The organism is Pigmentiphaga soli, assembly GCF_039541095.1.
GTDB classification, from domain to species: domain Bacteria; phylum Pseudomonadota; class Gammaproteobacteria; order Burkholderiales; family Burkholderiaceae_B; genus Pigmentiphaga; species Pigmentiphaga soli.
Map to the genome: position 1 here is coordinate 168,354 of NZ_BAABFO010000004.1, position 54,822 is coordinate 223,175.

Sequence of the window (54,822 nt, forward strand, 5' to 3'; positions counted from 1 at the left end):
GGCCTGCATGGCTTGCAACGCACCTTGAGCCGACTGGCTCTTGCCCACGAGATCGGCCAGCACGCTTTCGTCTTCGCCCAGGTTCTGCGACACCTGGGCCTGCATCTGCATCGTGGTCTGCAAGCCGTTGAGGGTGTTCTTCCAACGCTCCTGCGCGTCGCGGTACATCTGGTCGCCGCTCACCGTGGCGGCGTACTGCTCGGGATACAGGCGCGCGAACTCCCGATCCAGATTCGTCACGTCGTAGGCCAAGCCGCGAGCCTGGGCGATCAGCCGCTCGGTCGTCGCCAGATTGGCGCGCAACTGGCCGACCACGCTGGACGGCAGACTGGCGAGGTTGCGCGCCTGGTTCATCAGCATCTGCGCTTCGTTCTGAAGCTGCTGGATCTGGTTGTTGATCTGCTCCAGCGTGCGGATTGCAGTCAGCGTGTTCTGCACGAGGTTCGTGGGGTCGATCACCACCCATTGCGCATGGGCGGTGGCAGTGCAAAGCATGGCCGCGATGGCGGCGGCGATAAGGCGCTTTTTCATGACAGGTTCTCCAGGGGTTGGTCAGCGAGGGAGCCCGGCGCGAGGCCGGGGAACGAGGGCAGCAGGTCGACCGCCCAATCGAGGCCGCGATGGCGCAGCCAGGCGCCCGCGAAGCCGGGCACGCCGGCGTCCAGCAGCACGCGGTCTATGTCGCGCTGGTCTTGCGGCGTGGAAGCGCCCGCAAACGCCAGAGCCGCCGGCCCCAGGTCGAGGTCGAACAGGCGGTTGCCGAGGCGGGATTGGTAGTAGTAGTCGCGCTTGGGCTGCGCGGTGGCGACGATTTCGATCTGCCGCTTGTTGAGGCCGAAGCCCTCGTAGATCGTGCGAATCTGCGGTTCGGTCGCCTGCGGGTTGGGCAAGAAAATCCGACTCGCGCAGCTCTCGATGATCGCGGGCGCGATGCTCGAATCCTTGATGTCGGCGAGGCTCTGCGTGGCGAAGATGACGCTGACGTTCTTCTTGCGCAGCGTCTTGAGCCACTGGCGGATACGCGCGGCAAACGCCGGGTCATCGAGGAACAGCCAGGCTTCATCGAGGATCAGCAGCGTGGGCGCACCTGTATTGACCCAGTGAAAACCTGCTCACGTCATAATCGAGGAAATGACGATGAGCACGAAGATGGAAGAAGACATCAAACGCTGGACAGCCAAGCGCAAAAGCGCGCTGGTGCTGGACATCATCCAAGGCAAGACGACAGTGGCCGAGGCGAGCCGCCAATACGACCTGTCACCATCGGAAGTCGAGCAGTGGGTCGATGACGGCAAGCGGGGTATGGAGAACGCCCTGCGAGCCAACCCGCAGGATGTGCGTGAGCAGTACGAGCGCCAGCTTAAAGACCTGCAAGAGGCGTACGGCGAAGCGATGCTGGAGCTGCGCGCCAGAAAAAAATTGCAGTCCCTGCTGGGCGAGGACGAGAAGTGATCGAGACGATCCGCCAGGGACTGCAAGCCGACGGTATCACCGTCTCGATCGCCAAGCTGTGTCGCTGGTTCGGTGTGCCGCGCCGCACGGTGTACTACAAGCCGGTGAAGTCCGCGCCCAAGGTCGATCCCAAGTTCGCCGTGCCGATCAAGGCAATGATCGAGGAATCGCCGTCGTTTGGGTACCGGACGGTGGCGCATCTGCTGGGGTTCAACAAGAACACCGTGCAACGCGTGTTCCAGTTGATGGGCTGGCAGGTTCGTAAGCGGCCGATCGGGTTCAGGCCCCGGATCCAGGCCCTGCCATCGGTGGCAACGATGCCGAACGAGCGCTGGTCCACGGATATGTGCCGGGTGTGGGCTGGCCGGGACGGTTGGGCAACGCTGGCGCTGGTGATCGACTGCCATACGCGCGAACTCTTAGGCTGGCACCTATCTCGCAGCGGCAAGGCCTGCACCGCGGGCAGCGCCCTGGAACATGCCTTGATTGCCCGCTTCGGGACGTTGGGTCGCGTGCCGATGCCGTTCCTGTTGCGCTCGGATAATGGGCTGGTGTTCACGTCGCGCAGCTACACCGCACTGGTACGCGGCTATGGATTGCGCCAGGAGTTCATCACGCCGCATTGCCCTCAGCAAAACGGTATGGTCGAGCGCGTGATCCGCACGCTCAAAGAGCAGTGTGTACATCGGCATCGCTTCGAGACGATCCAGCATGCCAGCCGCGTGATCGGCGACTGGATACGCTTTTACAACGACCGACGACCGCACCAGGCGCTCGGCATGAAGACCCCGGCTGAGGCATTTGCATTAGCCGCTTAACCTGAGCAGGTTCTGCTGGGTCATTACATAGCTGCGGTGAGCAGCGTTTTAACCAAAACACGATGCATGAGATTACCTTACCAAGTGATTTAGGAAGGCGTCTGATTACTTTCAAACTCTTCTTGGTATGGTGAACCTCGATTATTAAATCTCAGTGAAAGATGAAGATTTAATTGCGAGCGGTATGTTAAATACTTGTGGCAAAGTTAATCCCTGAAGTCTAATTTCTTCCACGTTTTATGCAGGTGACGAAATACTTTCGGTCATCTCAACATCGGTCAATTTGACAGGGATGGTAGGGGTAGACGCAGGAAATGTAAAATATATAATTAGTACCTGATTGATATTTTTTTCATCCTAGGAGTCAGCCCTATGGAGTTGAGGCATCTCAGGTACTTCGTCGTCGTCGCGGAAGAAGAGCACATGACGCGGGCCGCCCATCGCTTGGGCATCCAGCAGCCGCCCTTGAGTCAGCAGATTCGGGATCTGGAGGCAGAGTTGGAGGTGCAGTTGTTCGACCGCGCTCCCCGGCGTATCCGGCTCAACGCCGCAGGCGAGGTGTTCCTCGTGGAAGCAAGACGGCTGTTGGCTCAAGCGGATGAAGCCGTGCTGCATGTTCGGAAAAGCGCCCGAGGCGAACTAGGGCGCATCGCCGTCGGCTACACCAGTTCCGCCGCAATGCATGAAGACGTGCCCGCACTGCTCAGGGCCTTCGGGACGCGCTATCCACTGATTGAGATGAGCGTGCAGGAAAACAACACGCGCACGCTGCTGGATGCGGTTCAGGCACAACAACTCGACGCCGCGTTCGTGCGTTCCAACGTCGAGCGCTATCCTTCGTTGCGCTCGATTTTGCTCAGCGAAGAGCCCATGGTTGCGGCTCTTCCAGTCGACCATCCGCTGGCTAAAACCACAGACCCGATTGGCCTGGATCAACTGCGCGACCAGCCCTTCGTTCTTTATCGCCAGGCGGATGGCCCCGGTGTGCAAGACCGGTTGCTTGCTGCGTGCCGATCCGCCGGATTTGCACCGCAAGTGGCGGAGGACGTTCCTCGTCTACTGTCCGCAGTCACCTTGGTTGCCGCCGGTAGAGGCATATCAGTGCTCCCGCAGACCTTGAGATGTGTTCTGACGCGGAATGTGGTCTATCGCCCTCTGACGGGTGACCATGCGTTCACGACACCGCTCACACTGGCCTACCGAGAGACACCAACGGACTCGCCGTTGGGGCGGTTCGCCAGTCTAGCCGATGAGCGAAGGCATCGCTGGGCCAGTTCATAGCTTGCTGCATTCCGGATACGACTTCAGGCCCGGATCATGGGTGAAGCCGAATTGAAACTTACAAAGTTTCAAATCGGTATTTTTAATATATTTTACATATCCAAAGTATCTTCGTAAGATGGCATGGTCAATTCATAGAAAGGGTTCTTTATCATGACCATCGACTTTCATTCTGAGAAAAACAGATATACGTACGCCAGCAGAGAGGCTCACGACGGTTGGGCGAAAGCCATCCTTGATGTTGTCGATCCGCGAGGTGCTCGTATTGCGGACGTGGGTTGCGGCGGAGGCATTTACTCGAATGCCTGGGCTGACTTAGGAGTAGCTGCCGTGGTCGGCGTCGATTTCTCGGAGCAAATGGTTATTGCCGCCAGGGAAAATGCGCAGGAGCGTCCCAATGTGTCATTTCAACAAGGATCGGCGGAAAACACGGGACTGTCTTCGGAGAATTTCGACGTCGTGTTCGAACGTGCATTGATTCATCATCTTCAGGATTTCGACGATTGCTTTGCCGAGGCTTACCGCCTGCTCGTCGCTGGCGGCAAGTTGATCATTCAGGATCGGACGCCTGAAGATGTGCAAATACCTGGCTCATCGGAGCACATTCGAGGGTATTTTTTTGAGCTTTTCCCCAGGCTCACCGAGTTTGAAACCAAGCGCAGACCGAAAGATGAGCGCGTGCATGACGCTTTGTTAAAAGCAGGATTCTCGAATATTGAGTCCAAGAATCTTTGGGAAACTCGTAAAGTTTATGATCGTTTTGATTTGCTCGCCCAAGATCTGCGCGGCCGGACGGGTCGTTCCATTCTTCATGAACTGGACGACGGCGAAATTGAGCAGCTTATTGAGCATATCGGCAATCAAATTGACAAGTCTCAGGCCATTTTTGAAAAAGATCGCTGGACTTTGTGGGTCGCGAAGAAAGTTTAGCAGGCAGCATTGCTTTTCGTTTGTGTGGTGCTGCCGAGACCTGATTGATATGCGGTAGCTGCGGGTTGAATGGTCAGCGCGAGGACGGGTTGCCATCCACACGCAAAGTGATACCTGGCTGACGCAACCCGGACTTGCCGTCGCTGATAGAGAAACGCAGCTTTACCTTGCCGGCACCTGGGAGTTCCTCTTCCTGCTCCGAGTAGCTACCGGATACATCATCGACGTCGAGCCGCTTGCCGTCGATCGTGATGGCAAAGTCATCCTGTCGCCCGTATTCCTGCAAAAGGATCTGGCGCAGCCGATTGGCATCCGGATAAGCCAGGCCCTGATGCAGATCGCTCAGCGTAATGGTCGTGCCATGCAGTTCCGGCCCACAAGGATCGCTCTGCAGGCCAATATTCAACTGTTCAATGTCTTCGACTTGGGATAGATCGTCCAGCCGCAAGGTGATACGGCACAACCGACCACGGGCCCGGGTTTCAAGCGTCATCACCGCTGCGGCCATGAGCCCGGCGAACTTGCCGATGCCCTTACGCCCCTTGACCAAACGATTCTTTCCGGCCGTACGCTCCCCGCGTCGCGAGCGCCGATCAGATGCGATCGACAGATAGTGGCGGCGCAGTTCTTCCTCGGTCATGCCAGTGCCGTCGTCCTGGATGACGAGAGGGTCTCCACTCAGAGGCTTCGGGAGGAGGATCGTTACCTGCTCCGCGTCGGCATCCCATGCGTTGTCCACGAGTTCCTTCAACGCTCGCTCGGACGAGGGATATTCCTGACTCAACAATGTGGCGAGGCGGGAATCTACCTGGAAGCGCAGATGAGCACGACTCATATCGGAATCTCCGTGGGTGAGCGACGGTAGCTGGACTACGTCTTGACCTCGTAGCGTAGGTAATCCGCGAGCCGTTTCGACTCGTTGATATCGTCGTGGGGCACCAGCAGGTACTTCCAGGGCTTGGTGCCTACGCTCGCCGCGTGATCGGACGCGTGCTTGCACCAACGCATGGCGGCAGCGGCTTTGGCCTGAACTTCATGCGTGTTGATGTCGGCGCGCGCCTTGGTCTCCACCATGAAGATGGTCGCGTCCGTCTCGGCCACAAAGTCGGGGATGTACTCCGGCTGCTCGGTGCCAAGCTTGTAGTAGATCTGGAACTGCCCCTTCGCAGGCTTGAACCACTTCGTCGCGTCGCGCTCCAGGATGATGGCGAAGCGCCGCTCGGTGTCCGAATCGAACTTCTGCAGCGGATACAAGCAGCGCGCGAATCCGCCGAACAGCATCTGCTTGATGCGGCTCGTCTCGGTCACGGTCTCCCGGAAGTGGTGGGCCGTCTGGCTTGCCGTGGCGGTGTAGTTGCAAGGCTTGAGTTCGGTGAAGCCGCGACTGACCTGCACCTCGTACTCCGTCGCCTCTTCCCAGAAGTGGGCCATCATCTGCGCGTGGATTTCGCGCGCGATCAGGCGGCGGTCACGATCGAGGACGCTGATGGCTTCGTCCTCGGACAGGTAGCCGCGCAGGTGTTGCACCATCTGGCCCGCGAGGTCGTAGAGCAGATCGGCGTGGGTGAAGTAGTCGATGTCGTCGAAGTCCACCAGCGCGTGAACGATGTAGTCCTCCGGGCGCAGCTCCTTGAGCCCAACTTCGGCGGCCAGGGTATCCTGCTCGTTGGTGCGCAGGTTATGGATGACGATCTCGCGCTCACCCGGCTGGAGATGGAGCTGGCTCACATCCAGCTTGAAGGCGTGGAAGCCGGTCGTGACCTCGCCAGTCGGCACCACTGCGATGCGCGGGATGTCGATGGTCTGCTGCACCACGATCTCGGTGGTCTTTGCCACCACGGCGGACAAGTCAAGTGCGGGGACTGATTCATCCACGCCCGCGAGCAATTCGCCTTGCAGCGGCTTCAACCGCTCCGCCACCTCCGCGAGGATTTCCTTCTGCACTTCTGGTTTCAGCAGCGCGCTGCTGGTGGGCACTAGATCGCGCTTGACCTCGTACTTGCCGATGACGTCCATGACCACGCGCGCGGCCTGCTTCTCCGCCTCCGTGGTGAACACCGGTTTGGGCACGGGGACTTCCGCTCCACTGTCAGTGGCTGAAGCCCCTGTGACCACGACCGGTGCTTCCGTCAAACCGAGACGCGCCGCTGCCCCGGACTCAACCTGCACGCTGACCTTCTTGTCGTCGGCGCTCGGCGCATCGAGGATGACCTGCTTCAGGCGAATCGGCGAGTCGCCGCGGTTGGCCTCGTCGATGATCTCCTGGAACTTGTCGTGCGCGACGATGTTCAAGCGATCCACCGACGCGACACCCGTGCGCTTGCCGTAGGGCAGTCGCAGGCCGCGCCCGATGGACTGCTCGATCAGCGTGCGGGCATTAGCCGCGCGCAGCGGAACGATCGTATAGAGATTGGTCACGTCCCAGCCTTCCTTGAGCATGTTGACGTGAATCACGATCTCGGTCGGCTCGTCCACGCTCTCCACGGCAAGCAGGCGCGTGATCATCTCTTCTTCTTCCGCGCCGGTGCGGCTGGAATCGACCTGGATCACCTTGCCCTGGTAGCGCCCCTCGTAGAAGGCTTCTGACTCCAGAAGCGCCAAGAGTTGCCCCGCGTGCGTGGTATCGCGCGCGATGACGAGCATGAAAGGCTTGACCGGCTTGACGCCGTTCTCGCGGGCGTAGGTGAGCAGCTCAACCTTGGTGGTCTCGTGCAGGCGCACGCCGTCTTCCAGCTTCGTCTTCTCGATCTCCTCGGGCGTGTGCGCCTTGGCGTCGAAGTTGCGCTGGGTGACCACGGCAGGCTCCTTGACGAAGCCATCCTCCATCGCCCGCGCCAGCGGGTAGTCCATCACCACGTTCTTGAACGGCACCGGCCCTTTGCTGGACTCCACGAATGGCGTCGCCGTCACCTCCAGGCCAAACAGCGGTTTCAGCTCATTGATGGCACGCACACCCGCGCTGGCGCGGTAACGATGCGATTCGTCCATCAGCAGCACAAGGTCTGGCAGATTTGCCAGATGGTTGAAGTAGCTGTCGCCCAGCACTTCCTTCATCCGCTTGATGCGCGGCTCCTTGCCGCCGCGCACCTCGGAGTTGATTTTGGAGATGTTGAAGATATTGATGCGCACGTCGTGGGCGAAGCCCTGTGGTTGATCATCCACCGCCGCGCCGGTCTTGTCGTAGTTGTCACCGGTGATGATCAGCGGCGGTTGCTGCGCGAACTCGGCAATCCCCTTGAACACGTACTTCGGCGTGTTGCGCGTAAAGTCCGTGATGAGTTTGTTGTAGATCGTCAGGTTCGGCGCGAGCACGAAGAAGTTGTTGATGCCGTGGGCCAGATGCAGGTAGGCGATGAAGGCTCCCATCAGGCGCGTCTTGCCCACGCCCGTAGCCAGCGCAAAGCACAGTGACGGAAATTCGCGCTCGAAATCTTCAAGCGTACTGAACTCGGCCTTCAGCGTGGAAAGAATCGCCGGGACATCTCGCTCGTGGCTCAAAAGTTCAGGCGCGGCATCGAGCGCGCGAACCAGTTTGATGAGCGAATCCGCCTGGGGCGGCCGAAGGGACAGACGACCGGTGACGGCGTGCAGGACGCGGTTGTTCATTATTCGTTCTCCCCAAACAGACCGCCCTGATTCAAATTCGCAGCAGCCACTTTTCTGTTCTTGGACTTCTTGTTGTCGGCCTCGGCGGCTGCCGCAGGTTCCTCCGGATCGGGTTTGGCCATCGGAAGATTTGCCACGTTGAAACTGTAGTCGTCATGGCCCCATTCGCAGCGGGCCAGCACCATCTTCGGAATCTTCTTCAGCGTCAGGTTCGGCCAACGTTCCGCCGCCTTCGCCGCCGTCACGCCCCGGAAAGCGGAGCAGCACACCAGCAGGCTCTGGTCGGAACCCACTTCGTCAGAAAGTGCCTGCAACTGCTCGGAGGACAGGTTCTGCGTGGTGACGTAGATGAAGTCCCGCTCGCTGGAGTGGCCGTGCTGCCACCAGTGCGTTTCCGAAGGCGCATAGGTAAAGCCCTCCAGCTTGGCCAGCGCCTCGGCCAGCATCGCCGCGTTGTATTCTGGATTGATGACCGGGTTGCCCCAGCGGTCATTGACGATCAGGCTGGGCGCGAGGCGGTAATAGCGGAAACCGCCGCCGCCTTTCCAGCCGACAGATTCCGTGATGCCGCCCTTGTCCTCGCCGTCGATGACTTTCTTCAGCCGCGGGATGATGTGGGTGTGGCAGTGCTCGCCCAGTTCCACCATGATCCAGCGGCGGCTCATTTTGTGAGCGACAGCGCCGGTAGTGCCAGAGCCGGCAAACGAATCCAGGACCAAATCACCTCGGTTTGTGGCTAGGTCAAGTACGCGCTTCAATAGAGCCTCAGGCTTCGGTGTGTCGAACTGGCTTAGCTGATCTATCAGTGCTTTAACTTCGGCCTTTGACGTCCTGTTGCTTCCAACCTCTTTGTGAGTCCAGATGGTCTCCGGAGGGCGCTGTTTCCCTTCCTCTGCATAAATCTTGTAATAAGGATTCCATCCATTCTTGGACTTAACCCATTCAAGCTTGTCGGCATCTCGCTGTACGCGCTCTTGGCTCCACCGCCACCGACCATCGACCCCATCTTGACGCTTCGGATACACGGCGGTTCCATCCGGCGCTGTAATAGAGAAATACAGCGTTGGGCGGGCCTCCCTAGTGTCATCGCCGCTGCCCATTGCGCGAAGTGGCTTGGTATAGTACCGGCGTCCATCGGGGTCAGTCTTGTTGTAGTGCTTTGTTGCATCATCGGTGTCATCCGGAAGTCGAGCTAATTTCAGCGCGTCAATGGATTTGGCATAAACCAAGACATAGTCGTGGCGAGAAGAGAAATGTCGCGAGTCCATCTTCGGACTATCTGATTTCTCCCAGATCACCGAGGCTACAAAGTTTGGTCGTCCGAATATCTCGTCGCAGAGCACCTTGAGGTAGTGAGCCTCGTTGTCGTCGATGGTGATCCATAGCGAACCGTCGTCCGCCAGCAAGCGCCGTATGATCTCCAACCGGTCGCGCATCAATCCCAGCCAAATGGAATGCTCCAGCCCGTCGTCATAATGGGTGAACGCGCTGCCCGTGTTGTAGGGCGGGTCGATGAACACGCACTTCACCTTTCCGGAAAACTCCTGCTCCAGCGCCTTCAGCGCCAGCAGGTTGTCACCAAAGATCAGCCGATTGTCGAAGATGTCGTTGTCCGTCACGCGATGCTTCGCGTGATATGACTTTTCCGGATCTTCCAGCAGGATGCGCGGCTCCAGCTTGGGCCGCTTCTCCTTGCCGATCCAAGTCAGTTCAAGTTTTTGCTTGCTCATTTCAATGATATTCCAGCCTATTTCACAGGTGCCTTGGCGGCCGCGTCGAAAATTTCGTTGTTGATCGGCGAGCGCAGGCGGTCGTTGTTGAGCAGCTTCAACAACACGTCGATCGTTTCCGCCTCGACCACGACTTGCCCATCCTCGACTTTCAGCTCCCAGCCTTCTTCCTTGCTGACTTCAATCATGCGCTGGATATAGTCGGGCTGTTGGTAGTAACCGGCCTTGAGGATCGATGCCATCTTGCGCAAGTGGTGCAGGTTGTCGCCCACGTGCTTCTGAATGAGGTCGACATTCTTGAAACGGCCACTCTCATTGAAGTTCTGGATGACCTCGGCAGCCTTGGCCTTCATGCCCTCGCGGAAGTTCATGGAAATTTCGAACTCCTTCTTGTTGGCAATGAAGATCATGCCGCCATGCACGAAGAAGTCGAAGCGCGGATCGATCAGAAAGACTTCCTTGTCTTCTACGTCCACCAATTTGTGTTCGACAAAGAACGTCGCCTGGCGCGATTGAACTTTCTTTGGCTGGGTGAGTGTGCTGATCTTGCGCCAGGCGTAGAGTCGATCATTGCCGTGTTCAAGCTGGACGACATACGCCCACGAATTGAGCAGGTCTTGGTATTCCTTGGCGATGGCATTGTCAAAGCCAGCGTTTATCGCCACTTCGACTTTGGGGAAATCGGTGGCGTCTGCCGTAATCGTGAACAGCGTGTCATCACCATCGGCATTATTGAAATCGTATTCGGCCAAGTGAAAGTCCTTGCCCTGCAACTGATTGACTACATAGCCCTTCAACCGCTTCTGGAGCTTGGCATCGGTGTTGACGCGCAGTACTGAGTAATGTGCCGCGTGATTTGCCATGTAGCGCTTGACAAGCCAGAAAGTGACCACCCATTTTTTTAGATCGATCGCTTTGATCGCCTTCAAGGTGGCCTTGTGCGCCTTGTTGCTCATTTTTCTGTGCCCTTTTTATCCATATTGGCGTTGTCTTTGACGGCCACATACAGATAGTGCGACATCCGCTCCATGCGGCAAGTGTCACCCACGGCCAGCGGTTGCCGTGTCACGACCATCGCCTGAATTTCCTTGTCACCGCGTTTGAAGGTGCAATCGATCAGCATGTAACCCGCAAGAGCGAGAATCGGGTTCACGAAAACCGTCTGGGTGCGGTAGGCCATGATGAAAAGAATGGCTAGAAAAAGGGCGAGGCTCACAATGACCTGCCAGTCTCCCAGGTCCACCTTCATGAACGAAAGCATGTAGGGGATGGTGTAGCCGAACATGTCGCCCGATTTGTTGGACGCCTTGGTGACCGTCACCGTCAGCCCGCCATCGATTTCTCTGACGGAACGAAGCACAGCCAAACTGCTGAACACTGCGATCAGCAACAGGATGCCGCTGAATACCGGATTCTGGGGAAGCAGACCGGGGCTGGTTGCATCGTAATCCTTGATGATCAGAATCAGCATAAGGGGCGAATAGGCGCTCAGAAAGAGCACCAGCGATGCCCATGGACGAAGCCGAAGTGACGGGTCGCGGGTGTTATCCATGATGACGCACCTGCTTCCCCGGATAGCCCAATGATTGGGATCTGAAATTTTGGTGCGAGCGCAAAGGCACAAATCGCTTGGCCTGCACCGTCTCCAGAATGGTCATGTACTGAGGTTCGAGCGCAGCCATCAGCCCCTCCCGCCAATCCGAGCACGCGCACGTGCCTGGGCACGGGCTTGCAGCGCCGCCCGCACTTGGGCATAGAGCTGAGCGTTGGCCTGCTCCCGATCCGCCAGTACCACGGCGACGGCATAGGGCTCGTCCCCATCGCGCCCATCGGACCAAGGACTATCTTGTCGGGTCACTACGACGAACACCTTGTGACCGTTGGCCAGCGCCTGTTTGAAGCGCCATCGAGAGACCTGCAACGTGCCGTTCTTGCGGGTGTCGTTGGGCAGCCAGCGGCCATTGCTGTGCTCCCCCATACCTTCTTCCCGGTTGCGCTGGAAGGCACGAGTCACGTCATCCAGGCTGTCGGCTACCACGAGGTTGAACCAGAGTTTCGTGCGGCGATAGTCCAGGCGGGTCGTGCGTACCTCGGGGCTGTAGGCCAACGCCACCGTAATTTCGCGCGTACGGCGCCCGTTGGCCCAGAAGCTGTCCGGCACAGGCAGTTCGAAGAAGTGGTGCTGGTCGTTTCCGACGCGCTCTTCGGCCAGCAGGGTGACGGTGTGATCAAGCGAGCGGAACAGCGCCGCATCGTCCACGCGCCCATACCCGACGAGGCGCAGGAGTTTGTCGCGGCCTTCAGCATTGTTGCCGGGGTTCAACAGCGCTTCGCAGGCTTGCGGCCAGCGGGCATGGGCGCCGATCAGTGCGCGCAGCAGGCTGGGCGAAGCGTCGGGCACTTCGGCCAGTAGCCGCGCGGCTTTGTGGGCCACCAGCGGCGCGGCATAGCTGGTGCCGATGTCCTCCTTGAACGCGAATCCGTGGGTGGCAAATCCGCCGTTGAGCGACACGACACCCAGCCCCGTATGGCGAGGGCGGCCGCCTGTAAGCATCAGGGCGATGTTCCCCGCATGTTCCACCACATCCGGCTTGATGGCGCCGTTGATGGATGGCCCGCGTCGCGTCAACGGGAAGGGCTGGTTCGCCCGCGCCAGGATGTGATCTTCAATGGTGTTGGGATGGTTTTGCGCGTCGCGCGTGGCCTCGAACAGGCTGATACCGCCGACCGTGAGGGCGTTGAGCGCCGTGGCCGGGTCCAGCAGCCGGGCGTGCTCCTCGAACAAATAGTGGGGGTATTGCCCACGGGCATCTTGGGGGAGCTGGTTGAGCTGCAAGTTGCCCGCCGGCACCACGAACAACACGCCCAGCTCGCGCGTAAGACGATCCAGGGTATAGGCCAACCCGCGGACATGCCGACCGTCGTACACCTTATTCAGGTCGCCATAGCTGAGATTGAACACCTTGCAACCGTACTGCCCGTGCAGGTCGCGCACGGCTTCCTCGACCGCCTTCTCGACAAACTCGGTCTGATCCTGTCCGTCGTGTTCGAATACTTTGCCGGAGAACAAGCGGAGCTGCGGGACGAATTGGCGCTGCTGGATGGCGTTATGGACATCGCCGTACAACGCAAGCCCACCGACGAAGGTGCCATGCCACGGCTCGGCATCATTGGCGCTGCGATGAGGCTTCAGATAACCTTGAGCATCGCCGGCCGCTGCGGCAAGCAGAGGGTGGCCCGAGGTCAAGCCGGAGTCGAGAACAGCAATCGCAGGCGCATCGGCAGGCGGTGGATCAACTACCGGAAACTGGTTGATGTCTGTCATCAACAGCTGAACGGAAACGCCCAGCCGAGGTGGAAGATCCACCGTGCGGACGTCCCGATGGCGCAAAAGCTGATCTGCTTGATTCTGATCGCAGCGCACGCGCAGCTTTACCAAGGATGGCAGCTTGAGCTCGTCCAACTTCTTGATGCCGAGTTCCTGCAACAGGTCTACGAAGGCACGGACCATGGCCTGGCGCTTGTCCTGTCGCTCCTGGGGCCATAGTTCGACATCGAGCGTGAATGGCGTTTCTTCGGGGAAGCCCTGTTCACGGAGAGCGTTGCCAGTGCGATCTTCCGGTGTCCAGTGATCGAAGTCCTCGATGGCATACAGCAGATCCTTACGTGTAACGTTACCGTCACGCGCCAACGTTGCCAAACGCCGTTCGAATTCGTCCAAACCTTCATCAGTGGCGAAGGCCAAAACAACAGTTTTTTCTTCCTGGCTGACGATTTCCACACCGGGAATAGCCTGGAAAGAGTCCGGAGGTAGGCTTTCTCCATGACGCAGCTGAATCTTTATCAGCTTGCGATCATCGTAGCCGCCAATGTCGGCCTGATCCGGGTCAGTGATACGCCCCCTTGCAGCCTGGAATTTTGTGCCAAGCGCCGCGCCGTAAGCACGTGGGTCTTGTGGTGTAAAACCGCCCCCGCCCCTCCGCGGGTGGCGAAGATTGATCGGTTCTTCACGATCTAGACGCAGGTGCTCATAGGCCATCTTCTCCCCTCCATGCCTTAACTCTTGTAGCGATACTCTCTGGCAAGTGCGTTATCGATATGACTCTTCTCCAAAAACTCCCGCCCAGACAGGATCATTTCCTTAACGGCCCGCCGCAGTACACGCTCGATATCGGCGTGCGACATCCCCTTGAACACGGATGCCACCTGGCCATCGTCGGGCTCGAAATTGCGGCGGACACCGGAGAGTTTCAGAGCTAACAAGCGTTTGATCTGCTCCAGATTCGGCATCTCGAAGCGCACAACCTCATCGAAGCGTCGCCAAACCGCCTTGTCCAATAGGGTTTCGTAGTTGGTGGTGGCGATCAGGATGCTCTCGCCTCGATAACCGTCCATCATCTGCAAGACGGCATTTACGGAGCGTTTGAGCTCACCATGATCGGCGCTGTCGCCACGATCCTTGGTCAGGGCGTCGAATTCATCGAACAATGCGACCACGGGATGCGTTGCGACGTAATCGAACACTTTTCGCAAATTGGCAGCCGTCTCCCCCAGAAACGACGATATGATCGAGTCCAGCCGAACGAGGACGAGTGGCATGGACAGGGAATGCGCGATGACTTCTGCGGCCAGCGTCTTGCCGCAGCCGGGAGGCCCGCAAAACAACAGCTTCTGCGCGGGTTGCAGGCCATAGGATCGGAGCACGTCCGCCCGGTTGTGCTCCATCAGGATTTCATCGAGTGCCGACTGCGAAGCATCCGAGAGAATGATGTCTTTCTCCTCTCGAATCACGGCACGCTCTTCTAGTAGCGCAAGCCCGTTGTCTTTATTTGTCGGCACGCTGGGCAAACTTTGCAGCTTCCGCGCATTCTTCCCGAAGTTTGCCTGATCGCCGTAAAGCAAGCGCTCAAGGTCATTTGCGAGCAGATGATGGTTCTTCTCGCGCTCCTCTTTGATCACTGCCTCGGACGCCGCGCGAAAGCCCGAAGCATCGCCTTGCGTTCCCGATTTGATGAGTTGCCGCAGTAATTTTCCGCTAGCCATATCTCGCTCTCCTCAATTCTTGGCACGTTTCAACCGCGGCCTGGTCATGCGCAGGTCTAAGGGTGCTACTTGATTAGTCATTACACCAGCTCCCACTCGACAGTGAACAGCGTGCGCTCCTCGACCTGCTGTTGGAGTTGCACTTCAAGCTGGCTGATCAAGTCATTGCGCTGCGCTTCGACTTCGTCCTGCCGGGCAAACAACTCGCGGCGCAGCTTGCTGCGCTTGGCTTCCAGTTCCCGCTGCTTCTTCTGCCATGACAGCTTTTCTTCCAGTGTCGGCGAGGTCGCGGCGGTTCGGCGCACCTCCTTGATCTCGCGGTCGATCTCCTTGATCTCCTGCTCCAGACCGAGCTTCAGGTCGTCCGCCCAGGCATCCAGCTTCTGGACTTCCTGCTCGAAGTAGCCGAGGTTGCGCTCGTTGACGTCGCGCAGGAGCGCGGTCTTGCGGGCTTCCACGTCGGCCAGCAGGGTGGCGTCAGGGGCGTTGAACAGACTCGCGGTCTGCGTGGTCGCGGGCAGGCGCAGCAGTTTTTCCGGGTCTTCTTCCGCGAGCACGACGCCGTCGGTCGTGCTCGCGGCAACCAGCAGATGTTGCTCCTGGTTGCCGAGTGTCTCGACCGTGACCAGCTTCACGGTGAGCCATCCGGCCTTGCCGCGATAGGCTTCTAGCGTGCTGATCTTTGAACCGTAGGCGTTGTAGTCGAAGACGAGACGAGCCCCGTCGAGTGCCCGAGCCTTGGCCTGCTCGATGCCCCATCGCGCCAGCGGATGATTGATGCGGTATAGATGCGCGTCGCCGGAGCGGCGGGGCAATTCGTAGCGCCCCAGCTCGATGCCCGCGAGGCCGCTGTGCTCGACTCCAGTCGGTATGTGGCGGAGATCGAAGCCATCGTCATCGAACGCGGCGCAATGGACCAATTCGGCGCGGGTCAAGTCCATCAGCATGCGCTCGAAGCAGTTGCGCGCGTTGCGGCTGTCGTCGGCGCGCATGCGCAGCTTCTCCTGCACCTCCTCATCAAAGTTCTCAAGCAATGCCTGTCGGGTCTTGACCATCGCCTCGTTGATCTCTCCTGAGAGATCGAGTCGGAGTTGCTCGAAACTGGACTTGATTTCTTCAGGCTCTCGGCAGTTCTGGTAGATCTCGGCGATGCGGCGCTCGAAATCGACACCGGAGCCGATGGCACCCAGCACTTCGTCGCTCGCTCCGAACACACCCTCGAAGAGCTGGAATTTCTGCGACAACAGTTCGTAGACGCGCTTGTCCGCCTCGTTGCTGAGATCGACGAAGTTCACAACTACCACGTCGTGCTTCTGACCGTAGCGGTGGCAGCGCCCGATGCGCTGCTCAATGCGCTGAGGGTTCCACGGCAGGTCGTAATTGATGACGAGCGAGCAGAACTGGAGGTTGATGCCTTCGGCGCCGGCTTCGGTGGCAATCATGACCTTGCCGCGCTCCTTGAAGTGCTCAACCAGTGCCGCACGAGTGTCGGCGGTCTTGGAGCCGGTGATGCGGTCAGTGCCTTCGTGGCGTTTGAGCCAGTCCTTGTAAATCGCCTGCGCACGCTGGTCGCTGTTCGTGCCGTTGAAGAGCACGATGCCGTCGCCGTAGGGCGTGTCCGCCAGCAAGCTGAGGAGGTACTCCTGTGTGCGCTTGGACTCTGTGAATATGATGGCCTTTCTGGCCGCGCCCAACCGGTCCAGCTCGGCGAAGGCGCGATCCAGCGCAGTGAGCAGCGCTTTGCCTTTGGCGTTGTCGCGGATGCTGGTTGCCAGCGCCTTGAAGTGGCGAAGTTCTTCGATTTCCTGCGCGATGGCATTCCGCTCTGAGCGGCTCGGCGTCGTAGAAGCGGCTTCCTGCTCGCTCCACTCATCAGCGGTTTCGTCCAGCGACTCGTAGTCCTCGTCGAGTTCTTCGGCCAGATCGGGAATCTCGGCAGTTTCGTCAAGCACTCCCTGAAGCCGTTTGGCCATCGTCTCCAGCGCGCCTGCGATGGCGTGCGAGCTGGACGCGAGCAACTTCCATAGCACCAGTGAAATCAGCTGGCGCTGTCCCTCGGGCATGGCCTTCAGGTTGGGGCGACGCAAGTAATCAGCGACGAGTCTGGACAGTTCCTGCTCTTCGTTTGACGGCGTGAATTCCTGGATGATGGCCTTGCGCGCCGTATACGACACATAGGGCTGAACCTGTTTGCGCAGAGTGCGCTTGCAGATGGGAGCCAGTCGGTCACGTAGGGCGTTGAAGGCCTGTTCCCGGCCAGTAAATTGCGAGCGAAAGCTGTCAAGGTCTCCGAACACGCGGTCATCGATGAAGCTGACCAGCCCATAGAGTTCGAGCAACGAGTTCTGCAACGGCGTTGCGGTCAGAAGCACCTTGGAGTGAACGTGCGACAACGCCTCCTTGAGTGTTTTGGCAATGACGTTGCTGGTTTTGTAGACGTTGCGCAGGCGATGCGCTTCGTCTAGGACGACCAAGTCCCAGTCAATGCTCTTGACATCGTCAGCCTTGGACTTGGCGAACTGGTAGGAGCAGATGACCGGGCCGGAGGCGAATAGGAAAGGGTTCTGTCGATCCTGCTTGCGGATTGCGTTGTAGCTTTTGGCTTCGAGAATCAATCCTTGCAGGCCGAACTTGTCCTGCAGCTCTTGGTGCCATTGCTTGCGCAGGTTCGCCGGAACGATGATGAGAATCTTGCGGCGTCGCTCGGCCCAACGCTGAGAGATGACCAACCCTGCTTCAATAGTCTTGCCGAGCCCCACTTCGTCAGCGAGGAGCACACCGCGCGAAAGGGGATTGCGGCAGGCGAAGAGGGCGGCATCCACCTGATGTGGATTGAGATCAACCTGCGAGTCGACCAGTGTTGAGGCCAGCGATTCCACGGAATCGCCCGCCGCACGGCGCGTGAGCAGCCACGCAACGTACTGACGTTGATGCGGTGTCAAGAGCTGTGCTGTCGTCAACTGCGGTCTCCCCCTTATGTCTCAGGCGTAGTCGGCTGCTAGCCTTTCCAGACTCAGTCCGTCTCCGGTTTCATCTTGCTAATGCTGCTAGCAATCCAGCGATCCAGCTCGGATCGCCGGAAACGCCACGTCCCTCCCAACTTGAACGCCGGGATCTCTCCACTTTGAGCCAGGCGATAGACCGTCCGCTTACCGGCTTTTAGGTATGCCGCGACTTCTTCAAGCGTCAGGATTTCGCTTTCGGCGTCAGTCATCTGAAAACCGTCTCGGTTGATCTTTCATAGCCTTCGCTTGCCAAGTTTGCTCAATTCTACCAACGAACCCCGGCCGATGACCAATCATCGGCGGCTGCATCCAGCCCCGAATGAGCAGCTATCGGATGGAATCCGGTCGAACCGCATTTCGCATTCACGGCGGCACCGAAGCCGGCGACGGAACAGCATCTGGCCATCCGCATTCACGGGAATGGCTCGATGGCGCAACCCAACCGTTACACGCTCGCATGGCCGCTGCTGGCCATGTTGCTTGCTGCCGGGCAACCCGCCACCGCGGCAGACGATGCCATCGAACGCGAGCAGCTTGCGGCCTTGGTTCGCCAGATCGACCTGATTGACCTCCAGGCCGAGCACGCCGCCCTTACCGCTCCGCAGGCGCGCGCCCGCTACCACTTCGACCATGCCCGCCTGCGCGAGGACCTCCAGCGCGTTCGGACGGGCATTCAGGACTACCTGACGCCGCCGCGCGCCCAGCCGCGCGATCCGGTCGATCTGTCCGGCGACTACCGCCAGTCCAGCCCGCCCTCTGACCAGGAGGCACTCCGATGAACGCCGCCCAGGTCAGCGCCTTCCAGGCCAATGGCGGCTTCGCCCCCGCCGCCGTGGCCACGGTGGTGCTCGGCCTGGTGTTCGCCGTCCTGCTCGTGTGGGGCGTGTGGGCGATGCGTACCGCCTACACCGGGTGGGCCGAGCAGCGCCTGTCCCAGCGCCAGTTCCTGGGTGTCGTCGTGCGATTCGTCGCGATGTATCTGGTGCTGACCTATTTCCTCCTGTCCTGACCACCACGAAAGGCCCTACCACCATGAAGATCCATCCGATTCCCCATCGCGCTGCCACCACCATCCTCGCGTCGTTGGCGCTGATGGGCTTGCCGCTGGCGGCCCGGGCGCAGGGCCTGCCGACCATCGAGGACCCGTCGCGCGGCCAGGGCAGCGGCATCATGCAGACGCTGCAGAACTACGGCTACGACATCGTGCTACTGGTCGCGCTGCTGGTGGTCGCCTCGATGTTCGTCGGTGTGTGCTACCACGCCTATACGCGCTACTCGGAAATCCATACCGGCCGCGCCACCTGGGGCCAGTTCGGCCTCACCGTGGCCGTGGGTGCGATCTTGCTGGTGGTCGGAATCTGGCTGCTGACCAAGGCCACCGGCGTGCTCTGAGCGTCGATGGCTGCCGTGAACGATATCGCGCGTGACGGGCTGGTCACCTTCCTGCCGCACAGGCTGAACCGCCAGCCCGTGGTGGTGGGGGGCCTGACCGCCGACGAGCTCTGGATCTGCGCCGGCCTGTCCGCGGTGGCGGGGTTCATCGCCGGCGTGCCGCTGGCCTGGGCCACGCACAGCGTCGCCATGGTGCCGACCCTGGTCGTGGCCGGCGTGGCGGCTGGCGTGTTCGGTGGTGGCGGCTTCCTGCGCCGGCAGAAGCGCGGCCGCCCGGACACCTGGCTGTACCGGCAACTGCAGTGGCGCCTGGCGCTGCGCCATCCGCTGGCAGCGTCCTGGCTCGGTGGGCACCTTCTCATCACGCGTTCGGGGTACTGGACCACCCGGCGCTCACGCGGAGCAGCCGCCTCATGAGCCGTTTCAGGAACGAAGTCCATCACCTGCAGGCCCATGTGCGCACGCTGCGCCTCGGCGCCGGTGCGTTGTTCGTGGTTGCGCTGCTGCTCGGTTTCGGCTGGTGGAGTGCGCCGAGGCAACTGACGATCCACGTGCCCCCCGATCTGCGCTCGGGCAGCACCCGCGCCTGGTGGGATGTGCCGCCCGAGAATGTCTATGCATTCGCTTTCTACGTCTGGCAGCAGGTCCAGCGCTGGCCGACGGATGGCGAACAGGACTACCCGCGCAACCTCCACGCGCTGTCGGCCTATTTCACACCGGCCTGCCAGGCCTTCCTGCGCCAGGACTACGAGCACCGGCGCAGCAGTGGCGAACTGCGCCAGCGGGTGCGCGGCATCTACGAGATTCCGGGGCGCGGCTTTGGCGACAACCCCACGATGCGGGTAAAGACGGTTTCCAGCCGCGACTGGATCGTCACGCTCGATGTCAGCGCGGACGAGTACTACGGCGCCGAGCAGGTCAAGCGGGCCCTGGTGCGCTATCCGCTGAAAGTGGTGCGGCTGGACGTCGATCCCCAGCACAACCCCTTCGGCCTTGCGCTGGACTGCTATGACGGCGCGCCGCAGCGCATCGAGGCACCGTCGCCGGCAGTGCCTCCGTCCGGCACGCCCGGCGGCGGCCTTTCGCAGGGAGGCAACCCATGAAACACCACGTCTTCACCATCGTGGCGAGCCTGGCCCTTGGCTTCGGCCTGGTGCCGGACAGCCGTGCCATCGAGATCCTGCGCTGGCAGCGGCTGCCGCTGGCCGTCCCGCTCGTCGTCGGCCAGGAGCGCGTGGTCTTCATCGACCGCAACGTGCGTGTCGGCCTGCCCCCGAGCCTGGGCGAGCGGCTGCGCGTGCAGAGCGCGGGCGGCGCCATCTACCTGCGCGCCAGCGAGGCCATCGCGCCGACGCGGCTGCAGCTGCAGGACGTGGAATCCGGCGCCATCGTGCTGGTCGACATCGCAGCCACGGACGCCCGGGAAGGCGAGCCGCCGCTGGAGCCTGTACGCATCGTCCTGCAGGACGCCGCCGAGGATGCCAGCGGTGACACTGCCGCCGGCCCAGCCCAGGCAGCGCAACCCGCCACGCGTCGGCAGACGCCGGTAGCCGTTGTCCTGACGCGCTACGCGGCGCAGAACCTTTACGCACCGCTGCGCACCGTCGAGCCCGTGGCCGGCATCGGGCGCGTGCCGCTGCGGCGCCCGCTCGCGCTGGACACACTGCTGCCAACGCTGCCGCTCAAGGCGCGGGCGCTGGCGGCCTGGCGACTCGAAGACCAGTGGGTCACCGCGGTGCGCCTGACCAACACCTCGCCTCACCGTATCGATCTCGATCCAAGGGTGCTGCAAGGCGACTTCGTGGCCGCGACCTTCCAGCATCCCGACCTTGGGCCGGCGGGCGCTTCGACCGACACCACGGTGGTCTATCTGGTCACGCGCGGCCGTGGCCTGGCCGAGTCCCTGATGCCGGTGCTCAGTCCCATCGATGCCGGCACGAACCTGCCGCCGGCCGCCGCTGCGGGGAGGACGTCCGATGAGGAGTAATCCCCTGTTGAAGTGGCTGCTGATTCCGATGGCATTGTTGCTGGTGTTCGTCGGTGCCAGGTTGTTCTCAGGCAGTGACGCTGCACCTGGCAAGCAGGATGTCTCGGGGCAGCTCACTCCCGAAGAAATGAAGGCGCTCGGCATCGCGGGCGACACCCCGCGCGATACCATCGCCACCCTGGTGGCGCAGGTCAAGCAGCTCCGCACCGAGCTGCAGACCGCGCTGAGCGACAACCGCCAGCACAAGGCGGAGAACGAGCGCCTGCGTACCCGCGAGGGTGCGATCGACCAGCGCATCCAGAACGCCCTCGACAGCGAACGCCGCCGCCTGGAACAGGAGCGAACCCAGGCCGCCAGCGACCGGCAGCAGACGCAAGGGCTGATGCAGGAATTACAGCGCCGCCTGGACGGGCTGTCCGGCAAGGGCGATGCCGCCGACCTGCCGATCGGCCTTGGACTGGACGGGCATGACGGCTTGCCGCTCAAGGATGGCGGCATGCGCTGGATCGAACCGGATGACGCCCGGCCCGATCCCAAGGGCGGTTCGAGCAGCCTGCGCTTGCCCGCCTTTCCCTCCAGCTTCGGCCCGGCCTCGCCGGAGCTTTCGGCCGCGGCGGAGGCCGTCAGCGACAGGACGGCGCAGGCCGTTGGCGGCACCACCCAGGCGGTCTATACGTTGCCCACCAACGCCACGCTGATGGGCTCGGTCGCCATGACCGCGCTGATCGGCCGCATCCCCATCGACGGCACCGTCAACGACCCGTTTCCCTTCAAGGTGCTGATCGGGGCCGACAACCTGGCGGCCAACGGCATCGAGATTCCCGACGTGGCCGGTGCGGTGGTCAGCGGCACGGCCTCGGGCGACTGGGCGCTCTCGTGCGTGCGTGGGCAGGTCCGTTCCATCACCTTCGTGTTCAGCGACGGCACCATCCGCACGGTGCCGGAGGACGACGGCAAGCGCAGTCGAAGCCAGAACAGCACCAGTCTGCTGGATGGCCTGGGCTGGATCAGCGATCCCTACGGCATCCCGTGCGTCTCGGGCGAGCGCCGCAGCAATGCCCAGCAGTACCTGGGATCGCAGGCGTTGATCACCGCGGCCGGCGCAGGCGCCGCCTCGCTCATCAAGTCCGACAACGGCAGCGTGGCCGTGGTCGCCAACAACAACGGTTCGCTGGGCACGGTCGGCATTTCGGGCAACGAGGCCATGGGCCGCATCCTGGCCGGTGGCGTGCGCGACATGGCCGACTGGGTCAACAAGCTCTACGGTCAGGCCTTCGCTGCGGTCTACGTGCAGCCCGGCGCCAGGGTGGCCGTGCACCTGGAGCAGCCGATCGCCATCGACCACGACGCCGAGGGGCGCCGGGTGAATCACCTCATGGGAGAAGCGCATGCGTCGGACCTGGATTGACCGCCCCCTTGTCCTGCTCGCCGCCGCGGTTCTCGCGGGTTGTGCCACCAGCTCGGAAAAGCTGCTGCACCGGGGCGAGCACACCATGCTGGACATCTGGCAGCACGAGACTGGCGGCTACAGCGGCGGCCAGGCCGGCCGCCTGCTGCTCGACGCACGCCAGGGCCTGCGCCGCCCGCTGGCCGACGCTGACACCCTCGCGGCGCCCGCCCGGAACGCGGCCTACACCCGCACCGCAGCGAACGAGATCCAGCGACAGTTCCATCGACTGCCAAACCCCGATCTGGTGATGTATGTCTTTCCGCACCTGGCCGGCACCGACCCGGTACCGGTGCCCGGCTACAGCACCGTCTTCCCGCTCTACCAGCGCGTGCAGTACGCGATGCCGGGCGAACGGCTGGAGGACTACTGATGGGCTGGCGACTGCCGTGGCCGCGTCGTCCGGCCCCCAGGCCAGTCCAGGCCGACATCGAGCTGGACGCCTGGACGCAGCATGTCGCCCGCCTTGCCGCGCACGGCATCGCGGCACCTGGCGCCGCCCCTGGGCGGCACCATCGGCGACCCGCGACGCGGGCCGATCACGCGGCGCTCTACGACGTGGCGCCGTCTTTCGCCGACCTGCTGCCCTGGGTCGAGTACCTGCCGGCCACGAAGAGCATGCTGCTCGAAGATGGCCAATCGGTGGCGGCGTTCTTCGAGTTACAGCCGATCGGTACCGAAGGCCGCGAGACCGCCTGGCTGTGGCAGGCCCGCGATGCCTTGGAGAATGCGCTGCAGGACTCCTTCGACGAACTGGACGAGAACCCGTGGGTGGTGCAACTCTACGCGCAGGACGAAGCCGATTGGGACCACTACCTGCGCACGCTGGGGGCGTACCTGCATCCACGCGCGCAGGGCAGCGCGTTCAGCGAGTTCTATCTGCGCTTCTTCGGGCACCACCTGCGCGCGATCGCGAAGCCGGGCGGCCTGTTCGAGGACACCACGGTCACACGCCTGCCGTGGCGCGGCCAGACCCGGCGCGTGCGCATGGTGGTTTATCGGCGCACCCCGGACGCCGCATTGGCCCGGCGGGGGCAATCGCCCGAGCAGGCCCTGGCGACGATTTGCGACCGCCTGGTCGGCGGCCTGGGGAATGCCGGCGTCAAGGCCCGGCGCCTTGGCGCGGCGGACATCCACGACTGGCTGCTGCGCTGGTTCAACCCGAATCCCGGCGCGCTGGGCAGCACGGCCGAGGACCGGGAACGGTTCTACGCGCTCGCCCGCTACCCGGAGGAACAGGAAGAGGGCGAGATCGAACTGGCCAGCGGCGACTTCGCGCAACGCCTGTTCTTCGGCCAGCCGCGCTCGGATGTCGCCCGCGGCCTGTGGTTCTTCGACGGCATGCCGCACCGGGCCATCGTCATGGATCGTCTGCGCTCGCCGCCCGCGACCGGACACGTGACCGGCGAGACGCGCAAGGGCGGCGATGCGATGAACGCGCTGTTCGACCAGATGCCCGAGGACACGGTGATGTGCCTGACCCTGGTCGCCACGCCGCAGGATGTGCTGGAGGCGCACCTCAACCACCTGGCCCGCAAGGCGGTTGGCGAGACGCTCGCCAGCGAACAGGCGCGCCAGGACGTGCAGCAGGCCCGCGGCCTCATCGGCAGTGCGCACAAGCTGTACCGGGGCACGCTGGCGTTCTACCTGCGCGGCCGCGACATGGCGCAGCTCGACGCCCGCGGCCTGCAACTGGTCAATGTCATGCTCAATGCGGGCTTGCAGCCGGTGCGCGAAGAGGACGAGGTGGCCCCGCTCAACACCTACCTGCGCTGGCTGCCCTGTCTGTTCGACCCGGCGGCGGACAAGCGGCAGTGGTACACGCAACTGATGTTCGCGCAGCACGCGGCCAATCTGGCGCCGGTGTGGGGGCGCAGCCAGGGCACCGGCCATCCGGGCATCACCTTCTTCAACCGGGGCGGCGGCACGATCACCTTCGATCCACTGAACCGGCTCGACCGGCAGATGAACGCCCACCTGTTCCTCTTCGGCCCCACCGGCTCCGGCAAGAGCGCCACGCTGAACAACATCCTCAACCAGGTCACGGCGATCTACCGGCCCAGGTTGTTCATCGTCGAGGCCGGCAACAGCTTTGGCCTGTTCGGTGACTTCGCCGCTCGGCTGGGCCTGAGCGTGCATCGCGTGAAGCTGGCACCCGGCGCGGGCGTGAGCCTGGCGCCATTCGCCGATGCCTGGCGCCTCGTCGATACACCGGGCCAGGTGCAGACGCTGGATGCCGACGCCCTGGACGAGGACGGCGACACCCATCCGGCCGACGACGGGGATGACCAGCGGGACGTACTCGGCGAACTCGAAATCACCGCCCGGCTGATGATCACCGGCGGCGAGGACAAGGAGGAAGCGCGTATGACGCGCGCCGACCGCAGCCTGATTCGCCAGTGCATCCTGGACGCCGCCCAGCGCTGCGTGGCACAGGCGCGCACGGTGCTGACCCGCGACGTGCGCGACGCGCTGCGCGAACGCGCCCGCGACGCCAACCTGCCGGATGCCCGGCGTGCGCGGCTGCTGGAGATGGCCGACGCGATGGACATGCTCTGCCAGGGCGCGGACGGCGAGATGTTCGACCGTCCGGGCACGCCCTGGCCCGAGGCGGACATCACCATCGTGGATCTGGCCACCTTCGCGCGCGAGGGCTACAACGCGCAGCTCTCCATTGCCTACATCTCGCTGATCAACACGGTGAACAACATCGCCGAGCGCGACCAGTTCCTGGGCCGGCCGATCATCAACGTCACCGACGAAGGCCACATCATCACCAAGAACCCGCTGCTCGCGCCCTACGTGGTCAAGATCACCAAGATGTGGCGCAAGCTCGGTGCGTGGTACTGGCTGGCGACGCAGAACATCGACGACCTGCCCAAGGCCGCCGAGCCCATGCTCAACATGATCGAGTGGTGGATCTGCCTGTCGATGCCGCCCGACGAGGTGGAGAAGATCGCCCGGTTCCGCGAACTTTCACCCGCGCAGAAGGCGCTGATGCTGTCCGCGCGCAAGGAGGCGGGCAAGTTCAGCGAGGGCGTCATCCTGTCCAAGTCGATGGAAGTGCTGTTCCGCGCCGTGCCGCCCAGCCTCTATCTGGCCCTTGCGCAGACCGAACCGGAAGAGAAGGCCGAGCGCTACCAGCTCATGCGCCAGTACGGCATCGGCGAACTGGATGCCGCCTTCAAGGTGGCCGAAAAGATCGACCAGGCGCGTGGTATCGCATCGCCGCCGCTGTTCCTGCCGAAATGACCGGAGCGCGTCATGTCCTCGAAGCAAAGATCCCAGGCCATTCGCAAGCGCGCCGGGCGCCTGCCACGGCTGCCCTGGGTGGTCGCCAGCATCCTTGTAGTCGGCCTGCTGGGCTGGCTCCTGTACCGCACGCCCGGTGCGCCGGCACCACGCACGGGGCCTGAGGCCGCGCAGGCGCATCCGGCCGGCCCACCCTGGCGCCGCGGCCCAGCCGATGCGCGCTTCACGCTGACGCTGTACGCCGACCTGGAGTGTCCGTTCTGCAAGGCCTACTACCCGACCCTGATGGCCTGGATCGATGCCCATCCCGAGACCAGCCTGCGGTGGCATCACCTGCCGCTGGCGATGCACGATCCCGAGGCGAGTCGGCTGGCCCGCATGGCCGAGTGCGCAGGTGAGGCGCAAGGCCACGAGGCGTTCTTCGGTGCCATCGCATGGCTCTACCAAAACACCCGGGGCGATGGCCAGGGGCTGCCGGCAGACCTGACCTGGCCAGGCATAACCACCGCCATCCAGGCATGCCTGGACAGCGATCGCCCCGCAGCCATCGTTCGCGCACAGGCCGACGAGGCCCTGCGCAGCGGCATCAACGCCACGCCCACCGTGCGGCTGGAAGACAGCCTCACGGGAAGATCACTGCTGCTGCATGGGTTGGTCGAGGGCGATGCGCTGCTGTCTGCACTTGATCTGGTTGCCAGCGATGCGTCGCGCGCTCCAGGGCCCACCCATGCCGCCGACGCGGCACTCAGCGAAGACACCCGCACTCCGCAATGACGACCATCCGGTGATGTCGTCACCCGCACCCGAGCTCGCGGCCTGTCCGGTCCTTGCCATTGGTCCACGCGAGGAGGTCACTTGGCGAGGCGAGGGTGTGGCCGATCGCCAACAGCCGATTCGCGTCGCTGACACCTCACTTGACCTCAAGTTAATCTGAGGTTTAACCCTGACGCTGGTAGATCGAGACCTCACAACCGTTGCGGGAGACGGCCGCCCCCAGATCGGCCACCCGGCTTCTGGAAGGCTGCCGCCTTCCAGTGAGGCAATCCCAAGACGTGCCATCATGGCCATCGGGGCCATCGCCACCTACGCACCCGCCGACGGCGGCACGCTGGCGGTGATCGCCAGCGGTCCTCTACGCCGTTGTCAATGCTCCCAGCGTCGCCGTCTGGGCCGCCTTCGGCACGACGCCGCGCCGCTGGCTCACGGACCGACGCCACCTGCGCATCTTCAACATCGCAATGGCCGTGCTGCTGGTGATGTCCCTGTATCCGCTGCGGGCGGTACATTCACAGGCTTGGTCAGCGCACCCATCATGGCCTCTATCCATGCTCCGCATTGGGGTTGCCACAACATGAAGACAAACGAACAAGCTTGCCGTCTTGTCCGGGCCCTCGTCCTACTCCCTCGCACCTACCTACGCCTTTTCGGAATCAGGCATCGTGGTTTCTCGCAATCGTTCGACGAAGCTCCGCAACTGCACCGAGTCTTCGGCATCCCGGCGCAACAGGTAGGTCGTCAACGGGGGGACTTCACCGGCCAACGGACGCGAGACGACATCCGGGTGCCGCCACAGGGACAGATGCGTGCGGGTGGTGATCCCGAGGCCGTAGCCCGCCGCCACCAGCGCCATCAGCAGGTCATGGGACGCCACCCTTTCGGCAATCCTGACCTCGCATTCCGCGGCACGCAACAGCCTGTCGAGTTGCCGGCTGCATCCTGCGCACGCGTTCGGGTCACACAGCACCAGTGGATGGGAAAGCAGCTCCATCAGGGAAAGCTCGGGATGGATCAAGGCGGGATGCCGCGCCGGCACCGCGACGACCAGAGGCTCGCTCCACGCCGGCGTGGCCTGCAATCCTTCCCCCGGATGCTCCGCCTTCGCGAACCCCGCGTCGTAGTCGCCCTCTCTCAGGCCTTTCAACTGCTGTGCGAGTGTCACTTCGAAGAGGCTAATCTCGACCTCGGGCGACTCTTCGCGGCAGCGAGCCAGCAGGTTGCTCAAGTGCGATGGCGAGATGCCGTCGGACAGCGCGATTCTCAGGAGCCCGCGGTATCCGGTCGCGGCGGCCCTTGCGCCGGCACGGGCCTGCTCGACCGCTGCCAGCACGCGCCGTGCCTCCTCAAGGAAGACTTGTCCAGCCCAGGTGAGCCGGGTACCATGGCTGTTACGCTCGAAGAGCCGGACGCCAAGATCATCCTCCAATTGGCGGATGGATCGCGACAGAGGCGACTGTTCGATGTGAAGTCGCTCCGCAGCACGGGTAAAGCTGAGTTCCTCCGCCACGGCGATGAAATACCGGATATGGCGCATCAGCATCGTTACGCTCCGGAAACTCGCCCCGCGTCCTGCTGGCCCATGCCGGCAGACAGGTTCGCCACGTCCGGGGACATGAAGGACTCTCCGCTATCGTGCTAGACCGGCTTCACAAATGCCAACACAGCTATGGTTAGCATCGCAATCACGATGCCTAGATCAGCACCGGGAATTCTTCTTATAGCTGCTCCAGTTCGAATGCAATGACGTATTCGCCCGGAACGGAATCCATGCAAGGCGGAGAGCGCGACGACGAAAACCAGCTTGACCAGCAACCATCGTGATGACAGCCATCCTGCGCTGAGCGCCAGTGATAACCCGAAGATCCAGGTCAACAACAATGCAGGCGTGGTGACAAGGAGATCAAAGCGCTGCAATGCAGCCAGCATCCCAGCTTGTTCTTCCGGTGGGGACTGCGAAATGGCATTTACTATCCTTTCTTGCGCAAGCAAGCCGCCTACCAGAAACACCACCGCCGTCACGTGCGTCGCCACCAAATAGGGATAGAGCGCCGCAATCATCATCAGGCCTGTCCGATATCGTTGAATATTCTCGCCCGTTCACGTAGCCACCGGATATTGAGATAGCCGCCGAATGGCAGGAACGCAACTGCGAACAATCGAAGCATTTCACGTTTATGCCAGCCGCCGCCGGCTACAGTTTGTAAGGCAGTCCATAGGTACGCTAAGAATGCGATCCCATGTATTGGTCCAAGTAGCTTCGAGCCATACGGCCAATCCCCGAAATGCCGGAGAGGTGCCGCAACGAACACTAGCAGGATCAGAGTTGTCGCCTCGACGATCGACGCCTTCTCCAGGCGCCTCAGTTGTTTGGATTCAATACTTCTGATTTGATCGAGTGAGTTCTTTTCTGCCTGTGCGCTTGTGGTCATGACTCATCCGCTGGGTGGCTCAATATGTCAGGGCAATCCAGGCGCCTGATGGATGCAGGCATGCCTCGACCTTGCTCAATGGTTATGTCTTCAGCGACTTTCCTCTCGCCGGAAGCACAAGTATGTCGACATGTCGGAAGTTCGCCAATTGGCTAGAATGCCATCTATCGAAGGATTCTTGCCAATCAAGGGAGCGAGTTCTGTGAAGCAAAGTACAGCACACAGGGTAGCCATCCTGGCGTTTGATGGCGTTGTGCCGTTTGACCTGACGATGGCCTGCGAGATGTTCGGGCGCGTGCCCCTCGCGCCGGGGAAGATCCCATACGAGGTTCTCGTATGCGCCCAGTCGAATCGTATTCGAACAAAGTTGTTCGACATGCGTATCCGCTGGGGCTTGAGCCATGCCGTGAATGCCCAGACTGTCATCATTCCGGGGCTCGACGATGTCCTTTCCCCTATCCCCAACACCCTGCTGGAAGCCATCCGAGCAGCGGAAAAGAATGGTGCGAGGATCGCATCGTTGTGCAGTGGCGCCTTCATCCTGGCACGCACGAGGCTGCTAGATGGCTTGCGTGCCACCACCCACTGGCGTGGTGTACAACTTCTGGCAGATCTCTTCCCACAGGTCACAGTCGACCCCAATGTTCTTTTCGTGGACAACGGTCGGATACTCACCTCGGCAGGCGCGTGCGCCGGAATGGATCTGTGCCTACACATGATTCGACAAGACTGCGGCAATGCCGTTGCAGCAGACACAGCTCGATGTGCCGTCATGCCTCTTGCACGAGATGGCGGGCAGGCGCAGTTCATCGCCTACGATCCCCCTGGCGCACCTTCCAATCTCAGCCCATTGCTGCAATGGATCGAAGAACGGCTAGATCAAGATTTGACCCTGAAGGACATGGCTGGGCAGGCTGCGATGAGCAGCCGCACCTTGAGTCGACGATTTCAGGAACAACTGAACACTAGCCCTCTCCAGTGGCTTCTAAGAGCGCGTGTCAGGCGTGCGCAGACTTTGCTAGAAACGACAAACCTACCCATTGAGCACATCGCTAGTGCAGTGGGCTTTGGAAGCCCCACCTCCCTGCGGGAACATTTCGGCCGGATCGTGGGAGTCAGCCCAACGGCCTATCGAAGATCCTTTAATCCTGTGCGCTGAACTGCCTGGACGAGTTCTCGACTGAACTCCTCGTTATGACTGCTCCGCTAGGGTCTATCAACAGTCGCAGCAACGGACTTCCACCACGATTTCTTAACCGGAAACGCCCAGACATCAGATGAGCAGCTTGCTGCAGCGTGCTCTTGCTCATGCCAAGCAGATCTGACATACCAACTAGATGCGCCTCCCGTCCACGATGGCGATGGATAATAGATAGGACAGCGGTCAATCAGTTGAGAACGCGATACTGACGGGACCCACCAACCACTCGCCATGATCCAGTGTGACGATGGCTGCCACATCGGTGCCTAGGTCCGTTATCAATTGCCCAGATAGGCGATGCTAGACGCCCCCCTTCATTTGCCCGCGCAGCCATGGCATTCCGTTACGCCCTACGAGACGATCAATGGGATCGCATCCACGGCCTGCTTCCCAGTCGAGCCGGTCATGTCGGGGTGACCGCCAAGGACAATCGACGGTTTGTCGGAACCGCCCTCTACCGCTACCAGGCGAGCATTCCAGGATGGGGCTGCCTGAACGGTTCGGAGATTTCCAAGTGATCAATGAACAATTGCTCCACGAAGATGACTGTTCCGCACACTCGAGATTCCTGCCACTGATGTCGGTCGACGATCGAGGATGGGGGTACTTCAGCAGCCTGCTAGGCCTTTTCTACCAGCATCTGGCGCAGCCGTGCGCGTCGCTGTTCAAGGTCCGCGATCTGCCGCTCTATGGAAGCGAGCCGTCGGCGTTGCACTTCACTCGTTTCAGGACACGCTGCAGCGCCTTCGATCATGCGCATGCAATCGGGAAATCCGCGGATTTCCGCCAAGCTGAAGCCTGTGGCGATCAACCTCTGGATCTGACGGACCTGAGTGACGGCGACGGGGAGAAACATCCGATAGCCGTTTTCCGCGCGTACGGAAGCTAGCAGTCCGTTGTCGTCGTAATGCCGGATCGAGCGCCGGCTTGCTCCTGTCTTGTGGGCGAGATCGCCAATGGTCATGGGGCTTTGAGGCTTGGACATGGGCCCACTGTACCATTTCCCCGCTTGACACTCACATCAATGTGAGGCTTGAGACTAGGCGTGTTCTAGGAACCTAGGAGTACGTGTCTATGTCTTTGTCGAAACTTCGTGGTGCACTCGGCGCACTGATAGCGACATTTGCGCTACTGGCCGCCGCGCCGGCTACGTTCGCCGCAACCCGGAATTACACCGTCACTGCCCCCGATGGAGTGGTGCTGGCCGTCCAGGAAGCTGGTGATCCCGAGGGTTCTCCCATCATTTTCATTCATGGCCTGCTGGGCAGCCGGCTGAACTGGAGTAAGCAATTACAGGACCCTCGACTCCAGCATTACCGATTGATCACTTACGACCTGCGTGGGCACGGCATGTCAGGAAAACCGGCCGAGGCCAGTTCCTACACCGACGGGCGCCGCTGGGCCAATGACCTAGCCGCGATCATCGAATCGACACACGCGCGTAAACCGGTGCTCGTGGGATGGTCGCTGGGCGGTGCCGTGATATCGAACTACCTGGCAGCCTATGGCGACAAAGCCATCGCCGGTGCCGTCTATGTCGGCGGAGTGATCGAGCTGAAGCCCGACCAGATCGTGGCGCACCCTGAAGTCTATCGCGACATGATCGCTTCGGACTTGCAAACCCATCTGGACGGCGAGCGCGCTTTCCTGCGGCTGTGCTTCCACCGCCAGCCCGACGCGGCCACGTTCTCCTTGCTGCTGGCCAACGCAGCGCTGGCATCGTGGGACATGCAACGTGCCGTGCAGTCGATGACGGTCGAGGCAGGCAAAGGATTGAGCAAGGCCGAGGTTCCGCTCCTGCTGATCTACGGCGCTCAGGATGCGCTCGTGAAGGCCAAGCCCAGCATCGCCAGGGCTACGAGCCTCAACCCACAGATCCGCAGCGAGCTGTATGCCGATTCAGGGCACGCGCCGTTCCTCGAAGAACCGGAGCGCTTCAACCGGGACCTGTCGGATTTCGTTCGTATGGCTCTTTCACGCTAGCGATCCATACCGTACGGAGTTGATGATGTCGGGTATCGACGGCATTGCATCGTGGAACTCAGTTGCTGGATTCTCAGAGTTGCACATCGAGGCGGGCGGCGTGGCGTTTTGCGGCGTCACTGGCGGCTCCGGAGGACCGCCCGTGCTGCTGCTAAACGGCTACCCACAAACCCATCTTGCATGGCGACATGTCGCGCCACGGCTGGCACAGTCGTTTACGGTCGTGGCGCCGGACCTGCCCGGCTACGGTAGCAGTCGGCCCGACTCGGATCGGCCTCGCTGGACCAAGCGTCGCGTGGCCAGCGCCTTGATTGCCTTGATGGCCAAACTTGGACACCGCCGGTTTGCCGTTGTGGGACACGACCGGGGGGCACGCGCCGGATACCGCCTCGCGCTCGATTACCCGGGGCAGGTGACGCACTTCGCCTCGCTGGCCGTGATTCCGACCCTGGATGCATGGGATCTGGTGGACGAACGATTTAGACGCGCCAATTTCCATTGGTTCTTCCTGGCCCAGCCATTCGGGCTCCCGGAAAAGCTACTGTCCGCCGACCCGCAGGCATTCATCGATGCTGCGCTGGCCCGTATGGCGGGCGGGCTGACAGACAACGAGATTTTTCTCTTCCGGGAAGAGAGTTATCCTGTCTGTAGCCCGATCTTGCTGAAGCAGCCTAGGGAAAACAAGCAGTTTGATCTGACTCGTTATACGCTCATCGAGGAGGACCCTGCGCCTGACCGAGCGTTGGCGTGGTCGTATTGGCTGGAGCGGCTGAAAGTGAGCGCCGATAACACACAGCCACGGCTCCGCTTCAGCCACTATGGCGTTGCGCTTTCCGCGGCTATCGATGGGTTGGGCGTTGCTCTAGGTCGTTCACCGATGATCAACGCGGAACTGGAGGCCGGTCGTCTGGTTCGGCCATATGGTGACAATGTCAAGGCGCTCGCGCCCCACGTATATGCGCTCACATGGCCGGAGGGATTGGCTACAGACCAACGGCTGATGGCGTTCCGTGATTTTGCGCTGGATGAAGCATGCGGATGCGAACTTGCGGCCGGTCCGTGCGGGGCTCCGCCATCTGCTGAAGGAGCCCCGGCAGTAAATTGGTCCGGCGATCGAGCAGCTCGCCGGCGTGCTGCACTCTCGGGCATTTAAGCTGAAGCGGCATAGGTGCTAGCGCTCTTGAAGCGCTAGTCGAACCCCTAGAGCACAGTACACGCAGCCGACCACTTTCCCCTGCCATTTCATCACCGACGGGTTCCGGCGCAGGAAATTGCCCAGCCCGCTCGCGCCCACTGCGAATAGGATTGTGCTGACGAGGCCTAGGCCAACAAAGATGATCCCTAGAATGATGAGTTGAAGCGTTATCGACCCGTTCTCTGGCCGAACGAATTGCGGGAGGAATGCAAGAAAGAACAACGCTGTCTTGGGATTAAGGACTTCCGCCAAAATTGCCTGACTGAAAGCCTGACCAGCGGAAATCCGCACTGCGCCGGCCGACGGATTGACTGAGGTTTTTTCCAGAAGCGCGCGTATACCGAGATAAATGAGATAGGCAGCGCCGATATATTTGACGATACTGAACAGCATGGCAGAGGCGGCTATGACTGCCGAGATACCGACCACGGCCATGAGCGTGTGTACCAGGTCGCCAGCGGCAATCCCGGCTCCGGTGGCGATCCCGACCTTCGTTCCAGAAGTTGTAGCCCGCGCCACGGTGAGCAGCGTGGCTGGCCCCGGAATAAAGACAAAGCCTAGAACAACTGCGCAGTACGTAACCATTGTCGTCATGTCGATCATGCTATTTTTCTCCGGGAGAACGATATCAAAGAGGTCAGGCATGCAGCTATTGGCTAATCAGCAGGGCAGTGACTGCGCCACACAACGCTAGCAGTGTCGCAAAGTCTAGAGGTACGCGCCAAATGCTCAGCCGCACCCATCTCCTTGCTTTCTCCTGCATAGCCGGCGTCATTTGGTTCGCTCGTTCGAACTCGAGTGCGCGGGGGATGAAATAGATACCTGACCAGGCACGCATAACGAGATGGCTTGCCGCCGCAATGAAAAGGCACAGGCGTGCAGATGGATGTGCCCAGACCAGCCACAAGGCGGCGATGAGGGTGAACTCAAAGACAAAGTGCACAGGCATCCCGAAGAGCTTCCGGTTGAGCCCACCCTGTTCCGGCTGGATCAAGTGAATATTCGCAGGCCATATCCGATCCACCAACAGGCACTCGTACAACGCGCCGCCTAGGCTCATGGCGGCAAGAGCAAGCGCGGTAAAGGCTGCGAAGGGAGCGAGCACGCCATGCATTGCGGGTGCCTCCAACTGTGATATCTTGACGATCGATTATCTTGATTGCTAAGGGAATCTGATGGTAAAGTCAAATCAGCGGCGGACAGACCAGATGACGAGGCTTGGCGTAGCGCTTCGGATAGCTAGCGCCCAGAGTATCTTAATTAGCCAGGCAGTCGCCGACGCAGTCGGGCTCACTCCTACAGCCCTTGAGTGCCTCGATCTGATTCAATTACGCGGCTGTGCCACCGCAGGTGACTTGGCGCGGCATACTGGCTTGACGACCGGAGCCGTCACGAGCCTGATCGATCGGTTGGAGCAGGGCGGTTACGTCACTCGTGAGCGTGATCCGCAAGATCGTCGACGTGTCTACGTCCGGCTGCGTCCCGAGAACATAGGCGCACTCGCAGCGATCTATCATCCTCTCCAGGCGGCGACGGAACGGCTGTTTAACCGCTACTCGGCGGCAGAATTGAACCTGCTCATAGATTTTACAGAACGCAGCGCAGAGATCGCGAGCGATTTCGTTAGAAGCCTTAGAAACCTGGAAACTCAAAATGACAGCGCTGATAAGCGGTAAAAGGGGTTGTATAGATGTCGAAAACTGATGGGTTATCAGAATTACTCATTCATCAAGCGAAGTTGCAGGCCGAAGCCGACGCGCTAATAGATGCGCTCGGCTTGGACAACTTGCTGTCAGAGATCGGAAGTCCGACGCGCGTGGGAAGTTCCGCACTGGGTCTGATGGTCCGCCGGGATATCGACATCACCGTTACGTGCAAGAAGCTGGATGAGGAGACGCACCGCGCGGTGGCTGAACTTGGCGGGAAGCTGGCTATGCATGCTTCTATAGGCTCTGTTCAATTCCGCAATGATACGGGTATCTGGAACAGTGATGTCGAAAAATATCCCGATGGCCTGTATCTGGGGGTAACCTGTCGCGACGAGACCGGCCGAGACTGGACCTTTGACATCTGGTTTGTCGACGAGCCGGAGAGGCAGCCTGATCTCAAACATCTTCGCACAATTCCGTCAAAGCTGACCACTTCCGCTCGCCAGTCGATTTTGGCGATCAAAACCGCGCTGGCGAACGGTTCCTGTTCAGGTAGACGCCCATCCAGCTTTCAAGTTTATGAAGCTGTACTCGAATACGGCGTAACCAGCCTGTCTGAGTTTGAAGACTGGCTGAAAGGGCCTCGTCAACCAGAGTTCTAGGTCGTCGCGACCAAGAACTCTTCCGCGCTCGATAATTGCAAGCCATCCTTCCGGTTCGTGAAGTAGCGTTGTGCAAGTGCGCTCGGGGGGACATGCCGAACATCCTGAAAGCCGGCACTCCGAGCCATGGCCATTATCTCTTCAGGCGCGAATAAGCTAATGAATGGTGTTCCGCTTGCGCGTGCACCCTCGAGCGCCTGCCCAAGCTGTAGCCGAACATCAGGCGGCATGAGATAGAGCGGCAACATGAACGTCATGGCGAGTGTCGATCCTGGCGCAAGCGCCGCGACCTGACGGAAAGTTGCCAGAGTTGCTTCTTTCGTCAGGTACATGCTGACGCCGGTGGAAGCTATGATGGCCGACTGCTTCGCATCGAAGCCCGCCTCCGCAAGTGCCTGCCAGACAGAGCCTCCTGCTTCGAAATCAACCGGGACAAAGCGCAACCATTCAGGAATGCCATAGCCAAGCGCGGTCAGCCGTTGGCGTTTCCATTCCTGGGGCGCCGGCTGATCGACTTCAAAGATGCGCATCCGACACGCAACGTCTGTCCTGCGTTGGGCGAAGGTGTCGATGCCGGCGCCTAAAATGACATACTGCGCAACGCCGCGATCAGCTTGTTCAATGACCAGATCTTCGACAAACCTCGCTCTGGCAACCATCGACGCACGAAAGGTCTTTGTAAAATCGGGATCCATGTCGGGACGACGCCGCCACTCCGCGCCGGGCGCCAGAAGGCGAAGCCCAACCCTGTCCTCAAAGACGTGAGGCGCTGCATCGATCTCGACGTGCAGGGCACGCCACAGCGCGGTACGTTCTGCCGTGCTCTCCGGCGCCAAGTTCGCCTTGCCTTGCATCATGTTGATGCGCCGGCTTTTGTCTGTGCTGGGGCTTCCAGGCTCCAGGTCCGCCCATCCGGATCGCGGACAGTCATTTCCCGCGTACCCCAATGGGTGTCTGCGAACGGCGAAACGACTTCAAACGGGGGGGCAAGGTCAAGGGTTTCGCCATCGCGAATCTTTAGCACCATTTGGATGGCAGGCTGCTCGTTCTCTGGCACTTCGGCGATGAAAAGATACGGGCCCGCCTCGTTGCGCAGTTGTCCAGAATTATGATCGGTTTCAAAGTCAAGCTCGTATCCCAAGGACTGAAAGAACTTTGCGGACTTTCCCCAATTATGGGTCGTCAGGAAGATTGCTTTCACACCTTCGGTCTTCATTGTTCATCTCCTTTTCTACGTCTGTTTTGGCTGCGCGGAAGATCTCCTCTCTTGTTGATTTTCTCGTTCAGATACGCGCGTAGCGCGTCGGCAACGAGCGCCGAGAGCGACATTTCGGCTTCAATCGCATGATGTTTGACCTCTCGGATCAGGCTGACCGGGAGGTAAACGTTGAACTGCTTGACATCTTCACTAGCCATAGGAGCTAGTATGCTAGCAAACTAGAATCAAATCAACCCTGCTGGTGAGTGCGTGCCCATGTCCGATGTTGAACAGCCCGAATTAGCTTATCGCCGGGTTCTGGCCCTCACAGCGGCATTGTTTCTCTCGTATCTTACTGTTGCAATGTCGTTGCCGGCGGTGCCGGTCCACGTCGTGCATGGCCTGGGGCTGGATAACGCCTACGGGGGGCTAGCTGTCGGGATTACCTTTGTATCGACGATCCTCACGCGTGGCTGGGCTGGAGCCCATGTTGATCGACTCGGAGGCAAACATTGTATGCAGCGGGGCCTGCTCCTCTATGCTGCGGCCGGGCTGATCTGCTTCACCGCGAGTTGGCCTCAACTTCCCATGGGCGGCAGCTACGCGGTGCTGATCGTCGGGCGCCTTCTGCTTGGTCTCGGCGAGAGCGTTGCTAATGTGGGCATGATAAGCTGGGCCATTGGGCTGATGGGGCAGGCGAGAACTGGCCGGGTCATGTCGCTCGTTGGCGTCGGTATGTACGGTGCCTACGCAGCGGGTGGTCCATTGGGACTTGCGCTCCTGAATAGGCTCGGCTTCGCTTGGCTGATGGTTGCCTGCACGGTGCTGCCACTCGTCGGGTTAGCTGCCATCTATCGGCTGCCAGCGGTGGCACCGCATGCGGGTCAACGGGAGTCCTTCTGGCGGATAATCGGTCGCATTTGGCGTCCGGGCACGGCTCTAGGTCTTCAAGGTGTTGGTTTGCACGCGGAACTGAGCCAGTTTTTCCACCGAGAAGTGAGCCACCTCTAAGTATGGTTTTCTGATCAGGGTTTAGTCAAGGGATTGGCGTTTTGTCCTCTCTTCTGTGCTGCGGCTGCCGAGCTGGCCTTGAAGCGGAAGCTGTCGTTCCCTGTTTCCAGGATATGGCAGCGGTGGGTCAGGCGATCGAGCAATGCGGTTGTCATCTTGGCGTCGCCGAAGACGGTTGCCCATTCGCTGAAGCTGAGGTTGGTGGTAATCACAACGCTCGTCCGTTCATAGAGCTTGCTCAGAAGGTGGAAGAGCAGTGCTCCCCCTGAGGCGCTGAACGGCAGGTATCCCAACTCGTCGAGGATGAGCAGATCAAGGCGGACCAAGGTCTCTGCGATCTGCCCCGCCTTGCCTTTAGCCTTCTCCTGCTCAAGCGCGTTGACCAATTCGATGGTCGAGAAGAATCGGACCTTTCGACGGTGATGCTCGATCGCCTGGATGCCGAGGGCGGTGGCGACATGTGTTTTTCCTGTGCCCGGTCCGCCGACAAGCACGATATTCTGCGCGCCGTCGATGAACTCGCATCTATGCAATTGGCGCACCGTCGCTTCGTTGATTTCGCTGGCGGCGAAGTCGTATCCGGAGAGGTCCTTGTAGGCTGGGAAGCGGGCAGCCTTCATGTGATAGGCGATGGACCGGACCTCGCGCTCGGCCATCTCGGCTTTCAGCAACTGGGACAGGATCGGCACGGCTGCATCAAAGGCTGGAGCACCTTGCTCGATCAGGTCACTGACGGCTTGGGACATGCCATACATCTTCAGGCTTCGCAGCATGATGACGACGGCGGCACTGGCTGGATCATGACGCATGGCGACCTCCAACGATCCGGACACGCAGGCCATCATTGCGTTCGACATTGCCCTTGGGTTCGCGCAGCAAAGTCAGTGCCTGTGGCGTATCGACGTCGGGACCGTCAGCCGTCTTATCGTCGATCAGCATATGCAGCAGGTTTAGCACATGCATTTTGGTTGCCACGCCTTGATCCAAAGCCAATTCCACAGCACTGATGACGGCCTGTTCGTTGTGATGAAGGACGAGGGCAAGGATATCGGCCATCTCACGATCACCACCAGGGCGGCGCAGCATCTGCTCCTGCAGCTGTCGAAAGGCCAGCGGCAATTCCAGGAAGGGTGCGCCATTGCGCAGTGCTCCAGGCTTGCGCTGGATGACCGCAAGGTAATGGCGCCAGTCGTAAATCGTCCTCGGCGGTTTGTCGTGGCTGCGTTCTATGATCCGCGGATGTTCGCAAAGGATATTGCCCTCGGCCGCAACGACCAGTCGCTCGGGATAAATCCTCAGGCTGACGGGCCGGTTCGCAAAAGACGCAGGCACGCTGTAACGATTGCGCTCGAAGGTGATCAGGCATGTCGGCGAGACGCGCTTGCTCTGCTCGACGAAGCCGTCAAACATGGCGGGGAGCGCCATCAATACTGCCCGCTCATCAGCCCAAACATCCGCGATCGAGCCGGACAAGGTGCCATGCGCTGTCTCCCGCCACAGGTCCTGGCAATGCTGTTCCAGCCAGATATTCAATGCCCCCAAATCTGGAAAGTCGGGCATCTGTTGCCACAGCCGCGGTCGGGCATCCTGGACGTTCTTCTCGACCTGCCCCTTCTCCCAGCCCGCGGCGGGATTGCAGAACTCTGGCGCAAAGACGTAATGGTTCGTCATCGCAAGGAAACGGATGTTGACCTGTCGCTCCTTGCCGCGGCCCACACGATCGACCGCTGTCTTCATGTTATCGTAGATGCCACGACCAGGCACGCCGCCAAACACGCGGAAGCCGTGCCAATGGGCGTCAAACAGCATCTCATGCGTCTGCAACAGGTAGGCCCTGACAAAAAACGCGCGACTGTGCGATAGCTTGATATGCGCGACCTGAAGCTTCGTGCGCTCGCCGCCTATCACGGCATAGTCCTCACTCCAATCGAACTGGAATGCTTCGCCTGGTCGGAAAGACAGCGGAACGAATATGCCGCGGCCCGTCGTCTGCTGCTCACGTTGCCGATCAGCCCGCCAATCACGAGCGAATGCGGCGACCCGACCATAGGAGCCGGTAAAGCCGAGAACCACCAGATCGGAATGAAGCTGCTTCAGTGTTCGGCGCTGCTTGCGCGACTTTCCGGTCTCGGTCTTCAGCCAGGCCGCGAGTTTGTCGGCAAAAGGATCAAGCTTGCTCGGTCGTTCCGGTACCGTGAACGTCGGCTCTATCGTACCCGCGCTCAAATACTTCGCGATCGTGTTGCGCGACAGACCGGTGCGCCGGCTGATCTCGCGGATCGACTGCTTCTCTCGCAGCGCCATGCGCCGGATGATGTTTAAAAGTCCCATGTGGATCACTCCGCTGCCCCCGTCGCTCACCGCGTTGGGGGGAAGGTTCACATGGCTCAGTTCTCAATGGAAATTATCTGCCTAACTGGCTCAGTTCTGCGTGGAAACCAACAGCCTCACCGCAATCAGCTGTTCACGCAGCCACTGATGTCCTAAATCTTCGTCAAAGCGCGGATGCCAACCGACCTGCAGCTGGAACGGATCGAATGCGAATGGGAGGTCGAAGCGGTCGATCATGTGATCAAAGCGGTGTAGGAAGCGCTCAGGCAACGTCGCCAGGCAGTTCGTGCGCTCAAGTATCGGTGGCACCGCTGTGTAGTACTGCACGGATACCGTGGTGTGTCGATAATGCCCCAGCTCTGCAAGAAAATCATCGATCCCACTGTGATAACTGCCATTGGTAGACACCAGCACATGCTCATAAGCGCAGTATTGCTCCAGCGTCATTGCAGCCGTGCCGCGAGGATGCCCTTTGCGTTGGGCCACCTGAAACCTGTCGTCGACCAGATCATGGGTGCGCAAACCAGGGGGCATGAAGGCTCGGGTGCCGATCACCAGGTCGATGCGGCCGCGAGCTGCAAGATCCAGGACCTCATCCCGGGGTATCTGGAGCATGGCCAATCTAATGCCTGCATACGACTGCTTCCGAATGCACTCGATGAGATCCAGTCCAATCGTCATCGCGGCATTGTCATTGAGGGCGATCGTGAAATCGCGCTTGGCCGTGCTGGGATCGAAAGCGTAGGGCGCCTCGACAAGATCCTCAAGCCGTGTCAGCAACTCATGCAGGGGTGATTTCAGCTGCGCTGCACGTGGCGTCAACCGCATACCTCGGCCGCGCTCGGCCGGCACCAGCAAAGGATCATCAAGCACCTGCCGCAAGCGGGCCAATTGGGCTGAGAGTGCAGGCTGGCTGATGGCTAAGCGTCGTGCTGCACGAGTGACGTTGGCCTCTTCAAGCAGAACATCCAACGACACCAGTAGACCCATGTCGTGCTTCTTCATAACTTTAATCTATTGCTAGCTACTATCAAATATCAATTTTACAGATCCATTCCTGGCGCTGTCTAATCTCGCTGTACACCCTGCTACAGGAGAATAGTCATGCATACCTACGAAACAAAGCTTGCTTTGGCCAAGCAGTTTCATGCCGCACTGACCCGCCGCGACTGGCAGGCGATCCGTAAGCTTCTTACCGACGATGCCACCTGGGTTCTGCCCGGAGACAATCAGATCTCTGGTCCAGCGGTCGGTGCGGAAGCAGTCGTTGCCAGAGCTGAGCTAATTGCCAGCTTCGGCCTGAATTTCGAGCTCAAGCACATTCTGGTAAGCCGGGATAATGTCGCGCTCTCGCTGCATAACACTGCACGCCGGAATGACCTCGTACTGGACGAGCATCTGGCTACGGTCTGCACCTTGCGCGATGGCAAGATCGCTGCTATCGAGACCTACCTGTCCGACCTGCCGGGCATGAATGCCTTTTTTGCCAGGGACTGAAGGTTCGAGGTCAAGGCGACGCCCTCGGTCGAGAGTGGAGCTTGGCCGAGCTTGCCGATGCCCATGCCGTCATAGCCCGATCGGCGAACTCGGCCCGCCATTGCTATCGCGCCGAGTCAGGCCTGCGCTACCGGCTCCTAGGAAACCATCATGGCGTCGACTTGGTCACGTCAGCGCAGTTCACTTGCGCTACGGCCAAGACGCCTATATGATTCGTATACGTTTCATATGCAACTAGACACATGGGTATCGTGAACATCGACGACGATCTGCATGACCAACTGCGCAAGGCCAGCGCAGTATCGTGCCGGTCGATCAACGCACAGGCAGCCTTCTGGATCAGGATCGGCATGCTGTGCGAAATGAATCCAACGCAAAGCTTCAACGATATCGTTGCTCGTGAACTGCGGGCCGCGGGCGTTGTGGCGCAACCCATCAAGATGGGGGCGTCATGACCAAACGGCCAGAAGAAATTGCGCTGATGGCAGAGTCAGGCCAGCTTTTGGCGCAGGTGTTCAGCCATCTTGATCGGCTGAACCTGATCGGCATGTCCACGATGCAGGTCAACGATCTGGTCGATGACCTCATCGTCCATGAACTCAACGCACGTCCGGCCAGCAAAGGGCAATACGGTTACGCCTACGCGCTAAACGCCTCCCGCAACCATGTGGTCTGCCACGGCGTTCCTTCCGCCGAGGACATCCTGCAGGACGGGGACATCGTCAATTTCGACATCACGCTGGAGAAGAACGGCTACATCGCCGATTCCAGCAAGACCTATCTGGTGGGCCAGGTGTCGCAGCCGGCACGGCGGCTCGTGCAAGTGGCTTATGAAGCGATGTGGAAAGGCATCCAGGCTGTCCGCCCAGGTGCCACGCTCGGTGACGTGGGCCACGCCATCGAGCGGCATGCCCGCAGGAATGGTTATTCGATCGTCCGGGAATACTGTGGGCACGGTATCGGTCGTGAAATGCACGAGGACCCCCAGGTTTTGCACTGGGGCAAGCCGCGAACGGGGCTAGTACTGCGCGAAGGCATGGTTTTCACCATAGAGCCGATGGTGAACCAAGGACGACGTGCCATTCGAACTGAGGACGACGGCTGGACGGTGGTTACGCGCGATGGGCAATTGTCGGCTCAGTTCGAGCATACCGTTGCTGTCACCGGGAACGGTGTGCGTGTCTTGACGCTGCGCCCGGGCGAAAAGGCGTTGCACTGATCCAGTGTGGTAGCGATACGGACTTTCGCTCAGGACCTGACTTTGCCTTCGGGTAAGAACACGCCGTTGCCGGCGTGCTCTCGGTGCGTGTCAAGGTAGTTGTCGCCTGATCTCATGCAGCTAATCGGTTACTTGTCATGCTGTCGGCTTTGCCTCGGCGCGCCCGCATCGCGGTCGGGATTGAGGGTGACGGCGCCAACGCGGCTCCAGTTGCGGGTCGGTCCGGTCCTGCGCTGCGGATGACGCTGGCGGGCAAGCTCGTATACCCATCTGCGTGCCTGCAACTGGACCTCATCCTGACCGGCATGGCGAACGGCCGGGGCCACGAAGCGCAGCCCGCTGTGCAGGTGCTCGTGGTTGTACCAGTGCACGAACTGCGCCGCCCACGTCCGTGCAACGCCCTTCGGGGGGCGAGCTTTTCGCCGCGTATTAGCTGCGAGGCGCTTCGATTGCGCACCGCCGCGATGTCCGCTTCACCCCTTCCCTGGCAGTGAACGGCAGAAATTCTCAATCAATGGAGTCAATGCATCCGGTGTTTCTAACATAGGCAAATGCCCTGCATCTGGTACTACGGTCATGACGGCTTGCGATACGCGGGGAAGTAATTCTTTCCTCAGTACCTCGGGCGAATCCACGCGATCCCGCTCGCCTGCAATAACAAGCGTAGGTACGTCGATGGCACCTACCTGTCCAGTGATGTCTTCCAAGCTGGTCGCTCTGGGCCAAGCTAGCTTGGCCGCTGGCGCGCCACGCAAGCTGTCCGCGATCACTTGTTCGCGATCCTCCGCTGACAGTGGGAGGGCCGTCAGCACGTTGTCGATAGTCGCCTCCACTGTTTCGCGATTTGCGTAGGCTCCTGCCATCATTTCGCGTGCCTCTTTCGGCAAGATCATTGGCGATGGCGGTGAAGGAGCGATGAGAACCAGCCCGACCAGTCCGACAGGCCGCCGCGACGCCATAAGCTGAGCAACCTTGCCTCCCATAGAGTGACCGATCAGAACGTAGCGCTTCGGGTGCAGCGCTGCGATCACGCCCTCCGCATCGGCTGCAAGGTCTGCCAGCCCGTAGCCCATCGAAGGCGCGTCGGATTGACCCCAGCCGCGATGATCGAGAGCAAGCGTATGGAAGTTCGGCGCCAGCCTGGAGCAGACATGCTTCCAAGTGCGAGACGAGCCGCCCCAGTAATGCAGAAAAACGAGTGACGGATCGCCTTGCCCTTGTTCCTCGACATGGATCTCTATGCCGTTCGATTCGACCTTCATCGGAACATCCTTTTGCTAAAGCCCACCGGGGATCGGCTGGCTACAGTGCTAGGCTAGACCCATTCCGTTCGGCCGATAATTGGCCTAGATTTATTACCACCTGATAATCAGGATATCGAATGAGGTGGTATGGATAGATTGCTCAGCATGGCGGTGTTCGTCTCCGCAGTCGAAGAAGGCAGCTTGGTAAGCGCCGCTCGGCGGTTTGGCCTGTCACCCTCGATGGCGGGCAAGCACGTTTCCGCGATCGAGGGACAGTTGAAAGTTCGGTTGCTTCAACGCAGTACGCGCAAGTTGACGCTAACGGATGTAGGAAGGTCCTACTACACGCGATGCAAGCGCTTACTGGAAGAGTACGAGGACGCGAATCGCGAAGCCCAGGACGCGCAACAGAGTGTGCGTGGAATGTTGCGCGTGGCTGCGCCGACAACCTTTGGGGCACTGCATCTTGGTCGCGTTGTATCGAATTATCTGGCTGAATACCCCGATGTCTCGATCGAGACCACGCTGAGCGATCGCTATGTCGATCTACTGGCAGATGGCATCGACATTGCTATCCGCATCGGCCGTCTGCAAGACTCCGATCTCGTTGCTCGGCGGCTCACCTCGTGTCGCATGATGTTCTGCGCAGCGCCATCCTTTTTGGCACGACATGGCGAGCCGAAAACCATCGAACAGCTCCGCCAGGCACCTCGGCTTGCTTTCTCCCAGGCGGTTTCAGCCGGAGACTGGAGCGTTACGGATGCTAACGGCCAGACATATCACATTGATGGTGAGATCCGGCTCGCTGCAAACAACATGCAGATGCTGCTAGCGGCAGCGCTGACAGGGGCGGGGGTGGTCTACGGCCCCAGCTTCGTGTTCGAGCAGTCCATCGCCAGCGGTGCGCTTCGTGTCCTGCTGGCCGACCACAAAACAACTGATTTGGCGATTCATGCCATCTATCCGAGCAAGCGGCATGTGTCGTTGAAAGTTCGCCGCTTCATCGAGCATCTGAGCATGAGCTTCGGCGACACGCAGCCATGGGATCTCATGCATAGGAGCACTACGGCTTGAGGTTGCCCCTGAGCCCTGGAATGCATAGCCCCAGCCCTGAGAATGCCGGGCGTTGGACGCGCCCCAAACGTAGCGTGGCGGTTGCCTTGCTCAAACAGCAGTCGAGCGCTTGTCTTCGTGGTGCGTCCGCTGGCCTCGCCTCTAGGCCGGCAGAAGCCCGGTTGCCCTGTAGCTCGTGATCAACGTATCGAAAAGACTTAAGTCGGAACGCCCACGTGCCATCAGCTGCGCTCCTGTGATTGCAGCATAGATGGCCTGCGCGCGTTCTTTCGCGATGTTCGGATTGACAATCCCGGCGCTCGCCAAAACCTTAGCCAGCCATGTGATATGCACATCAGAGAATGTTCGAACTTCTTGCCTCACATTCTCGGGAAGGTCATCGTATTCAGCCGTCATGAAACTGCACAGGCAGATGCGGTTGTCGTTCTCCAGCGCCTTCCTGAACATATTGGGATATCTGCGCAAGCAATCTGTGGGGTCCGGAAGCCGATTCAACAGTTCTTCCAATTGCGTCGACGAATTTTCCCAGTATCGCCTGGCAACTGCAGCAGCGAGAGCCGCCTTGCTCGGGAAATGATGGTAAAGACTTGCAGGTTTGACACCGACTTCTTCGGCCAAGCGGCGAACGCTCAAGCCACCGTAACCGTGCGCCTGGGCGATTCGTGTTGCAATGGACAAGATCTTGTCACTGGAGTTCGTGTTTCTCTGACTCTCCACGGCTGTCGCCCTCGACTTGTGTAATGACGCTCCACTGCGGTATCTTGTCTTGCGACCGTCTGGTTACGAGTACGTCGAACGGCCTACCTGCGAGCAAATGCGGGTTGGCTCTTTACGCTGGGGCGCATTTTCATCCTTTCGTACCATGCCAAGAGCGCCGTGCATTCGGCGGGTACCGCCAAGTCGACGATATCAGCGAATATCAGTCCGGCGATGACCGTAATGTCGGCCATGGAGAACGCGTCGCCGGCAACATAAGCTCGCTTGCGAAGCACATCGTCGAAATAATGCATGCCTCGCAAGGCCTTGTCGCGCTGCCTGAGTCCCCATTCCCTGTTCTGGTATTGCTCCACCAGTGGCCCCAAACCCGGCGTTCCATGGTGGAAGTAAACACTGATGGCGTCAAGCAGCTCCAGTTCGGCGCGCTTGCTCATCATGTGAATCATTCCCCTCTCGAACGCTGTGGAGCCCGTCAAAACCGGACCGCCGACAAGCGCATCGAGATACTCCGTGATGGCGGTGCACTCGGCAATGCACGTTCCATCCGCAAGCTCAAGTACCGGAACCGTGCCAGAGTAGTTTTTCCCCGCAATGAATTCGGGATCCTTGTGTTCCCCTTTACGCAGATCGACCATCACGAATTCCACGCGCGACTGGAGGTTCTTTTCCGCCAGAGCGATCCGGACACGGGTCGGATAGGGGCCTATGGGGAAGTCATAGATCTTCATTGCTGGCTCACCATCGACCGCCATTGCAACAGTATTCATTTAAGGGCTCTCCACGCGACGATTTCGTATCAGTGAACAACTAGTATCAGTTTCATGCTACCTAACGATCGTTAGGTTGAATGCTATTGGGTAGCAATGCCAATGTCAACTGTGCCTTGCCGCCGCAACTGCCGCTCAAGCCATGCAATCGTCTGCGCTCCCCAGCGATACCTCGTTCACCTCCGACCGCTGGGTTGCATGCTTGCGTGACCACGCGTACCAGGATGGGGGGAGCGTCGACGGATTGTGCGCATCACAAACGAAGCATTGAGGTCCGTTGCCTCGGCTGTTGCTGGACTCTGGCGGCACAACCTTGGCGAGAAGGGCTCAAGCGCGATCTCATCCAGCGCAGTCTGCTGCCGGAGATGGTGGAGTCGGCGTTAGCGATGGGGCATTGCAACAACGTCGATGTGTTATCTGCCAGCATCGGCCTCTGGATGACGACTGCATCCACATCGGCAACGCCGATTGAGCGCGTGATCGCCCTTGGCGTCACGATGACTCCCAATAATGCTTATTGCTACCTTTTGATGGCGTTGCAACTCGTCGTCAAATATTCTGCTATGAAATCAAGAAACGCGCGCACTTTGGCGGACGACACCTCGCTGCGTTCCAGGTAGGTCGCGTAGATGTCGGCGTTGGGTAGCTTCCAATCCCCCAGCAATGGAATCAGTTCGCCCCGGGCCAGGTAGGGTGCGATTTCCCATGCTGAGCGGATGGCGATGCCATGGCCGTCCAGCGTCCAGCGCAGCACGGCGTTGCCATCGTTGCTCGATAGCACATTGTCGACTTTGACCGTCTCGGTGGACTTTCCGCGGCGGAAATGCCAAGCGCCGTAGGCCGCATCGTTTTCCCGAACGATCAAGCAGGCGTGACGCACCAAGTCGTGCGGAACGTTCGGCTTACCGTTCTGGGCAACATAGGCCGGCGAAGCGCATAAAAGACGGTGATTGCGCAGCAACAACCTTGCATTGATCCGGGTGCTGGGGGGATCGCCGAAGCGGATGCCGATGTCATAACCGTGTTCGCGCAGGTTCAAGGGCTGGTCGGTCAATTGCAGTTGCACCCGTATGGCGGGATAGCGGGCAACGAACGCCGAAATGGCCGGTGCCACCCGCGCACGACCGAAACCGTATGAGGCATTGACACGGAGCAGTCCGGCCGGTTCGGCATGGCCGCGGATCAGCACTTGCTCAAGTTCCTGCAATTCCCCGAGCAGGCGTGATCCCTCGGCCAGGTAGCGTTCGCCCTCCGGCGTGAGTGTCAGGCGTCGTGTCGTGCGATGGGTCAGGCGCACGCCGAGCCGCTTTTCCAAATGCGCCAGGCGCTTGCTGACCGCTGGCGGGGTGACGCCAAGTTCGCGCGCGGCCGCAGCCAAGCTGCGATGGCGCGCCACTAGGGTGAAAAGGCGGATGTCGGAGAACTCGGACATGATGCTCCAATTCGTTCTTATCAGTTATGAATTGAATAAATATAATTCAATAACGCCGTTCTGATGCAGGAATAGAATGGCCGTCGGAACATGGAGGCAAGGGATGTTCGAAGGCTTTTCCGACGTATCCGCCACGGTCGATGGCATCAAGATTCATGCGTTGATGGCCGGCACCGGGCCGGCGCTGCTTCTGCTGCATGGACACCCTCAGACACACGCGATCTGGCACAAGGTGGCTCCGACGCTGGCGCGGCAATTCACGGTTGTCGTTGCGGACCTGCGCGGCTATGGCGACAGCGGGAAGCCGCCAGGCGAGCCAGACCACGCCAACTATGCCAAGCGTCGGATGGCCTTGGACCAAGTGCGATTAATGCAGGCGCTGGGCCTGCCGACGTTCGCGGTGATCGGTCATGACCGGGGTGGTCGGGTCGCGGCGCGGATGGCGCTGGATCATCCAGATGTGGTATCCCGCCTGGTCACGCTGGATGTGGCACCCACGCTGGCGATGTACCAGCAGACCTCATTCGAATTCGCGCGCGCCTACTGGCACTGGTTCTTCCTCGTGCGACCGGCACCCTTCCCGGAGACGCTGATCCGGGCCGATCCGGATCTCTACCTGAAGCAGACGATGGGTGCCCGCAGTGCCGGCCTGAAGCCTTTCGCGCCGGAAGCCTATGCCGCCTACCTGCGTTGCCTGTCCGATCCGGCAACCGCACATGGCATCTGCGAGGACTACCGTGCCTCGGTAAGCATCGACCTCGAACACGATCAGGCCGATCTTGCCGCGGGCAAGCAGATCCAATGTCCCTTCCTGGCGTTGTGGGGACGCGATGGCGTGATCGAACGCTGCTTCGACCCTCTGGCCGAGTGGCGCCGCTGGAATCCCCGCGTAAAGGGTATGGCGCTGCCCTGCGGCCACTACATCCCGGAGGAAGCGCCCGAGGTGTTGCTCGATCACGCCCTCGCCTTCCTGCCTTCATGAATGTCCTCGAGCCTGCCCATGCCAGCGACGACGCTTTACCGAAAACTGGTCGATTCGCACACCGTCGAACGCCTGGATGTCGACAACGTGCTGCTATATGTCGACCTGCACATCATGAACGAATACACCAGCCCACAAGCTTTTGCAGGACTGGCGCAACGTGGATTGCGGGTGCGGCGCCCACACCAGCAAATGGGCGTGGTCGATCACGTCATCCCCACGCGCCCGGTGCCGATCGCGGCGCGTACGATCGACATCGCCCCCGCCGCACGGCAAGCGGCGAACTTTGCCGCCAACTGTGCTGAGCAGGGGATCGAGCTGTTCGACGTGCGTGATCCGATGCAAGGAATCGAGCATGTCGTCGCGCCGGAACTTGGCCTGATCCGTCCCGGCATGGTCGTATTATGCGGCGACAGCCATACCACGACCTACGGTGCCCTCGGGGCACTCGGGTTCGGGATCGGCACGTCGGAAGTGGAGCATGTGCTTGCCACGCAGACTCTGGTGTACCGCGTGGCCAAGGACATGCGAATCCAAGTCGATGGTCGACTGCCTCTGGGGACGACGTCCAAGGACCTGATCTTGCACATCATCGCCAAGATCGGAGCACAAGGCGCGCGTGGCTATGCGGTCGAGTATGTCGGCGAAGCTATCGCCGCACTGTCCGCCGAGGCGCGCATGACCTTGTGCAACATGACCGTGGAAGCCGGTGCCCGCGCGGCGCTGATCGCGCCTGACGCGATCACATCCGACTACGTGTCCGAGCGGATCTGCGATATGGACGACGCTGCGCTGGCGGCCGCGCACACGGCATGGAAGCAACTCCGCACGGACGCATCGGCGCGTTTCGATGCCGAGCATCGCTTCGATGCTTCCGAGGTCGCCCCCTATGTCACCTGGGGGACCAGTCCCGACCAGGCGCTGCCGGTGAATGGCACCGTGCCGCCATTGAGCGACGCCTCGGGTGATATCGAGAAGGCAACTTGGCACAAGGCGCTGGATTACATCGGCTTGGCGCCTGGCACGCCGATCGAAGGTATTCCGATCGACCGCGTGTTCATCGGTTCGTGTACGAATGCCCGCATCGAGGACCTGCGCGAGGTGGCGCGGGTGGTGCAGGGGCGCAAGGTTGCACCAAGCGTGCGGGCGATGGTGGTGCCTGGCTCCGGGCTGGTCCGTGACCAGGCCGAACGCGAAGGGATCGCGCAGGTGCTGGTCGAGGCAGGGTTCGAATGGCGACAGCCGGGCTGTTCGATGTGCCTGGCGATGAACGACGACGTACTCGCGCCGGGCGAGCGTTGCGCCTCTACGACCAACCGCAACTTCGAGGGTCGGCAGGGCCGGGGCAGCCGCACGCATCTGATGAGTCCGGCCATGGCTGCCGCTGCCGCAATCGCCGGACGCATCGTCGACATTCGCAAGGAGTTCCGTGCATGAGCGAAACGCACCGTATCACAGGCGTGGCGGCGCCATTGCCAATCGGCAACCTGGACACCGACCAGATCATGCCCAAGCAGTTCCTGCTGGGGATCGACAAGAGCGGATTGGCAGACGGACTGCTGCATGACCTGCGTTTCGACACCGAAGGGCGGCTTCGCCCGGACTTCGTGCTCAACCGTCCGGAATATCGCGGCGCGCGCATTCTGTTGGGCGGGGCGAACTTCGGCTGCGGATCGAGCCGGGAGCACGCGGTATGGGGATTGCAGCAGGCCGGGTTCGATGCTGTCGTCGCGCCGAGTTACGGAGAGATCTTCTATTTCAATGCGATGAACAATCGCCTGCTGCTTGTCACCTTGCCGCCGGAGCAGGTCCAGGCGTTGATGGACAGCGTGGCGCATGGCCAGGAAAAGCGCCTGACCATCGACGTGGAGAAGCAAATCGTTTCCACGCCGCAGGGCGATGAATATCCCTTCGATTTGCAACCCAGGCAGAAGCGGATGCTGGTCGATGGCTTGGACATGATCGGCATGACCTTGCGCGATGCAGCAGCCATCGACCGGTTCGAAGCTGAGCATTGGCAGGTACGTCCCTGGTGCCGTGTCGATATCGCCAGGACGCGGGCAAGAAAACGCGGTGCGGGCTTGAATTCCGTACGCAGCCAAGGACAGGCCTTGTCCTCCGAAAAGGAAAGGTAGCGATGAACATGGCGATCATGGGGAACGGATGGTTAACGTTCAGCCACTGCCTGCTTGCGGCGGCTGGGCGATGTGTATTTCACGACAGGGACACGGAACCCCCTACCGAGATGCGGCCGTGTCGGATTCGCTGATGAAGTTCATCGGCGTCTTGCCGAGCCGCCGTTTGAACATGGTGGAAAACGCGCTGGGGCTGTCGTAGCCCAGATCCAGCGCCACCTGCGTGACGGACTGCCCAGCCGATAGCCGGGGCAGCGCCGCCAGCAGGCAGGCTTGCTGCCGCCATGCCCCGAAACTCATGCCCGTCTGCTGGTGAAAGAACCGGGTGAAAGTGCGCAGGCTCTTGTGCAGCCGTTGCGCCCACATCTGCGGCGTGGCCTGGATGCTGGGCGACTTCAGGAACGCCTTGCACAGCCGTGCAAGCTGGCGGTCTTGGGGGATCGGCGCGAACAGGGGCATCGTCTGCGTCTGGCGCACTTCGTGCAGCAGCAACTGCGCCAGCGCACCGTCGCGCCCGTCCTCGTCGTACAGCGCGGGCATGTCCGCCGAGGCCAGCAGCAACTGGTGCAGCAGAGGGGAGATGACCAGCGCCTCGCAGTGATCTGCCGGGCGCGGCGCGGCAGCCGGCTCGATGTAGAGGCTGCGCGTACTCACACCCTGCATCCGCACGCGGTGGGGTTTGCCGGCGGGAATCCACACGCCGCTGTACGGTGGAATGGCCCATGCGCCATCGTCCGTTTCCACTTCCATCACCCCGCTCATGCCGTACAGCACCTGGGCGCGCCGGTGCGTATGGGTGTCGAGCAAGGTGCCCGGCGGGTAATCGGTGCCGATGGCCAGCACGGGGCGCGCCACGGCATCCACGGAGTCCAGCGGTATGTTGCGCATGGCAATGGATGGCCTAAACAAAAGGATTATTGACCAATCAGCGAGAGACAGCCAATTCGGCGCACCCTATCGTGAAGTTTCGTCCTCTCACGATGCGGTTTCCGCCATGTACTTCCTGCTTTTGTTCTTTGGTTTCCTCGCCGGGATAACGACCGTGCTGTTCGGCTTCGGCGGTGGCTTCGTCGTCGTGCCCGTGCTGTATTCCGTGCTCCTGGCTACGCATGGCGGCAGCGCCGTGGGCGACGCCGCCATGCACGTGGCCGTTGCCACGTCCACCTGCGTGATGATCTTCGGTGCGGGGCTGGCGACGATGCGCCATCACAAAGCTGGCACGGTGCCGTGGGATCAGGTGCGCCCGCTACTGGGCTACATCGCCGTGGGCGCAATACCGGGCGCGGCTGCCGCATTGGCATTGAGCGGGGACTGGGTACGCTGGGCCTTCATCTTCTACCTGGGGTTGACGATCCTCGACAGCATCCTGCGGCCGGGCTTCACCCAGGAAACGGCTGCGCGGATTCGTCCATGGGGACGGTGGATGACCGCTGCCGCAGGCACGGCGATTGGTGCGATCGCCGCCTTCCTGGGCGTGGGCGGCAGCGTGATGACCGTGCCGCTGATGCGCCGCCGCGGCGCCAGCATGACCGCTGCGACAGCAGCGGCCAACCCACTGTCGCTGCCAATGGCCGTGGTCGGCTCGGCGACTTATGCGCTGCTGGCGTGGAACGATGCACCGCTGGGTGCATGGCACGCGGGTTACATCGACTTGCGCGCTTGCGCGGTCTTGGCGGTTGGTTCATGGCTGGGTATCCGGGCCACATCGAGGTGGATTAGCCGGATTCCCGATACCATTCACGCCAAGGCATACATCACGCTGCTGTGCGTCGTTCTGCTGGTGATGCTGGTGGCTTAGTCTTCTCTGCCTCTAGCTGTGATCTCTCAGTAGGTTGTTCATCCAGGGCATCTCTGGAAGATGGGGGTTACGAAGCGAAACCAGCCCCCAGGAGCCCCGGATGAACAACCTACTGAGAGATCACAACTAGTCCACAATGCAGGTCAACGATCTGATCGTTGGCCTCATCGCCCACGAGCTCAAAGCGTTCCCGGCCAGCAAAGGGCAGTACGGGTACGTCTATGCGCTCAACGCCTCCCGCGACCGTGTGGTCTGCCGCGGCATTCCTTCCGCCGAGGACATCCAGTAGGACTGGGGACATCGTCTAGGCTCAAGTCGCAACAACCAGATACGTGGCCGTTGTCATCGCCGATATCAATCTCGGCCAGCAATCAAGCCACATCGGCGTCCGATGTGAACAGCTTGGGCCACGGGGCTGGATCGGCCCATACCCATCCACTGCACACAGTCAGCTCATGGCACGCGCGTAGGTCCGGATCAGCGAGTCGGGGCAGACAAGGAAGGTGAAAACGGGGCGGCGCGGTCTCCGGTTTGTTTGTCGTGTCAAAGCCGGGTTTCGGTTCGACTGTCACCGGATTGGCTTCCCTCCGGTGTTGTCCCATGGACTCTTGCGCTGTTCCTCATGCCGCTCGCGCTCGCCCAGCATGGATTGCTACGGCCATCGCCATTCTGGCGTTGGCCACTCGCGCCGCCGCTTCGGAAGTCTGGGTCGTTACCGACTCGCATCATCCGGTCCTTGGCCAGGCTGACCGACACCTCATCCTGGACGCGGCCGCGGTGCTCGAAGCGGAGCTGGCCGACAACCTGCCCACCGATCCTGAGCGCGCCAGCGCCATCGTCCAGCAACGCCTGAAATTGGGCGGTACAGACCTGCAGCGAAGGATCGGCACCGCCTACCAGGGTATTGCCGATGCCTGGAGCCTTGGCGTCACCAAGATTCCCGCCATCGTGGTGGATCGCCGATACGTGGTCTATGGCGAGACGGACGTGGCCCGTGCGGTAGCCCGCATCGACCAATACCGGAGGACGCAGCCATGACGAGGCGTCCGTTCGCGCCATCCCGGCGCCAGCGGTTGGCCATCGCAGCGCTGCTGCTGGGGTGTTCCGCATCGTCCTTTGCACTGAACACCGCCACCATCGTGGCCTCCACCCTGTCGCCGGATTGCCTGGAATACCGCGTCACCGGCATCTGCTATTGGCTCTATTGCACCTGGACGGGATGCACCGTACGCACCTCGGTCAAGGTGCGCCACTACATCCCGGATGCCGTGGTGTCGAGCTACTCGAACACCGGCGAGAACCCTTGGGTCGAGGTGCGGGCGATGAGCCTGCCGAACCCGACCGCGAAGGCCGGCGGCGACGGCACCACCAACGAGGATCACGAGAACAACCTGGCGAAGTTCAAGAACGCCGACGTCATCGGCCATCCCGGTGGCCATGTGTTCAGCCAGTTCGCCAGCGCCTCCGGCTACACCTGCGAGGGCGCCGGCACCGCCTTCATGCCCTATCTGCTGAGCACGCTCGACACGCTGGCATGGCGCTACAACATCCCCGAGGCGCTGTATCCGGAAGCACTGA

General features: G+C 60.8%; 57 protein-coding genes and 5 pseudogenes (2 of these 62 running past the window's edge). 33 read left to right on the forward strand and 29 right to left on the reverse strand.

The features are described from left to right. Both trbJ and ABD927_RS05765 read right to left on the reverse strand, forming a co-directional pair. Positions 1–531: the 5' portion of a P-type conjugative transfer protein TrbJ gene (gene trbJ, locus ABD927_RS05760; protein WP_023087421.1), read on the reverse strand. Its footprint begins 195 nt before the window's first position; only the first 531 of its 726 coding nucleotides appear in the window; its start codon is at positions 529–531; the stop codon falls past the left edge of the window. After that, positions 528–1,088: pseudogene (locus tag ABD927_RS05765) on the reverse strand (TraG/VirB4 family ATPase); the annotation flags it as partial. The gene trbJ and the pseudogene ABD927_RS05765, both read right to left, overlap by 4 nt. 49 nt (positions 1,089–1,137) lie before the next feature. On the opposite strand from ABD927_RS05765, the gene ABD927_RS05770 reads away from it, so the two are divergent. The 4 genes from ABD927_RS05770 (at position 1,138) to ABD927_RS05785 (ending at position 4,481) form a co-directional block, all read left to right on the forward strand. After that, the gene (locus tag ABD927_RS05770) at positions 1,138–1,452 is read left to right on the forward strand and encodes a DUF1153 domain-containing protein (RefSeq protein WP_032955731.1); all 315 of its coding nucleotides are present in this window, start codon (positions 1,138–1,140) and stop codon (positions 1,450–1,452) included. Then, positions 1,449–2,270 carry an IS3 family transposase gene (locus tag ABD927_RS05775; protein ID WP_043224117.1) on the forward strand — a complete coding sequence of 274 codons (822 nt, stop codon included), beginning with the start codon at positions 1,449–1,451 and terminating at the stop codon, positions 2,268–2,270. The genes ABD927_RS05770 and ABD927_RS05775 overlap by 4 nt, the downstream gene beginning before the upstream one ends. Before the next feature lie 372 nt (positions 2,271–2,642). Further along, entirely contained in the window at positions 2,643–3,551 is a 909-nt protein-coding gene (locus ABD927_RS05780) for a LysR family transcriptional regulator (RefSeq protein WP_086071338.1), read from the forward strand. A gap of 153 nt (positions 3,552–3,704) precedes the next feature. Next, entirely contained in the window at positions 3,705–4,481 is a 777-nt protein-coding gene (locus tag ABD927_RS05785; protein ID WP_086071337.1) for a class I SAM-dependent methyltransferase, read from the forward strand. A gap of 73 nt (positions 4,482–4,554) precedes the next feature. Here ABD927_RS05785 and ABD927_RS05790 read toward each other — a convergent pair whose 3' ends face one another. The 9 genes from ABD927_RS05790 to mads1 form a co-directional block, all read right to left on the reverse strand. Continuing rightward, positions 4,555–5,316 (reverse strand): ATP-binding protein, encoded by a 762-nt coding sequence (locus ABD927_RS05790; RefSeq protein ID WP_345247256.1) that lies wholly within the window; start codon positions 5,314–5,316, stop codon positions 4,555–4,557. A 35-nt stretch (positions 5,317–5,351) separates the two neighbouring features. Beyond that, positions 5,352–8,087 carry a DEAD/DEAH box helicase gene (locus ABD927_RS05795; RefSeq protein ID WP_345247258.1) on the reverse strand — a complete coding sequence of 912 codons (2,736 nt, stop codon included), beginning with the start codon at positions 8,085–8,087 and terminating at the stop codon, positions 5,352–5,354. Beyond that, the gene (locus ABD927_RS05800; RefSeq protein ID WP_345247260.1) at positions 8,087–9,817 is read right to left on the reverse strand and encodes a site-specific DNA-methyltransferase; all 1,731 of its coding nucleotides are present in this window, start codon (positions 9,815–9,817) and stop codon (positions 8,087–8,089) included. The genes ABD927_RS05795 and ABD927_RS05800 overlap by 1 nt, the downstream gene beginning before the upstream one ends. Positions 9,818–9,834: 17 nt before the next feature. Continuing rightward, positions 9,835–10,773, reverse strand: coding sequence for a DUF4868 domain-containing protein (locus tag ABD927_RS05805; protein WP_032958255.1), 939 nt, complete (start codon positions 10,771–10,773; stop codon positions 9,835–9,837). After that, positions 10,770–11,369, reverse strand: coding sequence for a hypothetical protein (locus ABD927_RS05810; RefSeq protein ID WP_345247262.1), 600 nt, complete (start codon positions 11,367–11,369; stop codon positions 10,770–10,772). The genes ABD927_RS05805 and ABD927_RS05810 overlap by 4 nt, the downstream gene beginning before the upstream one ends. 129 nt (positions 11,370–11,498) lie before the next feature. Further along, positions 11,499–13,856, reverse strand: coding sequence for a S8 family peptidase (locus tag ABD927_RS05815; protein ID WP_080375567.1), 2,358 nt, complete (start codon positions 13,854–13,856; stop codon positions 11,499–11,501). A gap of 17 nt (positions 13,857–13,873) precedes the next feature. After that, positions 13,874–14,860, reverse strand: a complete 987-nt coding sequence (locus ABD927_RS05820; protein WP_032958257.1) for an AAA family ATPase — start codon at positions 14,858–14,860, stop codon at positions 13,874–13,876. An 80-nt stretch (positions 14,861–14,940) separates the two neighbouring features. Further along, positions 14,941–17,820, reverse strand: a complete 2,880-nt coding sequence (locus ABD927_RS05825) for an SNF2-related protein (RefSeq protein WP_345247267.1) — start codon at positions 17,818–17,820, stop codon at positions 14,941–14,943. 53 nt (positions 17,821–17,873) lie between these two features. After that, entirely contained in the window at positions 17,874–18,074 is a 201-nt protein-coding gene (gene mads1, locus ABD927_RS05830; RefSeq protein ID WP_032958260.1) for a methylation-associated defense system helix-turn-helix domain-containing protein MAD1, read from the reverse strand. A 219-nt stretch (positions 18,075–18,293) separates the two neighbouring features. Between mads1 and ABD927_RS05835 the strand changes: the two genes are divergently transcribed. From ABD927_RS05835 to ABD927_RS05880, 10 genes are all read left to right on the forward strand, one after another. Continuing rightward, positions 18,294–18,644 (forward strand): integrative conjugative element protein, RAQPRD family, encoded by a 351-nt coding sequence (locus tag ABD927_RS05835; RefSeq protein WP_032958261.1) that lies wholly within the window; start codon positions 18,294–18,296, stop codon positions 18,642–18,644. Then, entirely contained in the window at positions 18,641–18,874 is a 234-nt protein-coding gene (locus ABD927_RS05840) for a TIGR03758 family integrating conjugative element protein (protein ID WP_345247271.1), read from the forward strand. Before ABD927_RS05835 ends, ABD927_RS05840 begins: the two co-directional genes overlap by 4 nt. A gap of 83 nt (positions 18,875–18,957) precedes the next feature. Next, complete coding sequence (locus ABD927_RS05845; RefSeq protein WP_425570197.1) at positions 18,958–19,257, forward strand: TIGR03745 family integrating conjugative element membrane protein; 300 nt, start codon at positions 18,958–18,960, stop codon at positions 19,255–19,257. Positions 19,258–19,263: 6 nt separating this feature from the next. After that, positions 19,264–19,674, forward strand: coding sequence for a TIGR03750 family conjugal transfer protein (locus tag ABD927_RS05850; RefSeq protein ID WP_345247274.1), 411 nt, complete (start codon positions 19,264–19,266; stop codon positions 19,672–19,674). Further along, positions 19,671–20,360, forward strand: a complete 690-nt coding sequence (locus ABD927_RS05855) for a PFL_4703 family integrating conjugative element protein (protein ID WP_032958271.1) — start codon at positions 19,671–19,673, stop codon at positions 20,358–20,360. Before ABD927_RS05850 ends, ABD927_RS05855 begins: the two co-directional genes overlap by 4 nt. Continuing rightward, complete coding sequence (locus ABD927_RS05860; protein WP_345247277.1) at positions 20,357–21,244, forward strand: TIGR03749 family integrating conjugative element protein; 888 nt, start codon at positions 20,357–20,359, stop codon at positions 21,242–21,244. The genes ABD927_RS05855 and ABD927_RS05860 overlap by 4 nt, the downstream gene beginning before the upstream one ends. Next, positions 21,234–22,652 carry a TIGR03752 family integrating conjugative element protein gene (locus ABD927_RS05865; protein WP_345247279.1) on the forward strand — a complete coding sequence of 473 codons (1,419 nt, stop codon included), beginning with the start codon at positions 21,234–21,236 and terminating at the stop codon, positions 22,650–22,652. The genes ABD927_RS05860 and ABD927_RS05865 overlap by 11 nt, the downstream gene beginning before the upstream one ends. After that, positions 22,633–23,064 carry a TIGR03751 family conjugal transfer lipoprotein gene (locus ABD927_RS05870; protein WP_345247281.1) on the forward strand — a complete coding sequence of 144 codons (432 nt, stop codon included), beginning with the start codon at positions 22,633–22,635 and terminating at the stop codon, positions 23,062–23,064. The genes ABD927_RS05865 and ABD927_RS05870 overlap by 20 nt, the downstream gene beginning before the upstream one ends. Next, a complete protein-coding gene (locus ABD927_RS05875) occupies positions 23,064–25,943 on the forward strand; it encodes a conjugative transfer ATPase (RefSeq protein WP_345247283.1) in 2,880 nt (959 codons plus the stop codon). Before ABD927_RS05870 ends, ABD927_RS05875 begins: the two co-directional genes overlap by 1 nt. 12 nt (positions 25,944–25,955) lie before the next feature. After that, on the forward strand, positions 25,956–26,717 hold the full coding sequence (locus tag ABD927_RS05880; protein WP_345247285.1) for a DsbA family protein: 762 nt from the start codon (positions 25,956–25,958) through the stop codon (positions 26,715–26,717). 640 nt (positions 26,718–27,357) lie between these two features. On the opposite strand, the gene ABD927_RS05885 is transcribed toward ABD927_RS05880, so the two are convergent. The 3 genes from ABD927_RS05885 to ABD927_RS05895 all read right to left on the reverse strand — a co-directional run bounded on the left by ABD927_RS05885 (position 27,358) and on the right by ABD927_RS05895 (position 29,149). After that, positions 27,358–28,260, reverse strand: a complete 903-nt coding sequence (locus ABD927_RS05885; protein ID WP_032958286.1) for a LysR family transcriptional regulator — start codon at positions 28,258–28,260, stop codon at positions 27,358–27,360. Between the two features lie 95 nt (positions 28,261–28,355). After that, positions 28,356–28,781: a CopD family protein gene (locus ABD927_RS05890; protein ID WP_201267685.1), complete on the reverse strand. Its 426-nt coding sequence runs from the start codon at positions 28,779–28,781 to the stop codon at positions 28,356–28,358. Further along, positions 28,781–29,149, reverse strand: a complete 369-nt coding sequence (locus ABD927_RS05895; RefSeq protein ID WP_027350538.1) for a DUF3817 domain-containing protein — start codon at positions 29,147–29,149, stop codon at positions 28,781–28,783. Before ABD927_RS05895 ends, ABD927_RS05890 begins: the two co-directional genes overlap by 1 nt. Positions 29,150–29,351: 202 nt before the next feature. On the opposite strand from ABD927_RS05895, the gene ABD927_RS05900 reads away from it, so the two are divergent. After that, complete coding sequence (locus ABD927_RS05900) at positions 29,352–30,308, forward strand: GlxA family transcriptional regulator (RefSeq protein WP_080701649.1); 957 nt, start codon at positions 29,352–29,354, stop codon at positions 30,306–30,308. A 374-nt stretch (positions 30,309–30,682) separates the two neighbouring features. Beyond that, positions 30,683–30,864 (forward strand): annotated as a pseudogene (locus ABD927_RS05905) (IS5/IS1182 family transposase); the annotation flags it as partial. A gap of 105 nt (positions 30,865–30,969) precedes the next feature. On the opposite strand, the gene ABD927_RS05910 reads toward ABD927_RS05905, so the two are convergent. Further along, positions 30,970–31,335: a MerR family transcriptional regulator gene (locus ABD927_RS05910; RefSeq protein WP_032963568.1), complete on the reverse strand. Its 366-nt coding sequence runs from the start codon at positions 31,333–31,335 to the stop codon at positions 30,970–30,972. 89 nt (positions 31,336–31,424) lie between these two features. Here ABD927_RS05910 and ABD927_RS05915 point away from each other — a divergent pair, with 89 nt between their 5' ends. The 3 genes and pseudogenes from ABD927_RS05915 to ABD927_RS24620 form a co-directional block, all read left to right on the forward strand. Beyond that, a complete protein-coding gene (locus tag ABD927_RS05915; protein ID WP_345247294.1) occupies positions 31,425–32,333 on the forward strand; it encodes an alpha/beta fold hydrolase in 909 nt (302 codons plus the stop codon). A gap of 22 nt (positions 32,334–32,355) precedes the next feature. Continuing rightward, a pseudogene (locus ABD927_RS24615) lies at positions 32,356–32,934 on the forward strand (alpha/beta fold hydrolase); the annotation flags it as partial. A 27-nt stretch (positions 32,935–32,961) separates the two neighbouring features. Then, positions 32,962–33,486 (forward strand): annotated as a pseudogene (locus tag ABD927_RS24620) (LysR substrate-binding domain-containing protein); the annotation flags it as partial. An 18-nt stretch (positions 33,487–33,504) separates the two neighbouring features. On the opposite strand, the gene ABD927_RS05925 reads toward ABD927_RS24620, so the two are convergent. Together ABD927_RS05925 and ABD927_RS05930 are read right to left on the reverse strand one after the other, a co-directional pair. Then, complete coding sequence (locus ABD927_RS05925; protein WP_032963801.1) at positions 33,505–34,131, reverse strand: LysE family translocator; 627 nt, start codon at positions 34,129–34,131, stop codon at positions 33,505–33,507. 46 nt (positions 34,132–34,177) lie between these two features. Next, positions 34,178–34,642, reverse strand: coding sequence for a hypothetical protein (locus ABD927_RS05930; protein ID WP_345247301.1), 465 nt, complete (start codon positions 34,640–34,642; stop codon positions 34,178–34,180). Positions 34,643–34,736: 94 nt separating this feature from the next. Between ABD927_RS05930 and ABD927_RS05935 the strand changes: the two genes are divergently transcribed. Further along, positions 34,737–35,204, forward strand: a complete 468-nt coding sequence (locus tag ABD927_RS05935; protein ID WP_168334300.1) for a MarR family winged helix-turn-helix transcriptional regulator — start codon at positions 34,737–34,739, stop codon at positions 35,202–35,204. Between the two features lie 14 nt (positions 35,205–35,218). Then, entirely contained in the window at positions 35,219–35,839 is a 621-nt protein-coding gene (locus tag ABD927_RS05940; RefSeq protein ID WP_043223441.1) for a hypothetical protein, read from the forward strand. Here the strand turns inward: ABD927_RS05940 and ABD927_RS05945 are convergent. The 3 genes from ABD927_RS05945 to ABD927_RS05955 are packed head-to-tail and all read right to left on the reverse strand — an operon-like array spanning position 35,836 to position 37,255. After that, positions 35,836–36,693, reverse strand: a complete 858-nt coding sequence (locus ABD927_RS05945) for a class I SAM-dependent methyltransferase (RefSeq protein ID WP_345247447.1) — start codon at positions 36,691–36,693, stop codon at positions 35,836–35,838. The genes ABD927_RS05940 and ABD927_RS05945 overlap by 4 nt on opposite strands. Further along, entirely contained in the window at positions 36,693–37,055 is a 363-nt protein-coding gene (locus ABD927_RS05950; RefSeq protein WP_032972548.1) for a VOC family protein, read from the reverse strand. Before ABD927_RS05950 ends, ABD927_RS05945 begins: the two co-directional genes overlap by 1 nt. Continuing rightward, a complete protein-coding gene (locus ABD927_RS05955) occupies positions 37,052–37,255 on the reverse strand; it encodes a ribbon-helix-helix protein, CopG family (protein WP_062737779.1) in 204 nt (67 codons plus the stop codon). Before ABD927_RS05955 ends, ABD927_RS05950 begins: the two co-directional genes overlap by 4 nt. 58 nt (positions 37,256–37,313) lie before the next feature. Here ABD927_RS05955 and ABD927_RS05960 point away from each other — a divergent pair, with 58 nt between their 5' ends. Further along, entirely contained in the window at positions 37,314–38,048 is a 735-nt protein-coding gene (locus ABD927_RS05960; protein ID WP_201792704.1) for an MFS transporter, read from the forward strand. Positions 38,049–38,062: 14 nt separating this feature from the next. Here the strand turns inward: ABD927_RS05960 and istB are convergent, their stop codons facing one another. The 3 genes from istB to ABD927_RS05975 all read right to left on the reverse strand — a co-directional run bounded on the left by istB (position 38,063) and on the right by ABD927_RS05975 (position 41,384). Beyond that, positions 38,063–38,857, reverse strand: coding sequence for an IS21-like element helper ATPase IstB (istB, locus tag ABD927_RS05965; protein WP_036589678.1), 795 nt, complete (start codon positions 38,855–38,857; stop codon positions 38,063–38,065). Continuing rightward, positions 38,847–40,379, reverse strand: coding sequence for an IS21 family transposase (gene istA / locus ABD927_RS05970; protein WP_345247449.1), 1,533 nt, complete (start codon positions 40,377–40,379; stop codon positions 38,847–38,849). Before istA ends, istB begins: the two co-directional genes overlap by 11 nt. Before the next feature lie 90 nt (positions 40,380–40,469). After that, positions 40,470–41,384, reverse strand: coding sequence for a LysR family transcriptional regulator (locus ABD927_RS05975; RefSeq protein WP_230592673.1), 915 nt, complete (start codon positions 41,382–41,384; stop codon positions 40,470–40,472). Between the two features lie 99 nt (positions 41,385–41,483). Here ABD927_RS05975 and ABD927_RS05980 point away from each other — a divergent pair, with 99 nt between their 5' ends. The 3 genes from ABD927_RS05980 (at position 41,484) to map (ending at position 43,095) form a co-directional block, all read left to right on the forward strand. Then, on the forward strand, positions 41,484–41,876 hold the full coding sequence (locus ABD927_RS05980) for a nuclear transport factor 2 family protein (protein ID WP_001554375.1): 393 nt from the start codon (positions 41,484–41,486) through the stop codon (positions 41,874–41,876). A 242-nt stretch (positions 41,877–42,118) separates the two neighbouring features. Further along, a complete protein-coding gene (locus ABD927_RS05985) occupies positions 42,119–42,331 on the forward strand; it encodes a ParD-like family protein (RefSeq protein ID WP_001554376.1) in 213 nt (70 codons plus the stop codon). Then, positions 42,328–43,095 (forward strand): type I methionyl aminopeptidase, encoded by a 768-nt coding sequence (gene map, locus ABD927_RS05990; RefSeq protein ID WP_345247318.1) that lies wholly within the window; start codon positions 42,328–42,330, stop codon positions 43,093–43,095. Before ABD927_RS05985 ends, map begins: the two co-directional genes overlap by 4 nt. A gap of 128 nt (positions 43,096–43,223) precedes the next feature. Here the strand turns inward: map and ABD927_RS05995 are convergent, their stop codons facing one another. Together ABD927_RS05995 and ABD927_RS06000 are read right to left on the reverse strand one after the other, a co-directional pair. Then, positions 43,224–43,466, reverse strand: coding sequence for a hypothetical protein (locus ABD927_RS05995; protein ID WP_052754977.1), 243 nt, complete (start codon positions 43,464–43,466; stop codon positions 43,224–43,226). Between the two features lie 102 nt (positions 43,467–43,568). After that, positions 43,569–44,357, reverse strand: coding sequence for an alpha/beta fold hydrolase (locus ABD927_RS06000; protein WP_009618129.1), 789 nt, complete (start codon positions 44,355–44,357; stop codon positions 43,569–43,571). A 129-nt stretch (positions 44,358–44,486) separates the two neighbouring features. On the opposite strand from ABD927_RS06000, the gene ABD927_RS06005 reads away from it, so the two are divergent. After that, positions 44,487–45,413, forward strand: coding sequence for a LysR family transcriptional regulator (locus ABD927_RS06005; protein ID WP_345247323.1), 927 nt, complete (start codon positions 44,487–44,489; stop codon positions 45,411–45,413). Positions 45,414–45,554: 141 nt separating this feature from the next. Here the strand turns inward: ABD927_RS06005 and ABD927_RS06010 are convergent, their stop codons facing one another. The 3 genes from ABD927_RS06010 to ABD927_RS06020 form a co-directional block, all read right to left on the reverse strand. Then, positions 45,555–46,130, reverse strand: coding sequence for a TetR/AcrR family transcriptional regulator (locus ABD927_RS06010; RefSeq protein WP_024128187.1), 576 nt, complete (start codon positions 46,128–46,130; stop codon positions 45,555–45,557). 83 nt (positions 46,131–46,213) lie between these two features. Further along, positions 46,214–46,897 carry a glutathione S-transferase gene (locus ABD927_RS06015; protein ID WP_345247329.1) on the reverse strand — a complete coding sequence of 228 codons (684 nt, stop codon included), beginning with the start codon at positions 46,895–46,897 and terminating at the stop codon, positions 46,214–46,216. Between the two features lie 520 nt (positions 46,898–47,417). Beyond that, positions 47,418–48,329: a LysR family transcriptional regulator gene (locus tag ABD927_RS06020; protein WP_062737775.1), complete on the reverse strand. Its 912-nt coding sequence runs from the start codon at positions 48,327–48,329 to the stop codon at positions 47,418–47,420. A gap of 103 nt (positions 48,330–48,432) precedes the next feature. Here ABD927_RS06020 and ABD927_RS06025 point away from each other — a divergent pair, with 103 nt between their 5' ends. Genes ABD927_RS06025 through leuD form a run of 3 tightly spaced genes read left to right on the forward strand, consistent with a single transcriptional unit; the run spans position 48,433 to position 51,446 of the window. Then, positions 48,433–49,311, forward strand: a complete 879-nt coding sequence (locus ABD927_RS06025; protein ID WP_345247332.1) for an alpha/beta fold hydrolase — start codon at positions 48,433–48,435, stop codon at positions 49,309–49,311. Between the two features lie 18 nt (positions 49,312–49,329). Further along, complete coding sequence (gene leuC, locus ABD927_RS06030; RefSeq protein WP_043223483.1) at positions 49,330–50,748, forward strand: 3-isopropylmalate dehydratase large subunit; 1,419 nt, start codon at positions 49,330–49,332, stop codon at positions 50,746–50,748. Further along, positions 50,745–51,446 (forward strand): 3-isopropylmalate dehydratase small subunit, encoded by a 702-nt coding sequence (gene leuD / locus ABD927_RS06035; RefSeq protein ID WP_223850484.1) that lies wholly within the window; start codon positions 50,745–50,747, stop codon positions 51,444–51,446. Before leuC ends, leuD begins: the two co-directional genes overlap by 4 nt. A 102-nt stretch (positions 51,447–51,548) precedes the next feature. Here leuD and ABD927_RS06040 read toward each other — a convergent pair whose 3' ends face one another. Further along, positions 51,549–52,334: an AraC family transcriptional regulator gene (locus tag ABD927_RS06040; protein WP_027350551.1), complete on the reverse strand. Its 786-nt coding sequence runs from the start codon at positions 52,332–52,334 to the stop codon at positions 51,549–51,551. Positions 52,335–52,440: 106 nt separating this feature from the next. Here ABD927_RS06040 and ABD927_RS06045 point away from each other — a divergent pair, with 106 nt between their 5' ends. The 4 genes and pseudogenes from ABD927_RS06045 to ABD927_RS06060 all read left to right on the forward strand — a co-directional run. Continuing rightward, positions 52,441–53,244 (forward strand): sulfite exporter TauE/SafE family protein, encoded by an 804-nt coding sequence (locus tag ABD927_RS06045; protein WP_105811911.1) that lies wholly within the window; start codon positions 52,441–52,443, stop codon positions 53,242–53,244. Between the two features lie 130 nt (positions 53,245–53,374). Next, positions 53,375–53,527 (forward strand): annotated as a pseudogene (locus ABD927_RS06050) (type I methionyl aminopeptidase); the annotation flags it as partial. Between the two features lie 317 nt (positions 53,528–53,844). Next, on the forward strand, positions 53,845–54,282 hold the full coding sequence (locus ABD927_RS06055; RefSeq protein WP_032958302.1) for a TIGR03757 family integrating conjugative element protein: 438 nt from the start codon (positions 53,845–53,847) through the stop codon (positions 54,280–54,282). Then, positions 54,279–54,822, forward strand: the 5' portion of a protein-coding gene (locus tag ABD927_RS06060) for a TIGR03756 family integrating conjugative element protein (protein WP_048939760.1). The gene runs 407 nt beyond the window's last position; 544 of the gene's 951 nt are visible here — the first part of the coding sequence; it begins with the start codon at positions 54,279–54,281; its stop codon lies off the right edge, out of view. Before ABD927_RS06055 ends, ABD927_RS06060 begins: the two co-directional genes overlap by 4 nt.

Excerpts from the sequence above, each read along its gene's own strand:
- ABD927_RS05955 (WP_062737779.1), bottom strand. The coding sequence starts at position 37,255 with ATGGCTAGTGAAGATGTCAAGCAGTTCAACGTTTACCTCCCGGTCAGC.
- istA (WP_345247449.1), bottom strand. The coding sequence starts at position 40,379 with ATGGGACTTTTAAACATCATCCGGCGCATGGCGCTGCGAGAGAAGCAG.
- ABD927_RS05815 (WP_080375567.1), bottom strand. The coding sequence starts at position 13,856 with ATGGCCTATGAGCACCTGCGTCTAGATCGTGAAGAACCGATCAATCTT.
- ABD927_RS05835 (WP_032958261.1), top strand. The coding sequence starts at position 18,294 with ATGGCGCAACCCAACCGTTACACGCTCGCATGGCCGCTGCTGGCCATG.
- ABD927_RS05940 (WP_043223441.1), top strand. The coding sequence starts at position 35,219 with ATGTCGAAAACTGATGGGTTATCAGAATTACTCATTCATCAAGCGAAG.
- ABD927_RS06000 (WP_009618129.1), bottom strand. The coding sequence starts at position 44,357 with ATGAAGGTCGAATCGAACGGCATAGAGATCCATGTCGAGGAACAAGGG.
- ABD927_RS05875 (WP_345247283.1), top strand. The coding sequence starts at position 23,064 with ATGGGCTGGCGACTGCCGTGGCCGCGTCGTCCGGCCCCCAGGCCAGTC.
- ABD927_RS05865 (WP_345247279.1), top strand. The coding sequence starts at position 21,234 with ATGAGGAGTAATCCCCTGTTGAAGTGGCTGCTGATTCCGATGGCATTG.
- ABD927_RS05790 (WP_345247256.1), bottom strand. The coding sequence starts at position 5,316 with ATGAGTCGTGCTCATCTGCGCTTCCAGGTAGATTCCCGCCTCGCCACA.
- ABD927_RS06040 (WP_027350551.1), bottom strand. The coding sequence starts at position 52,334 with ATGCGCAACATACCGCTGGACTCCGTGGATGCCGTGGCGCGCCCCGTG.
- ABD927_RS05925 (WP_032963801.1), bottom strand. The coding sequence starts at position 34,131 with ATGATCGACATGACGACAATGGTTACGTACTGCGCAGTTGTTCTAGGC.
- leuD (WP_223850484.1), top strand. The coding sequence starts at position 50,745 with ATGAGCGAAACGCACCGTATCACAGGCGTGGCGGCGCCATTGCCAATC.
- ABD927_RS05785 (WP_086071337.1), top strand. The coding sequence starts at position 3,705 with ATGACCATCGACTTTCATTCTGAGAAAAACAGATATACGTACGCCAGC.
- ABD927_RS05880 (WP_345247285.1), top strand. The coding sequence starts at position 25,956 with ATGTCCTCGAAGCAAAGATCCCAGGCCATTCGCAAGCGCGCCGGGCGC.
- ABD927_RS05945 (WP_345247447.1), bottom strand. The coding sequence starts at position 36,693 with ATGCAAGGCAAGGCGAACTTGGCGCCGGAGAGCACGGCAGAACGTACC.
- ABD927_RS06005 (WP_345247323.1), top strand. The coding sequence starts at position 44,487 with ATGGATAGATTGCTCAGCATGGCGGTGTTCGTCTCCGCAGTCGAAGAA.
- mads1 (WP_032958260.1), bottom strand. The coding sequence starts at position 18,074 with ATGACTGACGCCGAAAGCGAAATCCTGACGCTTGAAGAAGTCGCGGCA.
- ABD927_RS05780 (WP_086071338.1), top strand. The coding sequence starts at position 2,643 with ATGGAGTTGAGGCATCTCAGGTACTTCGTCGTCGTCGCGGAAGAAGAG.
- ABD927_RS05855 (WP_032958271.1), top strand. The coding sequence starts at position 19,671 with ATGAGCCGTTTCAGGAACGAAGTCCATCACCTGCAGGCCCATGTGCGC.
- ABD927_RS05810 (WP_345247262.1), bottom strand. The coding sequence starts at position 11,369 with ATGGATAACACCCGCGACCCGTCACTTCGGCTTCGTCCATGGGCATCG.
- ABD927_RS05935 (WP_168334300.1), top strand. The coding sequence starts at position 34,737 with ATGACGAGGCTTGGCGTAGCGCTTCGGATAGCTAGCGCCCAGAGTATC.
- ABD927_RS05895 (WP_027350538.1), bottom strand. The coding sequence starts at position 29,149 with ATGACCACAAGCGCACAGGCAGAAAAGAACTCACTCGATCAAATCAGA.
- ABD927_RS06015 (WP_345247329.1), bottom strand. The coding sequence starts at position 46,897 with ATGAATACTGTTGCAATGGCGGTCGATGGTGAGCCAGCAATGAAGATC.
- ABD927_RS05890 (WP_201267685.1), bottom strand. The coding sequence starts at position 28,781 with ATGATGATTGCGGCGCTCTATCCCTATTTGGTGGCGACGCACGTGACG.
- ABD927_RS05930 (WP_345247301.1), bottom strand. The coding sequence starts at position 34,642 with ATGCATGGCGTGCTCGCTCCCTTCGCAGCCTTTACCGCGCTTGCTCTT.
- ABD927_RS05915 (WP_345247294.1), top strand. The coding sequence starts at position 31,425 with ATGTCTTTGTCGAAACTTCGTGGTGCACTCGGCGCACTGATAGCGACA.
- ABD927_RS05985 (WP_001554376.1), top strand. The coding sequence starts at position 42,119 with ATGGGTATCGTGAACATCGACGACGATCTGCATGACCAACTGCGCAAG.
- ABD927_RS05980 (WP_001554375.1), top strand. The coding sequence starts at position 41,484 with ATGCATACCTACGAAACAAAGCTTGCTTTGGCCAAGCAGTTTCATGCC.
- ABD927_RS05845 (WP_425570197.1), top strand. The coding sequence starts at position 18,958 with ATGGGCTTGCCGCTGGCGGCCCGGGCGCAGGGCCTGCCGACCATCGAG.
- ABD927_RS05960 (WP_201792704.1), top strand. The coding sequence starts at position 37,314 with ATGTCCGATGTTGAACAGCCCGAATTAGCTTATCGCCGGGTTCTGGCC.
- ABD927_RS05840 (WP_345247271.1), top strand. The coding sequence starts at position 18,641 with ATGAACGCCGCCCAGGTCAGCGCCTTCCAGGCCAATGGCGGCTTCGCC.
- ABD927_RS05870 (WP_345247281.1), top strand. The coding sequence starts at position 22,633 with ATGCGTCGGACCTGGATTGACCGCCCCCTTGTCCTGCTCGCCGCCGCG.
- ABD927_RS05800 (WP_345247260.1), bottom strand. The coding sequence starts at position 9,817 with ATGAGCAAGCAAAAACTTGAACTGACTTGGATCGGCAAGGAGAAGCGG.
- ABD927_RS05950 (WP_032972548.1), bottom strand. The coding sequence starts at position 37,055 with ATGAAGACCGAAGGTGTGAAAGCAATCTTCCTGACGACCCATAATTGG.
- leuC (WP_043223483.1), top strand. The coding sequence starts at position 49,330 with ATGCCAGCGACGACGCTTTACCGAAAACTGGTCGATTCGCACACCGTC.
- ABD927_RS05820 (WP_032958257.1), bottom strand. The coding sequence starts at position 14,860 with ATGGCTAGCGGAAAATTACTGCGGCAACTCATCAAATCGGGAACGCAA.
- ABD927_RS05860 (WP_345247277.1), top strand. The coding sequence starts at position 20,357 with ATGAAACACCACGTCTTCACCATCGTGGCGAGCCTGGCCCTTGGCTTC.
- map (WP_345247318.1), top strand. The coding sequence starts at position 42,328 with ATGACCAAACGGCCAGAAGAAATTGCGCTGATGGCAGAGTCAGGCCAG.
- ABD927_RS05885 (WP_032958286.1), bottom strand. The coding sequence starts at position 28,260 with ATGCTGATGCGCCATATCCGGTATTTCATCGCCGTGGCGGAGGAACTC.
- ABD927_RS05770 (WP_032955731.1), top strand. The coding sequence starts at position 1,138 with ATGAGCACGAAGATGGAAGAAGACATCAAACGCTGGACAGCCAAGCGC.
- ABD927_RS05975 (WP_230592673.1), bottom strand. The coding sequence starts at position 41,384 with ATGAAGAAGCACGACATGGGTCTACTGGTGTCGTTGGATGTTCTGCTT.
- ABD927_RS06055 (WP_032958302.1), top strand. The coding sequence starts at position 53,845 with ATGGACTCTTGCGCTGTTCCTCATGCCGCTCGCGCTCGCCCAGCATGG.
- istB (WP_036589678.1), bottom strand. The coding sequence starts at position 38,857 with ATGCGTCATGATCCAGCCAGTGCCGCCGTCGTCATCATGCTGCGAAGC.
- ABD927_RS05795 (WP_345247258.1), bottom strand. The coding sequence starts at position 8,087 with ATGAACAACCGCGTCCTGCACGCCGTCACCGGTCGTCTGTCCCTTCGG.
- ABD927_RS05850 (WP_345247274.1), top strand. The coding sequence starts at position 19,264 with ATGGCTGCCGTGAACGATATCGCGCGTGACGGGCTGGTCACCTTCCTG.
- ABD927_RS06020 (WP_062737775.1), bottom strand. The coding sequence starts at position 48,329 with ATGTCCGAGTTCTCCGACATCCGCCTTTTCACCCTAGTGGCGCGCCAT.
- ABD927_RS05805 (WP_032958255.1), bottom strand. The coding sequence starts at position 10,773 with ATGAGCAACAAGGCGCACAAGGCCACCTTGAAGGCGATCAAAGCGATC.
- ABD927_RS06045 (WP_105811911.1), top strand. The coding sequence starts at position 52,441 with ATGTACTTCCTGCTTTTGTTCTTTGGTTTCCTCGCCGGGATAACGACC.
- ABD927_RS06025 (WP_345247332.1), top strand. The coding sequence starts at position 48,433 with ATGTTCGAAGGCTTTTCCGACGTATCCGCCACGGTCGATGGCATCAAG.
- ABD927_RS05910 (WP_032963568.1), bottom strand. The coding sequence starts at position 31,335 with ATGTCCAAGCCTCAAAGCCCCATGACCATTGGCGATCTCGCCCACAAG.